Below are 43433 nucleotides of genomic sequence, written 5' to 3'. Positions count from 1 at the left end.
ATCTCAGGTGTTATCTAAGCTTAAGGCGGTATTCGGGTACACAGAATTCCGGCCGCTGCAAGAGGACATCGTCAAAGCAATCCTGAATCGTAAGGACGTCTTTGTCCTCATGCCCACCGGCGGGGGAAAGTCGTTATGTTACCAGCTGCCTGCCCTGCTGATGGAGGGGATGACCGTTGTGGTGTCTCCGCTAATCGCTCTGATGAAAGACCAGGTGGACCGGCTGCGGATGATGGGCGTGCCCGCCACGTACATCAACAGCTCGCTGGAACCTGCCGAGGCAGGCCGACGCCGCGCCGCTGTCGCGAGGGGAGAGGTGAAGCTCCTATACGTGGCGCCAGAGCGGCTGATGATGCCGGCGATGCTGGACCTGCTGCTCAGGAGACCGCCCGCGGCCTTCGCCATCGACGAAGCCCACTGTATCTCCGAATGGGGCCACGACTTTCGACCCGAGTACCGCGAGCTGCGGCGGCTGCGGGAGCTGTTTGCATCGGCAGCCTTTGCCGCCTTCACAGCCACAGCCACGGCCAGGGTCCAGGCTGACATAGTCAGCCAGCTAGGACTGGACAAGGCCCTTAGCTTTCGTCGCAGCTTCAACCGACCGAACCTCTATTACGAGGTGCGGCCTAAACGAGACGCCTACGGACAGCTTCGCCGCTACCTGAGCGAGCACAAGCGCGAGTCTGGCATTATCTATTGCCACAGCCGCGCGGGGACTGAGCGTTTGGCCCAACGTCTGCGGGAGGACGGCTTTAGCGCGGACGCCTACCATGCCGGTCTTCCCAACGAGGCGCGAAGACACACCCAGGAGGCCTTCGCGAGGGACGACACGCATATAGTCGTCGCCACCATCGCCTTCGGCATGGGCATCGACAAGCCGGACGTGCGGTTTGTGGTCCACTATGACCTGCCCAAGAACCTGGAGGGCTATTATCAGGAGAGCGGACGGGCAGGTCGGGACGGGGAGCCTAGCGATTGCATCCTTTTCTACACCTATGGAGACGCTGCCAAGCACGAGTATTTCATCGATGAAAAGGAGTCGGCCGCGGAGCGTGCTGTCGCGGCCCAGCAGTTGCGGTCGATGGTCGAGTGGGCGGAGGGCCGGGGCTGCCGCCGTCGCGGGCTGCTGGCCTACTTCGACGAGGAGCTCAAATCTCAGGTTACTCCTTGCTGCGACATTTGCCGGAACCCGGCCCCGGAGGTGGACTGCACCATACCTGCCCAAATGCTGCTGTCGTGCGCAAAGCGTACCGGCGAATGGTTCGGCATGACGTATCTGATAAGGATGCTGGTGGGATCGCGAGACCAGCGCATCCTTCAGGCCGGCCACGATAAACTGTCTACTTACGGCATTGGACGCGACCGCTCGAAGGAGGAGTGGCGCGCGCTGGGCGATGAGTTGCTGCGCCATGGCTACGCCCGTCTGGACCCGGCCCGATACAACGCCGTCAGGGCCACCCCGTTAGGCGAAGAGGTCCTGTTCAAAGGCCGCCGGGCGCTCCTGCCGATAGTGGGGTGGGCCGCCGCGTCCGCGTCCCCCGCGCCCTCCCAGGGAGGGGATTCACGTCCCGACTTGTTTGAGCGGCTGCGCAGCCTTCGGAAACGGCTGGCCGACGAGCGTTCCGTGCCTCCGTACGTGGTCTTCCACGACACCGCCCTGCGCCAGATGGCAGCCCAGCTTCCGACATCGATAGAGTCCTTCGCCAGAATACAGGGCGTGGGAGAACGCAAGCTCCAGGACTACGGCGCGGCCTTCATAGCCGAGATTTCCGAGTATGCGAGGCAGGCGGGCGCGCAGGCGGCGGCGTTACCACCCCCGCCGTCGAAGCCACCCCGGCCAGCGCGCGTCAAAGGGGATTCGATTAGGCAGACCGTGGACAGCTTTAAGAAGGGAATGAGTCCATCGGAGATTGCGGAGGAGCGGGGGCTGGCGCTTTCGACGATACTTGGTCATCTAGCGCAAGCAGTCGAGAAGGGGGAAGCGCTGGATGTAGGGCGGCTGGTCACGGACGAACGGCGCAGAGCTATCGAGACGGCCCTGGAGGAGATGGGAACGCTTTCGCTGTCGGCCCTGCGGGAGTGCCTGGGGGAAGATTATGGCTACCATGAGATTCGAATAGTCGCAGCGGCATGGCGGGTGAGGCAGCGGAGATTACTAACGTAAGTAGGCTTGCTTATATGCCTGGGCTCCCCTTTGGAGAGTTTGAAGCCCAGGCTGATATATGTTACCATGGTCATGACCATAGTCAGATTTGGCAATGGATATCAAATGAAAACAATAAAGGCGTCCGAATTCAAGGCGAAATGCCTCAAGATAATGGACGAGGTAGCGGCGACGGGTGAGCCTGTGCTGATCACTAAGAACGGCGTGCCGGTTACGGAGCTGCGGCCAGCCATAAAGAAGCCAAAGACCCTTTTTGGGGCCATGAAGGGGTCCGTTCTCTACATGGGCGATATCATTTCACCTATTGATGAAGAATGGGAAGCCGAGCGTGAGTAATCCTATCCTTCTCGATACGAATGCGTTCATTTGGGCGGTTGAAGGAGATAAAAGACTGGGTGTGAATAGCCGCAACCTAGTGGACGTGGCCCTTAGAGAGGAGAACGTCTCAGTGTCAGCGATAAGTTTCTGGGAAATCGCTTTACTTATCAGCAGAAGTCGCTTGGGCCTAGCTTATCCGAGTAACCAGTGGCGCCAAAATGCGCTGCGACTTGGCATAGTTGAAGCACCAGTTACAGGAGATATTGCTATTCAGTCAGTGGAGCTGACCGGATTTCATAGAGACCCTACTGATCGCATCATTGCTGCCACAGCTATAATCCGGGGCGCGACGCTGATGACAGCAGACGAACGGATTCTGTCATGGAACGGAAACTTGCGCTGTCAGGATGCGCGGCGGTAAGGGCCTAGCTACCCAGATTCTGAGTATTTATGGCCCTGCGTCGATCTCCAAGGCGATTCAGATATAGCCTTTAGACCTGCCCCTGCTCTGATGGCTTATTCCTCCAAGTCCTCTTCCTCAGGATATACATACTGCGGGGGCGAAGCACCGTGCCTTTCTATTATGCGCGGGTATCACCCCGGTCCAGGCTTGCCATCTGTCTCCTCTACAACCAGGATATGCCACCATTCATCTCCAAAGTCGAAGAGGTAGCGCAGTTTGGCGCGTCGTGTTAAGCCTAAAGAGCCGATAGTTGTCTTGCCAGCATTTCTAACCGGCTCTCTTTTGAAAGAAATGGCACCTTTAATTTCAATAGGGCTTGTATATTCCACACCGTTACGGGGGTTCGCCCACCTCTTTTCGCCTGGAAATAGAGTGTAGAACGAGTACAGGTGCTCGTCATCACGGTCAAAAGCCCTGTATATGACGGCATGGAGGTGGTCAAGGGTCTGGTCTGAACGGATAGCGATGCGCCGCCATATATCCTTATTGCCCATTAATGAGACCTTAAAAACAAAAACCGTAGCATTAGGGTCTCGCCTAGGTTTTCGTCCGGTGTAGTGACGAGGCATTTTATAAGCCTCCCGGGAAAACATGGCTGCCCCGCCAGGATTCGAACCTGGGCTAAAGGATCCAAAGTCCTCTGTGCTACCGCTACACAACGGGGCAAGGCCATAACGCGGCAACATTTATTATGCCACAGCTTTTCGGGGCTCACATGCGCCTGAGAGTCAGGAACAGGGCGCGGCTAGGTTTCTACTTGCCCTGTTCCCATCTAGGGTAGGAGCCGAAGATTTTCAGCATAGAAGCGTGCCGACCCAGGGCGTCGAGGGCTGGCTTCACGGCGGCGTCCTGGCGGTGGCCGTGAATGTCGATGAGAAAAATGTACTCGCCCAACGACTGCTTGGTGGGCCGCGACTCCACTTTCGCCAGGTTGATGCCGCGCTGGGCGAATTCACCGAGGACGGTGTGCAGCAGGCCGGGCTTGTCGTCGGAAAAAGAGAAGCATAGAGAGGTCTTGTCCCGGCCGGTGGGCGCGTGGTCCGAGTCCGCCAGCACGGCGAACCGGGTGCGGTTGCTGTTGTTGTCCTGGATGCCGCGCGCCAGCACCTCCACGCCATAGAGGGCGGCGGAGCGGAAGGGCGCGATGGCGGCGGCGGGGACCTTGCTGGCCTTCACATCGCCCACGCCGGCGGCGGTGCTAAGGGAAGCCACAAGCTGGGCCTTGGGGAAGCACCGCTCCAGGAACTCGCGGCACTGGGCCAGGGCCTGGGGGTGGGAGTAGACCACCTGAATGTCAGAAGCTACGACGCCGGCCTTGACCAGCAGGCAGTGCTCGATGGGCAGCACTAGCTCGCGGCGGATGGAGAGCTTGGGCTGGCGGATGAGGATGTCCAGGGTGTCGTTGACGGAGCCTTCCAGGCTGTTTTCGATGGGCACCACGCCCTCGTCCGCGATGCCTGAGGCCACGGCCAGGGCCACGCCCGAGATGCTGGGGAGGGGCTGGAACTGAGCGCCTGGGTCGTGCTGTCGCGCCGCCTCCTCGGTGAAGGTGCCGGCGGGGCCAAAATAGGCTATTCGCTTTGCTACCATGGGGACTCCTCGGGAGACGTTGGATCCTTTTGCCGCGATTCAGCGTCTCATTGGCGTAGGGCTGTTGTAACAGCCGACGTGGGTATAGTCAAGCCGGGCCGATTAAAAATCGAATAGGGACTACTTACCCAGGGAGGCTATGTAGCAGCAGCTCTTGTGGCCGATTCGAATACACTGCTCTTTCTCGACAGGCGCCTTGAGCAGATTGGATATGAGACTTTCGTCGAAGAAGCAGACCGACTCCTGGGACTGGGCCACGGAGCGGTAGGGGCAATTGTGAAGTAGGATGCGGACGCCGCCGTTCAGCCGCTCCACGTCCGGCGAGAAGTCTCCCTTGGCGAGGATGTCTAGAAGCGCCGCGAGGCGCGGCTCCAGGTCCTGCTCCTGGTAGGGCTGGGTAATCTTTTCGGCCAGGCGGGAGAAGACCAGGGAGGCCAGGGCCCTGCCGTCTCGGCCCATGGTGTCCTCGGGAGTTAGCTTGCTCATCTCCAGCAGCACGTCCGAAAGGAGGTCTTGGTAGTGCTTAGGTAGTACCTCCTGACCGTCCTCTGTGAGAGTGTAAGCGTATTCGGGACGGCCTAAACTTTTACGAACCTGGTGGTATTCCACCAACCGGTCCCGCAGGAGGACGTCCAAGTGACGGCGGACGGTGGCGGAAGCCAGGGCCAGATCTTCGGCGAGCTGTCCCACGGAGGCCTCGCCCTTTTCCTGGAGGAGGTTAAGGATCTGAAGTCTGGTGCCGGTGGTAGGAGCTGCCGTGGGCTTCATAACTTCTTAATGTTGAAAGGATATAAAACCCCTTATAACGTGTCAAACTGAGGGGCGGACTAAAAATACTTTTTCGCAAATATATTTACAAAAGACGAATTTCGTGATAATTTATACGCCCGCAGAGGGTAGGTGGAGGAGGAAAACGTGGCCGCTAAGCATCAAAACAATCCAATAACTGAGAGTCCCGCAGAGAAAAAGGAAGAGACCTGCCGGCACTACTGGGTTATTGCCGCGCCGGACGGGCCCGTAAGCAAAGGCAAGTGCAAGACCTGTGGCGAAGTGAAGGAGTTCCGAAACTACCTGGAGACCTCCCCCTGGGGCGTCGATTCCCGTTCCTCCGACGCCAAGGAGAACCTGCGAGTCTCCGTCCCCGCCGACGCGGACGAGCCGGAGGAGTAGCCCCGCCGCCTTCTAGCGGAACAGGTCTCGCTCCGGCGGTCGAATTAGAACGCCGATACCCGTATCCCCCCTGGGATACGGGTATCCTTTTATAAGGGCCACAGGCACCCGGTCCAGTTTGCCCATGACCAGCTCCGCCGCCGACGCCAACTCGTCGGCAATGGCAATGGTGGTAGTGCGCAATTCGTAGCCGTTGGGGTCCTCCTGGCCTCGATAGTCTAGCAGTGGGTTTATGCCCGCCGCGCCGATGGCCGCGTTGGCGGCACCCTCCCGCCAGGGCCGGCCGAAGGTGTCTGAAATGATCACGGCCAGGTCTATGCTCAACGATTTGAGGATGTGGGCACGAATTCGCCGCGCCGAGGCGTCCGAGTCCTCGGGCAGCAGGGCCACGCATTCCTTCCCCCCCACGTTGGAAGCATCGACGCCGGCGTTGGCGCATCGAAAGCCGTGGCGCGTCTCGGCGATGATCACGCCCCGGTCCATGCGCACAATTCGTTTGGACTCGCGCAGGACAACCTCGGTATGGCGAGGGTCGCGCTGGTGCTCCGATGCTATCTGTATCGCCAGGGGCGAAGGCGTCACCGACGCCAGGTCCACCAGACGTCCTTCGGCCTTGGAGACCGCCTTCTGAGTCACCACCAGCACGTCGCCATCCTCCAGGGCCTCGCCCTGACGGTGGACGGCGTCGATGATGAGAGCGCCCAGGTTGTCGTCCTGCCGAATCTCAGGCAGGCCGGCGATAGGTATTATCTGCACGGGGGAGGGCATGAGGCATCACCCAATCTAAAGCTGTGGTGAGTAGTATAATGCCTCTATTGTCCTATGAGCACTTCCAGCAAGAAAATCTATACCAAGTACGGCGACGAGGGGCAGACCAGCCTCCTCTACGGCGGCCGCGTGTCCAAGTCCGACCAGCACTGCGAGGCCTACGGCGCGACGGACGAAGGCTCGTCCGCCCTGGGGCTGGCCCGCGCTCTGTCCAGCGACGCCAGGGTAAAGGCTATCCTGAAAGACGCCGAGCGGGAACTGGTCACTATCAGCGCTGAGCTGGCTACGGAGCCATCCAAGTACGACCTTTTCAAGCAACACTTCAAGCCGGTGACGCCCGAGATGACATCCAGGCTGGAGGGCATTATCGACGCGCTGACCCAGGAGGCGCCGCTGCCTCGTTCTTTTATCCTGCCTGGCGGGTCGCCGGGGTCCGCGGCCATCGACCTGGCGCGGACGGTAGTGCGCCGCGCCGAGCGGGAGGTAGTGCGGCTGAAGGAGGCGGGCAGCCTGACAAACCTGGAAGTGCTGCGATACCTCAACCGCCTGGGCGACTTGCTGTTTGTCCTGGCGCGTTATGAGGACCGCCATCTGCCGCTGGAAAAGGCATCCGATGGCTGACGCACAGCGAGCCGTCGCCGACCTGAAGCTGGTAGTGGTGGACTACGAGTCCGGCAACTTGCGGAGCGTCGCCAAGGCGCTAGAGCAGACCGGGGCACGGCCTGTCATATCGCAAGACCCCGGGGAGCTGCTGTCGGCAGACGCGGCCATCCTGCCCGGCGTAGGCGCCGGCGATGCCGCCATGAAGGCGCTGCGAAAGCGCGGCCTGGTGGATCCCCTTCGCGAATTCGCGGCGTCGGGCCGGCCGTTCATGGGGGTATGCCTGGGCCTGCAACTCCTCATGGACAGCACCGACGAGGGCAACGCCGAGTGTCTGGGCATTGTGCCGGGGCGAGTGCGTCTGCTGCCGCTGGGACAAAAGGTGCCGCACATGGGCTGGAACTCGGTGGAATTATCGACCGCGCACCCAGTTCTTAAAGACGTCCCATCGAAGTCCTACTTCTATTTCGTCCACAGCTATTATGTTCAGCCCGCCGACAACAGCGTGACCATAGGCTCCACCGATTACGGTGTGGGGTTTTGCAGTCTGTTGGCTCGCGACAACCTCATCGCCACCCAGTTCCATCCTGAGAAAAGCGGGCCGTTGGGGTTGAAGCTCTATCGAAATTTTGTGGAGCACGCCGCCCTGGTGTCGTCGCGGCGGTAGGCCATGGAAGTCATCCCGGCCATCGACCTCAAGGACGGCGCCTGCGTCCGGCTCTACCAGGGCGATTTCCAGCGACAGACGGTGTTCTCACGCGAGCCCTCGGAGATGGCAAAGCGATGGGAGTCGGAGGGCGCTAAGCGCCTACATGTCGTGGACCTGAATGGCTCCCGGGACGGTTACATGGTCAACCTGGAAGCCGTGAAAGCGATTGTCGCCAGCGTAAATATCCCTGTGCAGGTGGGCGGCGGCATTCGCAGCCTGGAGTCCGCCCAAAGCCTTGTGGCATCGGGCGTTAACAGGGTGGTGGTAGGCACGGCGGCTGTGGAGAACCCGGGACTGGTGGAGATATTATGCAAGAGTCTGGGCAGCGGCAGAGTGGTGGTGGCGGTGGATGCCAAGGGCGGCAAGGTGGCGATCAAGGGATGGCAAGAGCGCACGGACGTGAACACCGTGGACTTGGCGATGGAGATGATAAAGCGGGGGGCGGAGCGGTTCCTATACACGGACATCGCGCGGGACGGCACTCTCATGTCACCTAACTTTGAGGGTGTATCAGACCTGGTGAGGCGCACCGGCAAGGCCGTGCTAGCGTCAGGAGGCGTAAGCACTGTCGAGGACATTCGCCTGCTGGGGCCGACAGGGGCCGAAGGGGTGGTGGTGGGCAGCGCTCTGTACCGGGGAATGATGGAGCTAGGAGAGGCGATAAAGGCGGCGGGAGAATCGTAGCAGGGATGTCGAGGCGCTATGCTAGTGCCTAGTTATCACGGCTGGTAATATAGAACTACACGTCCCGATAAATCTCTTCTCAGGCCATGGACATGACATCTAAACCCGCGCACAACAAGGAACATATTGAAGCCATGCTTTCGCCCGAGCGGAGGCGGGAGTTAGACCCCTACGAGCTGCTATTGCAGCTGCCCCTGGACCCCTACCATCGAATCGCCGACATTGGCTGCGGGCCGGGGCATCTTGCCATACCTATGGCCAAGCTGGTGCCCCACGGCAAAATTTACGCCCTGGACATTGAGGATGAGATGCTGGAGGCCATGAAAGCGCGGGTGGCCGAGGCCAAGCTGTCCAACATTGAGGTCCAAAAGTGCGGCGAGTCGGATTTCCCGATAGAGGACGGGGCCATGGACGGAATAATGCTGGCCTATGTGGCCCATCACAATTCCGACAAACAGGCCTTCATGTCGGCGGCCACCAGGCTGTTAAAGAACGGGGGCTGGTGCGCAGTGCTGGAATGGCACAAGAAGGATAGCGACGACGGCCCTCCCACGGAGATGCGGGTCTCGCCTGAGGACATGATAGACCTTGCTACCCAGGCGGGCGTTAAGCTCCACCGCCGCCGGGAGCTGAATCCCAACCAGTATTTCCTGCTGTTCACCAAGTAGTCTTGTGCTGACCAAGCGCATCATCCCCTGCCTGGACGTGGACGCGGGCCGAGTAGTCAAAGGCGTCAGCTTTCTGCAGCTTCGCGACGCCGGGGACCCCGCAGAGATGGCCGCCCTCTACGACCGCGAAGGCGCCGACGAACTTGTCTTCCTCGACATTACAGCCAGCGCCCACGCCCGCGACACCATGGTGGAGGTGGTTAAGAGAGTCTCTGAGCAGGTCTTCATCCCGCTGACGGTGGGCGGGGGCATTCGCACCGTGGACGACGTGCGGCGAATGCTCAGGGCCGGGGCCGACAAGGTCTCCATCAACACGTCGGCGGTGTTGGACCCGGAACTGGTCAAACAAGGCGCGTATCATTTTGGCAACCAGTGCATCGTCGTCGCCATCGACGCCAAGGTGGTGGACGGCGCGCTACACCCAGCGGCCCCCGAGGACATCGCCCTAGACGCAGCGTCGCGATGGCAGGTGTACACTCACGGCGGCCGCAAGCCCACGGGCATCGACGCGGTGAAGTGGGCGCGTCGGGTGGTGGAGCTTGGCGCCGGCGAGATTTTGCTGACCAGCATGGATACAGACGGCCACCAGACGGGCTACGACCTGCCGCTGACGCGGGCGGTATCCGAGGCAGTCCCTGTGCCGGTCATCGCTAGCGGCGGCGCGGGCGGCCTGGAGCACTTGTACGACGCCCTGGACAAAGGCAAGGCCGACGCGGTGCTGGCCGCCAGCATCTTTCATTATGGTAAATTTACTATCGGCCAGGCCAAAGACTACCTCCAAAAGAGAGGCGTACCCATGCGGCCTACCAAAAGCAAGAAGGAGCCAAAGTAGTGGCCCAGATCAAGGCTGTAATATTCGACATGTACGACACCCTGGCGCCCAACCCGGAGTCGAGGTGGCACCAGCTATTCGCCGACATTTGCCGCGACCAGGTCCTAAAGGTCGATTCGATGACGCTCTACAAAGAGTGGAAGGGCCGCGAGATGGGGTTCAGGAAATGGCGCCTAAACCTGGAGGAGCCTGAGAAAAGCCCCCCTTTCAAGAGCTACGAGGAGGCATGGCGGGACTGCTTCGTAGATACGTTCAAAGAATTGAAGCTCAAGGGAGACGCCGCTGCCGCCGCCAAAGCCGCCGTCGGCATTATGGGGGAGCAGAACGCCTTCCCCGAGACCCACCAGGCTATGGGCCAGATCCAGCGCCGGTGGAGGACGGGGGTCTTCTCCAACGCCGACGACGACTACCTGCTGCCGCAGATAAAAAAGCTGGGCCTGAAGTTCCACGCCGTCCTGTCGTCGGAGATGGTGAAGGCATACAAACCCCACCCCAGGACCTTCCAGGAGGCGCTGAAGAAGATGGAGGTGAAACCCCAGGAGTCGGCGTACGTGGGCGACAACCCCTTCGACGACGTGCTGGGGGCCAAGCGGGCGGGCATGGGCGCGGTATGGATAAATCGAAACGGCCGCGCGCGGGACGCCAAGTACCCGACGCCGGACTATGAGATAAAGAGCCTGCTGGAATTGCCGCAGGTCATCGAGAGGTGGAAGCAATGAAGCTGAAGATGGACAAGCAGGGCCTGGTTCCCGCCGTGGCCCAGGACATCAACACGGGCCAGGTGCTGATGGTGGGTTACATGAATCCAGGCTCGCTGAAGCGCACCATGGAAGGCGGCCAGGTCTGGTTTTACAGCCGCAGCCGCGAGGACCTGTGGCACAAGGGCGAAGTATCCGGCCACTATCTGAACGTTAAGGAGGTCTGGGCTGACTGCGACGGCGACACCCTGCTTCTAAAAGTCATCCCTGACGGCCCGGCCTGCCACACCGGCCAGGTCTCATGTTTCTTTAATCATGTCGAATCGACACCGGCCAACGAGGACTACGTCCACTCAGACCCCGGGTCGGGGATACTGGACGAGCTATATGCCACCATCCAGGACCGGAAACAGAAGATGCCGGAGGGCAGCTACACCACCGAACTGTTGAAGGGCGGTGTAGGGCGTGTAGCCCAAAAGGTGACGGAGGAGGCGGGCGAGACAGCTATATCAGCCGCTATGGGCGATACCAAGAACCTGCCGCAAGAAGTAGCGGACCTGTTGTACCACACCCTGGTGCTGATGGCCGCCAGCGACGTGAAACCCCAGCAGGTGTGGGAGGTGCTGAAGGGGCGGAGGAGGTAGGCTTTAGGTCGTCGGAGCGGCGCCAGGCTCTTTCGATTCAGCGTTTGGAGGCCCCTGCGTAACAGTAGGGGTCTCACCATTTGCGACAGGGTCTGAAGCGGGACTGTCGGCCTTTGCCCCCTCCGGCGCCCATTCCTCCCCCTTATCCGCCGCCAGGGCCGACTTCATAGCGTAAATAGCGACTTCGATTTGCTGGTCGTCGGGACGGCGGGTGGTGAGTCGCTGCAGCAGCAGGCCAGGGGTAGCCATGACCTGGCCGAGTTTGGACCCGCTATGCGCGCCGGTGAACCGAAGGAACTCGTAGCTGATGGCAGCGATGACCGGCACCAGAAGGATTCGAGAGAGTATGGCCCAGTGGAGGTCGGGGCGGCCCAGGAGGGCGAAGACCAGAATGGCGACCACCGCCACCGTCAGCAGGAAGGCGGTGCCGCATCGGGGGTGGGCCGTGGGGAAGGGACGAATGTGCTCCACGTCCAGCGGCAGCTTGTGCTCGTGCGCGTGGATGGTCATATGCTCAGCGCCGTGATAGGCAAAGACGCGCTTGATGTCCTTCATCAGGCCAATGACTGCGATATAGCCTACTAGAAGCCCCAGCCGTATGACGCCTTCGATAAGGTTGCTCAGGAAGTCGGCGCGGCTGCCGGCGCCCAGCCAGTCGTCCAGGACGCCGTCCAGGGAGCGAGCAGCGAAGAGGGGCAGAAGGAAGAAGAGGCCGATGGCAAAGGCTAGGGCGACGAGCATGGTCATGGTCATGACCGCGGTGGACATCTCCTTGGCCTCGCCGTTGCTCTGGTCCTCCAGGGCGATGTTGGCGGAGCGGGTCAGGGCCTTGTAGCCCAGCCCCAGGGTCTCAACGAGGATCAGGATGCCTCGTAGGAAGGGCAGGCGGCGGAGGGCGCCGGTGTAGATGGTGCTGAGGGGCTCGGCGGAGTGGTAAATAGAGCCGTTGGAGCGCCGCACCGCCAGGCTAAAGAACTTCTGGCCGCGGATCATCACTCCCTCAATGACCGCCTGGCCGCCGTAAAAAAAGGGTGGTCTAGACAAATCTACCTCATAGTTATGAAAAGGCTACCAACAAATTTAGGGCCGTAAGGACCAAAAGAAAAGGGGTGAGTAAAACTCACCCCTTTGATGTCGTCGATTAAAACGCTAGGTCTTGAGGCCGTAGCGGCGGCGCAGGCGCTCCACGCGGCCTTCAGTGTCCACAATGCGCTGCTCGCCGGTGTAGAAGGGATGGCACTTGCTGCACAGCTCGACACGAAGGGTGGCTTTGGTGGCGCCCGTGGTGATGACGTTGCCGCAAGAACAGGTGACCACGGCGTTGTAATGGTACTGAGGATGGATATCTTTCTTCATGGTTCCTACTTTGGAAAAAGGTTACTTGGATTCGATGGGCTGGACGCTGGCGCGGCGCTTGCCGCCCCTAGCCCAGCCGTACTCTACGCGGCCGGGGGCCAGGGCAAAAAGGGTGAAGTCCTTGCCCATGCCCACGTTGTTGCCGGGGGCTATGCGCTCGCCTTGCTGTCGGACTAGGATATGGCCGGCAAGGACAATCTCGCCGCCGTACTTTTTAATGCCGCGGCGCTGCCCCTGGCTGTCTCGACCGTTGCGGCTGCTGCCGCCAGCTTTCTTTTGGGCCATTAGGCTGTGCCTCCGTTCTGGATCTCCACGACCTGAAGGCGCGTATGCGACTGCCTGTGGCCGGTGGTCTTGCGATAGCGGGTCTTGCGCTTGTACTTGAAGACCCGAATCTTCTTGTCCTTATTATGCTCGTGGACTTGGGCAATGACCTTGGCGCCTTCCACCACGGGCTGGCCCAGGCTCACCTTGCCATCCTTGGATACGGCCACCACGTCGCTCAGCTCAATTTCCGAGCCAGGCTCCACGGCCAGCTTCTCCACGTCCACCATGTCTCCCACGGAGACTCGGTACTGCTTTCCGCCAGTCTTGATTATTGCGTATTCCATAACCCATATATATTACGTTCGGCAGGCGTGGAGTGTCAATACGCTTCAGCCCGCAGGCGCGGGGTGTTTCTCCTCCTCCGACTCCTTCAACTCCTGCCTGCGCTTAGAAGGCCTACTGTCCAGGACCTGCCGCGCGGTCTTATCGGCCTCAAAGCCATCTGTCAGCTTCTTCAGCACCACTGTGACTTCCGCCGGCGACTGGAGGTTGTAGACGGCCGTGGAGGCGGCGAAGCCGACACTGACAGTGGCGGCCCCCTGGGGGAGGACGCGGAAGAGGGCCTCATCGGTCACATCATCCCCGGCGGCCAGGATAAAGTCCCAGGGCTTCTTAGACAGGTAGCGTAAGAAGAACTCCGCCTTGCTGGCGCCCGTAGACTTGACCTCCACAACCTTATGTCCGTGTAGAACCTGAATCTCCAGGTTGGCCGTCAGATTGGTCAGCATGTCTGTAAGCTCGCGGGCGGCGTCCATCCCCATCTGCACATCGGCCTTACGATAGTGCCACGCCAGCGAGAAGACCTTTTCCTCAATCCAGCTGCCAGGCACGCGCTCGGTAAACAAGACCAGCATAGGACGGACGGAGTCCTTCCACTTGTTGTCCGACGAGAGGGCCAGGTGCCATTTATTGTTCGTCTTGTTGCGCACCCAGGCGCCATGCTCGGCAACGATGGTGACGGGCAGGGATTTGAACCATCTCTGCAGGCCGTTCTTTATCTGACCGCTGGTGATCACCACTTCATTCCCCTGGTCCTCCGAAAGGGTATCAAGCAGCGATAAAAGGTCTTTAGATGGCGCGGCTTTTTGCGGCTCGTCAGCGAAGGGCACCAGAGTGCCGTCGTAGTCCAGCAAGATAAGCCTCTTGCTGGAGGTCTGGTAAGCGTTCTTGAGCTTGTCCACGTCCTTGGAATCCATGAACTTGACGGCAAGCTCCTCCGACAGGCTCACGGCCTGGTCCAGGCTGTCCAGGAAGCGGCTGGCCCAGCGCTGCACGTCGCTCTCCTTCAAGCGCCGCCGCATGGCGGCCATACGCTCGCTCTGCTCCTGGGCCGGCATGGTGAGGGCCTGCTGGAGCGCGTCGGCAATCTCCTGGCTGCCGTTTGGGTTAACAACAATGGCTTCCAGCATCTCCTTGGCGGCGCCCGCGGTCTCGCTCAGGATGAGGACGCCCCGCTCCGAGTTCTTGGCCGCCACAAACTCCTTGGCAATCAGATTCAGGCCGTCCCTAAGGGGCGTGATAAGGGCCACGGAGGCGCAGTCGTAGAGAGCCAGAAGCTCGGGGAAGCTGAGGGAACGGTACACATATCGAATCGGCATCCAGTCCAGGTCGCCGTAGATGCTGTTGATATGGCTGACCAGCTCGTTGATTTCGCGGCGCAGATGGGCGTAACGCTCCACACGCTCCCGCGACGGCACCACCACCAGAACGAACATGACTTTCTTGTGCTGCTCAGGATAGCGCTGTAAAAACTCTCGTATGGCCTCCAACTGCTCGGGAATGCCCTTGGTGTAATCCAGCCGCGAGATAGAAATAACCACCTTCCGATGCAGGAAGGTGTCCTTAATCTTTTCGACCTCCCGCCGCGCCTCCTCCTTCTTCACACCCTCCGAGAACCGGTCGAATTCGATGCCCATAGGGAAGGCGTCCACCTGAATAACCCTGTCGCCGGCGATGATCTGGCCGATGTTGCTTTCGTAACCGAAGAGGCGGCGCACAGTGGCGAGGAAGGGCTGGGTGTAGTCGTAGGTGTGAAAGCCTACAAGGTCGGCGGCCAGAAGACTTTCTATGATCTCCTTGTGCCACGGGAGCATCCTGAGGATGTCGTACTGGGGAAAGGGGATATGTAGGAAGAAACCTATGCGGGTCTTGGGCAGGCGCTGTCTGAGGAGCTTGGGCAGCAGCATTAACTGGTAGTCGTGGACCCATATGACATCGTCAGGCTTAGCCATTTGAGCGACGACGCTGCTGAAGACCTCGTTGGCCTCCTGGTAGGCGTCCCACTCGGCGGCGGAGAACCGGGCGTGGGAGGGCATGGAGTGGAACAGAGGCCAGAGGCTTCGGTTGGAAAAGCCGTCGTAGTATTCATGCACAAGGCGCTCTGAAAGGAACACGGGATAGCAGTTATGACACCCGGAGAGGGCGTTGGCTACCTCCAAGCGGCTGGCCCTGGAGACAGACCCCGGCCAGCCTGCCCAGATAGCTTTCCGCTCTTTGTAGAAGGCCCCCAGGCCCGTGGCCAGGCCTCCCGCGGAGGCCTTGTAGGTGATTTCCGGGCCATCTTCCTCCACCGTTACCGGCAGACGGTTGGCGACAATGATCAAACGGTCCTCCTTCCGAGGATTCTTGCCGGCGCCGTCAACGTTCAGCCGGGACTTAAGAAAGTACGCGGTCGAAGCCTCTAATCCGGCCTTGCTCCACCCGCTCATACCTCACCTCCCCAGTCGCGAGACTCCTACACGCCCCGACAACTCCTCAAACCTCGATTGATTTTTTCAATGCCAAAGTCAAAGGCCTACCCGGGTTTCAACTCGTCAAAATTATTCCTCATGCCTTGGGCCATAGTAATCTTTCGGTCGTGGTTGACGGTGACGGTTACACGATGGCTCACGGCGTCCAGCAGACCCGCCGCCGAAGGTATTCCCGTCCCGCTACGCTTTACACCGCCGAAGGGGAGATGCACCTCCGCCCCAATAGTCGGAAGGTTGACATACCCCACGCCAAAGTCGCACAACTCCCGCATGGCCCGCACCTTTCGATAGTCGTTGGTGCAAAGGGCCATAGAGAAGCCGTATTCGGTGTCGTTGTAAATCTCCGCCGCCTCCTCTAGGGTCTTGAAGGGGATAATGGCTAAATGCGGCCCAAAGACCTCTTCCCGCAACACCCTAGACGTGGCGTTATGCTTCATAGTGTACAGAAAAGGACGAATGAAATAGCCGTGGTCGTACTTGTCACCGGAGAGCCGCCCGCCGTTGAGCAAGACATTGGCGCCTTCCTGGACGGCCAGCTTGTTGTAGCCTTCCACCTTCTTGAGGGCCGCCTGGCTGACCAGCGGCCCCATGAACACGTCTTCCTGCAGGGGGTTGCCAATGCGTATGAGCTGCGTCTTTTTCTTCAGCGCGTCGGCGAACCGATCGACGATGCTTTCATGGACAATAGCGCGGCCGGCGGAGACGCATCGCTGGCCCGTAGTGCGGTAGGCGGAAATCATGGCGGCGTCGACGGCCAGGTCAAAGTCAGCGTCGTCAAAAACAACGATGGCGTTCTTGCCGCCCATTTCGGCCACGCAGAACTTCCTGTAGTCCTTGGCGCAGGCCTCCTTAATCATCGACCCCACCTGCGCGGAGCCGGTGAAGAGGACTACATCCACCTCCGGGTGGTTCACCAGGGGCCAGCCCGCCTCCTCACCCATGCCCTGCACCAGATTGAAGACGCCGCGAGGAGCGCCGGCCTTCTCCATGCACTCCACCAGCCGCTGGGCCACCAGGGGGGTCTCCTCGGCGGGTTTCAGCACCACCGTGTTGCCCTCCACCAGCGACGGGCAGGTGAGCCACAATGGGATGGCGAAAGGGAAGTTCCAGGGGCTGATGCAGGCGACGACGCCCTTGGGCTTGCGATAGACGTAGCTGTCTTTATCCGGTATCTCGGAGGCGATTACATCGCCGGAGGGATTACGGGCCACGCCGAACCAGTACTGGGCGGTGTGTATGCCCTCGACGACGTCGGCGCGGGACTCGGTAATCGACTTGCCGCACTCGCGGGACATAATGCGGGCTATGTCCTCCTGCTCCGCCTTGACGATCTGGACAAACCTGTCCAGGACCTCGCCGCGGCGGATGCGGGACTCGCGCCGCCATACGGGGAAGGCCTCGCGGGCGGCTTTCACGGCGGCGTCGACATCAGCGGAGTTGGAGCGCGGGAAGTGGCCCAGCACATCGCGGGTGTCCGCCGGGCTGGCGCTGGGGAAGGTCTCTTCGCTAGAGGCGGGAGTCCACTGGCCGTTGATGTAGTTCTTGCCTGCGATAGCCATGCCGCACCTCAGCTTTGGGCTATGAGTCCATTGTAGCACCGGAGAGGCCTCAAAAGGGCTATTTTGGGACGACCCTTCCTAATTCAGAGGGCCGATTAGCAAGTCCGGCTGCTGGTCTTTGAGCCACCGCGCCAGGATTAAGCGATGGCAGGGCTCACCGACGCGCTCGAAGCATAGAAGCGTGAAGTCGCCCAGGCCCGGCGACGCCCGCACCCCCGACCGCATGTCGCTATCCGAATCCCATCTTTCCTCAAGCTGGCCCAGGTAGTCGCGCGTATAACGCTCGAAATCGATTTCGCCCTTCCGGTAGGCCTTGATGATGTCGTAGGTGGGATAGAAGAAGGGCAGGCTCTCCCACTGGACACGGCGTCCTCGAGGGTGCTGGCGGGAGACGCGGAACAGCCGGCCATGCCAGTCCTGGGGCTGATAGAAGCTGGCGGTGTGAAGCACGGCGGCTACCCTGGCGGCGAGACCGTAGCCCGTTTCCTGAACACCGCGTTGTGTACCAGGAACAGCAGCCCGCCGAAGATGATGACGCTGAGATAGCTGATGACGCGGTCCAGCACCACCACCGCACCCGCCTCGCTGCGAGTGAGGGTATCCGAGAGCAGGCTCGCAAGGCTGACCTCAGTGATGCCCAGGCCGCCCACGGGCAGCAGGGTCAGCAGGGCGTTGGCCAGGGCGGCGAATAGCACCCAGGCGAAGCTCAGGTCCACGCCTAGGGCCTGGGCCACGAAGAAGACCCGCCCCACCTCCGCCAGCCACCCCAGCACAGCCAGGCCGACGAGCAGGGGAAGGTTGGCGTAGGACCCTAGGGCGCCGTGGTGGAAGAGGTCGTAGGCGGCTTTTAGCGGGCCGGGGACAAATCGCTGAATGCGTCCCCGAAAGAGACGCATCGCCAGCAGCCCTACAATCAGCACCCCGGGCAGAATGGACGCCAGCGCCACGTATATCCAGGAGGTCTCGTCGCCGTGGGTGGCCAGCAGGACGGCGGCCAGCATAAGCAGCGAGAACATAATCACCACCTCTACGGCCCGCTCCGCCACCAGGGTGCCCACAGCCCGCGAGAAGCTGGTCTTGGACTCGCTGCTGTAGAGGTAGGCGCGATACGCGTCGCCCAGACGAAAGGCGGTGACCAGATTTACGAAGCCGCTGATGAGCATAAGGCTGGTGGTGTGAGGTACGCTGGGTGATGGCTCGCCATGCTGTCGGGCGTTGCCCAGCAAGATGCGCCACTTGATGCCTCGAAAGACAAAGTTGGTGTAATAGAGAAAAAAGGCTAGAAGGAAGAACCAGGGGTTGCTATCCCGCAGGCTGTCCCATATCTGCCTGGGGCTGATGTCGAAGCGGACCACCAGGAAGAAGAGAAAAGCGCCGCCGATGGCGAGGAAGAAAAGTGTGGACAGGGACGCGAACTTGCCCCTGAAAAAGGGTCTGGAGGGGGAACCCTGGCCGGGCGGAGAGGTCATGAACCGTCCACGATTGGTCTTGCGGAAAACTGTGGCATTATATCAGAGGATTGCTCACGCTTGGCCCGCGCGTGCTACAAGGGCGATTTCTGGGGCGTGCCCGGCCGCCGCGGGTATTCGGATGGCGTGGGCCTGGCCTTCCGCAGCACCACCAGGCAGCGTCCGTCCCGCAGCCCCTCCACATCGACCTCGTGTCGACGCAGCATCTCCCCACCCACGGTGGCGATGGCGCGGCGTGCGGCAGCCAGCTCTGCGTCTATATCCCCCTTCTTGTACGCGACAACGATGCCGCCGGTCTTGCAGAAGGGCAGCGCCATCTCGGCTAAGGGGGCCATGGGGGCCAGGGCGCGGGCCAGAGCGACGTCGAACTGCTGGCGGAATCTAGGGTCTTGCGCTAGTACCTCGGACCGCTCCGCCTCCACCTCTACACTATCCAACCCCAGGGCCTGGACAACATGCCGCAGGAAGTTGGCCTTTTTGCCCGTGGCCTCGATGAGGGTGAGGCGAATGGCGGGGAAGGCGATTTTCAGCGCGAGGCCTGGCAGTCCTGCGCCCGCGCCTATGTCCACAAACCGCCCGCCATCCTTCGCGACCTGTGGAATGACAGAGGCCGCGGTCAGGGAGTCCAGGAAGTGCTTTATCTGCACGTCATCATAGCCCGTGATGCGGGTGAGGTTAAATCGCTGGTTCCAGTTGGTCAGCTCCTGGTAGAAGCGCTGGAACTGGTCTAGCTGGGCGTCGTTGAGGGTAATGCCAAGGGCGGTGGCGTGCCGGCGGAGGAGGTCCATGGGGATATGATAGTGGAAAAATCGTCAGGCGTAGTGAAAGTTTGTTACTCAGGCATAACATTCGTGCCCAGGCCACCATGTCCAAACCACTGGAAGGCAAAAGAGAGGATGCGCTGTAATTGCTATTCCAGTCCCAAAGCTTGTGCAGACCCAAGCAGCTTCCGACTAGCCCGGCCTAAGGGCTCATAGAGGTCTGTCGGACTCGCCATCCCGCATGCGCCGGAGTTCCTCGTGAACCTTCGCCAACTCCTCAGGACTAATCGGCGACTCCTCCGGTTCAGAATGGCCGTTGGTACGCTGCCGTGATGATGTATGATCACCACCCCGAAGTCTGTGGGACCGTTGCCCCAACCAAGTCAATGCCATGCCCAGAAATAACAGCAGCGGCCACAACACACGGAAAAGCGTGAAGACCCCTGCAGCCCCATGAGTACCTGCAGCCCCACCAACCACAGCTAGATTCATCTGGACCCCCTCGCCGATGCGGACGGCTGAATCAAATCCGGTCAATTAACATACGAATCAATTATAGGCATTGCTGCACCCAATGGAAAGGGTGGGCGTTGTTCTGCGTTGTTCTTTAGAGGTGTTGCAGTCTACTATCTAGGCTTGGACTTGTGGAGCTGCCGGTCAAACGCCCTTAAGGCACCGAACCTGAAAGCTGCCAAAATTGACACCCCCAACCCTCAACCCTAGAATTGGGTTACCATCAGGGCTCTTATTCCAACCACACATTGTTGGAACACCTATGCCCACAGGGAGGCGCGCCATGGCTACCAAGGCCTATATCCTCATCGAAACAGCGGTAGGGAAGACCCGGGAAGTCGCACAGCAGCTACGCAAGGTCCCGGGTATGAAGTCCGTGGACGTGGTCACGGGCCCCTACGACGTCATCGCCCTCATCGAAGCCAAGGACATTGCCTCCATCGGTGAGATGGTGACCGAGCATGTACACTTCGGCGGGGTGAACCGCACCGTCACCTGCATATCCGTCAGCGGCGCCTAGTCCAGGCGTCCTGAACGGCGTCTCATGGACTTCCGCTTTTCGCCCGCGGAAGAGGCCTTTCGTGAGGAGCTTTTGGAGTTCCTGGCGCGGGAGCTTCCTCCTGACCTGCGAGGCGTAGGCCGCGCCACCGAATCGGGGGACTGGGAGCTGACGCTTTCGATGCGCCGCAAGCTGGCCCAGCGCGGCTGGCTGACCATGCACTGGCCCAAAGAGTACGGCGGCATGGGCGCATCCCCCATGCTGAGCCTTATTCTCAACGAAGAGATGTCCTACCATCGCGCCCCTGGCCGCGACGTGTTCGGCGCGCGCATGTTGGGGCCGACGCTCATGATCTACGGCACCAGGGAGCAGAAGGAGCGTTTCCTGCCGCCGGTGGCGCGGGGCGAGGTGCAGTGGTGCCAGGGCTACAGCGAGCCTGAGGCCGGCTCCGACCTGGCCTCGCTTAGAACGCGGGCGGAAGACAAGGGCGACTACTTCTTGGTCAACGGCAGCAAGATCTGGACATCCCTGGCCCATCGTGCCGACTGGATGATGCTCATGGCCCGCACCGACCCTGACGCGCCCAAGCATCGCGGCATCAGCTTCCTGCTGCTGGACATGAAGTCCAGGGGTGTAGAGGTGCGGCCTATCATCAGCATGGCCGGCGAGCACGAATTCAACCAGGTCTTCTTCGATAACGTGGAGGTGCCCAAGGAGAACCTGGTGGGCGAGAAGGGCCGGGGCTGGTACGTGGCGGTGACGCTGCTGGACTTCGAGCGTTCCGGCATTGACTACGCCGCCTCCGCTAAACGGATTCTGGATGACATCAATCAGTACATGGACGACGTCCATGGCGACCACGGCACGGATATCCCCCGCGCCGATGAGGGCTGGGCTAGAGACCTCATGGTCGAACGGTATGTTGAAACAGAAGTGGCGCGGCTTATGGCCTACAAGGTGACGTGGCTTCAGAGCCAGGGCCAGGTGCCGACCAAAGAGGCGTCCATGAGCAAGGTCTTCGGCAGTGAAAACCTGCAAAAGTGCGCCGCCGCGGGGCTGAAAATCCTGGGCCATTACGGCGTGCTGACCGACGAGGACAAGTGGGTACCCCTGAGGGGCATCATTGAAAAGGCGTGGCGGTACAGCATATCGGGCACCATTGCGGCGGGGACATCGGAAATACAGCGCAACATCATCGCCAGCCGAGGGCTGGGGATGCCTCGAGGGTAAGGCGTGGACCTGGCGTGGAACGAGACCCAGCAGATGCTGAAGAGCAGCGCGCGGTCGCTCCTGGCTAAGGAGTGCCCGCTGTCGATGGTGCTGGCAATGGAAAAGGACGAGAAGGGGTACAGTCCTCAAGTGTGGCGTCGCATGGCCGAGGCGGGATGGCTGGGGCTAGCCTTTCCGGAGAAGTACGGCGGCGCTGGGGGCAACTTCCTGGACCTGGCGGCGCTGCTGGAGGAGATGGGCCGGATGCTGACACCCAGCCCCTTCTTCTCGACGGTGGTAGTGGGCGGACTGGCGGTGCTGGCGTCGGGGAGCGAGGCGCAAAAGGCGGAACTGCTGCCCAAAATTGCTCAGGGGCAGCTTTTCATGACGCTGGCGACGCTAGAGTCGACCGATGATTACTGGTACACCTACCTGAACTCAAGAGCCAACCGCGATGGTAACGGCTTTGTTCTCAACGGCGCCAAGTATTTTGTGCCTGACGCCTACGTCACTGACTACTTCCTGGTCTCTGCGCTGACCTCGGATACTGGGCCTGACCCATGGGAAAAGAATCGTGGCATAAGCGTCTTTCTTGTTCCGAGGAGCGCGCCAGGGGTGAAGGTGACGCCTCACCACACCTTCTCGGGTGATAGGCTGGGCCGGGTCGAGTTTGACGGCGTGAAGGCTTCCAGAGACTGGATACTCGGCGAGGTAGATCGGGGTTGGAAAATTGTTATGGAGACTCTGGACAGAGGTGCAGCGGGGAAGTCGGTAGAGATGGCGGGCGGGGCCCAGGCGGTGCTGGAGATGACGCTGGACTACCTCAAGCGTCGTGTACAGTTCGGCAGACCAGTGGCTACCTTCCAGGCCCTGCAGCACCACCTGGCCAATATGGCTATGGACGTGGAAGGCTGCCAGTCCATGGCTTACCAGGCGGCGTGGCGCGTGGCGCAGGGCGAACTGTGGTCGTCGGACATATCGATGGCGAAGATGTGGTGTAACGAGGCATACAATCGTATATGCGCCCTGGCGCACCAATGCCATGGCGGCATGGGCTTCACCTGGGAGTACGACTTGCAGCTTTACACCCGCCGCGCCAAGGTGCAGGAGCAGGCTTTCGGCGACGCGGCATACCATCGTACAATGCTGTCCCAAGCCCTAAGCGGCTTGTGAAATGAAAGAGGAGACCAATCTTAGATGCCCCCAAAGAAGTGCGTTTTCTGCGATATATCCAGCGGCAAGCAGGAATCAGAAATCCTGTACCGCGACGATGAATTGATGGTTGTCAAGGATATTAAGCCCGTAGCGCCGGTCCATCTGCTGCTGATACCGCGACGCCACGTGGCGGGCCTGACCTACGCCAGCGGCAGCGTGTCCAACACTTTGGGCAAAATGTTCGCCATGGCGGAGGAGATGGCGAGGCGGCAGGCAATGACGGTGAGCGGCTACCGGCTGGTAGTGAACCAGGGTCCGGACTCGGGCCAGCAAGTCGAACACCTGCACATGCACCTGCTGGCCGGCCGGCAATTGAAGGCTATGGCCTAGAGACCGTCGATGGCGCCCATCGACGCCGGCATACACGCGGCGGTTCGGCGTCGGCTGTTAGAGCTGCCCAGAGGGCTGCGGGAACACGTCCATCGCGTCGAAGGCATCGCGGTAGAGCTGGCCCACGCCCACGCCGTCGATGAGGCGCGTTCCCGCCTCTGCGCCCAGGCCCACGACCTATGCCGCGCCATGAAAGGCGAGGAGCTGCTATCGAGGGCGCGAGACCTGGGCCTCCCTATCCACCCTGTCGAGGAGGCCATGCCGGTGCTTCTCCATGGGCCTGTGGCGGCGGAACTGCTGCGGCTGGAGGGCCTGGACGACGAGGGCATATACCAGGGCGTCTACTACCACAGCACAGCGGCGCCTCGACTGGAGCCGGTGGCCAAGGTGGTGTTCATCGCCGACAAGCTGGACCCCCAGAAGATACACCGCTACCCCTATATACCCGAGCTTAAGACGCTCGCTATGTCCGACCTAAACAGGGCGATGCTTGAGTTCTTGACTCGCGAGACCATCGGCTACTTGCAAGAGGGTGGGCTGGTCCATCCGCTATCGATAGAAGCGCGGAACCACTTGCTGCTAGGCGGCGGGAAGCCCTAACGGCGGGCCATGGCCGCAACGTCTAACCAAGAGCGGCCCGAGCTAAAGCGTAGCATCGGCGTTATAGCAGCCACCGGCTCAGGCTTGGCCGTGATTATCGGCGCGGGAGTGTACGTGCTGATGGGCGAGGCCGCGGCCAAGTCGGGAAACGCCATTTGGGCCTCCTTCCTGCTGGCAGCCGGAGCGGCCTTCTTCACCGCCCTTTCCTACGCCGAGCTTTCCGCCAAGTTCCCTCGCGCAGCCTCAGGCTACAACTATGCCCGTGAAGCCTTTGGCGACGGCGCGGCCTTTGTGGTGGGCTGGCTAACCTTCTTCTCGCAGGTAGTGTCGGTGGCGACGGTAGCTTTGGGGTTTGCTGGATACTTGAGAGACCAGGCTGGATTTCCGGTCCTGGCGGGAGGGCTGTCCCTGCTGGCGGCCAGCACGCTGTTTAGCCTGCGAGGAGTCAAGGAGTCCACCACAGTCGGCGCGGCGTTATCGATGTTGGAGGTGCTGGGGCTGGCGGTCATCATAGGGGTGGGAGTCAGCTTTCTAGGCAACGTGGACTACCTAGAGTCACCAGAAGGAGCCTGGGGAATCTTTGGCGGGGCGTTCCTACTGTTCTTCGCCTTCCTGGGCTTCGAGCAGGTGGCAGACCTGGCGGGCGAGATAAAGAACCCGGGCCGCAACCTGCCAATTGCAGTCATGGCGTCGGGCGGGATAGCGGCGGTGCTCTATATCATAACGGCGCTGGCGTCGGTCAGCATCATCGGTTGGAAGGAGTTAAGCGAAAGTGAGGCGCCGCTGGCGGCGGTGGCGCAGGAGGCTATGGGTGAGGGCGGGTACTACGCGCTGTCGGTCATCGCCCTGATAGCCACGGCCAGCACTGTACTTATCAGTCTGACGGCGACAGTACGGACGGTCTATGGCATGGCTAAGGGCGGCTCACTGCCAATGGTCCTGGCGAAGGTGCATCGCAAATACGCGACTCCCTGGGCGGCAACACTAGCCGTGGCCGCCGTGGCTACATTGGGGGTGCTGAGCCAGGATGTGGGCTTTGTGGCCGAGATCACCAACTTCACCATCCTGTTAGTATTCATAGGGGTGAACCTGTCGCACATCGTACTGAGACGCCGACTGGACAGCCAGGAATGGCCTTTCCGAGTGGGGTTAAAGGCGCTGGGCGTGCCGGTAACGCCGGTGCTGGGAGTAGTAGTCTCGGCCCTGCTGCTAGTGAACGTGAGGTTGGCGCCGGCCCTGTGGGGGCTTGGGATAATGGGAATCGGCATAGGCGTGGCAGTGTGGCAGGCGAGGAAGAAAGGGTAGTGGATCTCGCTAATATCCAAACAGACTGTAACTGCCCTACTTTTTTAGACCAGTCCAAAAGTTATGCCAAAGTAAATGATTTGTCCAAATGTGTCTTGTTAGCCCAAGCTGCAAAAGTAATATTCCCTAAGTCTCAATTCTATACATCCTGTTAGATCGGTAGCCAGGCGTGCAGGACTAGGCGGAAGGGGGTCAGGGAAGGCGGGGGCATGCGGGGAACAGGCAAGTCAATCTAAAAGGAGCCCTAGACGGCTGGCACCGTCAGGGCTCGTGCAAAAAGCGAAGGCATGTCTAGCCACGGCTCTTTGCTTCTTGCATTTTACAGGGTTTAGCGTTTGCTCTGTAAGGGACATCCGCTTGCCCCAGAGTCTTCCTAGCCAACCTTTTCTAAACCTAGTTGCCAATTGAGCGCGTCAATCCTCTTCCTGCTGCTAAAGGAGGTGACTGGAGAACAAAATCGAAGCCAAACAGCGACTATCCCTTGGGACATGTCGCAATGCTTAAATTACTTTGAGGGTACTTACAACCGAATAGCCTCATCCGTAACAACGGTCAAAAACCAATAGGAGCTAGGTAGAATGAATAGCTTTTCAAGTGTCTCCAAAAAAAGAATAAGGTGGGGCATCTCCAGTGGCTTTGTCGTTATGGCAGCCCTGGTGGCGATGCTCTTGATGGTGCTGCCCGTGGCGGCCCACAGTGGCCCCGAGCTGACACCCGCCTCCGTAGAGGTAACGCTCAAGCCCGGCGAAAGCGTTGACATCGAAAAGACGGTACACACGCCGGAAATAGCGCCTCTTGCCGACATCTGCTTCCTGGCAGACACCACCGGAAGCATGGGCGGGGCCATAAACAACGTCAAGGCCAACGCACAGAACATAATAGATGCTGTTCAGGCGGAGTCTCCAGACGCCCAATTCTGCGTTGCAGAATACAAGGACTTCACAGACGCCTTTGCCTATAAGCTAAACCAGACCGTGACCGGCGACGAGCTTTTGGTACAGGCCGGCATCAACGCATGGGTCGCCTCAGGCGGCGGCGACTTTCCCGAAGCCCAGCTGAATGCTTTGTCGGAAATGGCGGACCCGTCTGTCGTCACCAATGATCCAGCATTCCGCCCCGGCTCCACCCGCGTCATTGTATGGTTTGGCGACGCGCCGGGCCATGACCCCAGCGGCGGCCATACCCTGGCTTCCACCATCGCCGACCTCACTACTGATGGGTCCAACGCCCCCATCATTGTGATTGCGCTATCAGTCGGCGCTAACCAGCTAAACTCCAGCGGGCAGGCCCAGGCTATCGCCGACGCCACCGGCGGCATATTCCGCTCAGGCGTCAACGAGGCCGAGGTGGCGGATGCCATCATTGATGCCCTCCAGGCCATCGATGTCGAGGTCGCCATGGTCAGCGACTGCGCGGCCCCCATCAGCACCACCTTCAATCCCGCCAGCCAGACGGTCCAGAGCGGCGATCATGCAGTCTTCACCGAGACAATTACCGCAGCCGCCGATGCCGAACAGGGCAAAACCTATACCTGCAACGACTGGGCCACCATCAATGGCGAGCCTATGACTGACGCCAGCGGCGCGGTCATCATGGAGACCAAGACCATCCACATTGCGGACGTTACGCCTCCCGCCGTTGCCTGCACTCCCACCCATAACCCCAGCGGCAAGCACATTCCTAACGCCGGCAACAACCCCAAGAGCGGCCAGAACCCTGACGGCTTCTACCGCATCTCAGCTAAAGACAACGTAGACGCTAGTCCACAGGTGTTCGTCGTAGATATGGGCACGGGCACGGTATTCGGGCCCTATCCCAGCGACACCGACATCAAATACACCCAGGCTCCTGGCGTCACACCCAGCGCTTCCCCCATGGCCGGCGAAGTGGAATACCACATCAAAGGCAAGGGCGACGCCGGCGTTTACGCGGTGGACGCTTCCGGCAATAAGTCCACGGTTGTTAGCTGCAAGGTTCCCCCTCCTCCTAAATAAGGGACTTGCTTTGTAAGACTCAAGAGGGGGGGCAGGCATCTGCCCCCCTCTACATAGTGACGCAGCGGACACAGCAGGGGATTGGACTATATCTTGCCGGGACTCAACTGAAGGTCCCGGACGGCCTAGACGAAAAATTTTATGTCAGGACAAAATTGTCAGGAGTGAAGATAATGAAAACGTTAAGAACTCTGCGTGGCCGCAAACTCGCGCCAATTTCCTGGCTCCCTTTGCTGGCGGCCCTGCTGGGGGTGGCGCTGGCCGCTCCCACAGCATCCGCCGCCGACCCAGAGGACCGGGTGCGCCAGATTTTGGATGATGCCGCAACCAATGGAACGGTGGGCGTATATCTGAAAGAGGTAAATGGGTCAGTTATTGCCGCTAATAACGAGTCCTTCATCTTTGAGCCTGCCAGCACCATCAAAGCGCTGATTCACTTCCACGCTATGCGGCAGGTCCAGGATGGGGCCGTCATTGACGGCGATGTGGTAACCCTGGCTACCCAGGTTCCCTGGTTTGCCGGCCCTGCCAACTACAACAACAGCCCGCCGCCAGGGACCAGCTGCCCGGACGTTTCGACGTTGCCGGGGACCGACACCCTTCAGAACGGCCTCCAGCAAATGATGGGTCCCTCCGACAACCGATGGACCCAGGCCATGCGGGACTTCTTCGGCGACGCCAGCATTAATAACACCCGCGACACTTTCGATATGGACGACACCGCCCTCAACCACCTCATCGGCTGCGGTGCCAACGCCCTGGCTAACCCCAACCAGTTAACCCTGGTGGACGGTGGCAAGATGTACGAGTCGGTCGCCACCGGGTTCCTGGACAACGCCAATAGGGCATCGGCCTTCTCGCTCATGACCCAGGACAACGGCACTTTCAACGGGATCATCGACACCGAGGCCGCCGGCATGAGCCTCAGCGCCGCGTCGATAGCCAGTTTCAAGTCGCAAAGGCAGTCGGCGAACAAGGCCGGCAGCTACACTCTCAGTGACGGTGAGAACCGCACGGTCGCGGGCTGGGCGCAGGTGCCGTGGAAGGATACTGTCACCTGCGAGACCGAAATTCAGGAGTACGTCTACGGCGCCTTCATTCACAAAGCCGACAGCATTGACGGCGGCTTCATGGGAATCCGCCCCGCAGGCGTAGAGCTTTTCCGAGAGGAGATTCGCGCCGCCTTGGAGTCCTGGGCCGCCTGCGAGGCCGACCTTCAGATCACCAGCACCACCATGGTGGATGCTCCGGACGAGATCCCAGTGAACACGCCTGTACAGGTCACGGTACGGGTCGCTATGCGCAACAACGGCCCCGCCGACGTCATCGACGGCAAGCTGGTGCGCGTAGCCTCAGCCTCCCCTGATTGCCAGATCGCCCCTGAGGACGCAAGCGAGATTGTGCCCGCTATGGCCCAGGGCAACCTGGTGGTGGTCGAGAGAAACCTAATCATCGAATGCTCGCAGCCCAGCTTCCACGGCTTCGAGATTGCAAGCGAAATTAACTCCGCCAACCCCAACGTTGTAGAGCCCAACCTCAGCAACAACGACGGCGTCGCTTCCCTGGACCTGGCCGTCATCGCCCAGGCTGACCTGGCCGTCGTCGGGTGGGACTTCTCGGAACTGGACAGCGCTGAGCTGGGCGAAATCCTGGTGGGCCAGCCCTTCGTCTTCTCCACCACCAAGACCCTGCACAACTTCGGCGACACCGTAAACGACCTCTATTCTGACCCCGTGGACGCAAACGTTGAGCGCAGCATGGTCATCCCCGAAGGAATAAAAGGCTCCATCCACGTCGGCGCTCAAGAGGCCCCCGCGACAATCGTTATAGACAAGACAGGCGAGCCGCAAGTGGTGCTGAACAACCAGCCCGCCGGGACTGTAGTGGAAGCGGAAGGGCCCGCCACCATTACGGTACAGTTCAAAGCCCTGGACCTGGCGGTAAGTGTCGATAGGGAGATCGCCGAGGTCTTCGATTTCGAGTGCCTGGAGCCCAGCCAGCACGAGCTCAAGTTTACCAATAGCATCGCGGCGGTGGACCAGCACGTCGAAGACCCGAACGCTTCCAACAACAGCGTAGAGGTCGTCCGTGTTATCGAATGCGTAACCCCCGTCGCCATCAACTTCCGCCCCGGCAACGATAAGAACTTCATCAATCCCAACAGCAATCAGAAGTTCCCAGTAGCTATCCTGACAACGTCAGCCGGGGAATACGGCCTACCCATAGCCTTTAATGCAACCAAGGTGGACTTTGCCACCACGCGGTTTGGCACCCAGGAAACCCTGAACAACGGCGGCGGCTCATCGCCATCTCCCGCTAAGGACTTCGTAAAGGACACTCACGAGCTGGACGATAAGAAGAAGGACGGCGACCTGGACATGGTCCTGCACTTCGGCGTGTCCAGCTCAGGAGTCCATAAGAACACCACCAAGGTCTGTGTCGTCGGGTCTTATCTGGGATCCGACAACAACTGGCACACCTTCTTCGGCTGCGACGCTGTGGAGGTCAAGCCTTAGGATTCTGCCAGCCCAGCGCATACGGTACGTAAAGAGAGGGGGCAGGAATCCGCCCCCTCTCTTTAGCGCTCGAAACGCAGCGCCGGCTAAGCGTAGGTCTTCCAGTTGTCGTTAATACGCGCGGTCATGTCATGGCCGCCGTGGCTCTGGAGGACACGCCGCACGTGGTCTTCGGAGTCCGGGTCCGGCAATGGCACCACCAGTACGTACCGTCCGCGGTCAACCTCGTCTTTTAGGTGGTCGGTCATGTTCTTGGAGTTGCCCACCCAATCTTCAATGCCGCGAAGGACGTGTCCTATCAACCCCTTTCCGCCGGCATGTCCCATCTCCTCGCTGCCGGCCTGGCCGTGGAACACGCGAATGGTGTCCCTAGCAAACCCTTCCGCTTCCAGAGCATTTATAACGTCGTCTGCGTGGCTGTGGTCATCCATGACGGCGGCCAGCAAATCGCCGATAATCCACTGCTCTTTTTGTTCGCTGGGCATAGGATTCGTCATATCACCACCTCCTCACCTCTAATTGCTGCTCTATCATCGTAACCCAACGCCTGCGGCGGCTGTCAAAGCGGGTGATAGGGCCTGGGTAAAACCTCACGCCTGAGAGCCGGAATCACCGGCGGCCACGGGGCTGGCGTTTGGCCGATGCTGAAGACGATTTGTCAGATCAGCCGCGTGGCTCTTTCATACGCCAGGACTTCTCTGGTCTGCTGGAGCCTCTCCGACAGGATCTGCAGTAGATTTTTTCTAATCACGCTGCCTAAATAATGGTCCGAGTCCATCCTTTCTCGCAAACCAACGCAGTCGATCGCCACGCAGGAGGTGTCCAATACCGCCCTGGCGGAGAAGGCATATCGATACGGGGCTACTAACGCCCTTTCGGCTATGGGATGCGGCGGGCCCACAGAAGTAATGGCGATAGTCTCCTTGAAATGCCGCAGGGAACTCGTAACCGTCATTTCCAGCACCACCTGGCCGGACGTTATCACATACAGCGTATCAGCTACGTCGCCTTCCTTAAAAAGCTGGTGGTGCTGCTGAAAGAATTTTTCCCGACAGCAGGGGGTTAGCCAATTCAGATATTCCTCAGGAAGCCCGTGGAACAAACTAGATTTGGCCAGATAGTCGATGAAGGCCATGAATCCCCCCCCCCCCCGTGGCGAAGTCGCCGCCAAGGTCTGACATAATGGGGATGTGAGCCCTGGCGGCATATTATAATAAGACGGCTGCAGCCCTAGCGCCACCTGGCCTTTCGTGCCATTACGCGCGGAAGGGCCTACGGGCGGCAGGTTACGCGTTGGGGTGGATGGAGTTAGCCTCGCGAGTTGTATTGCGAGTGGGGCGCGCCCAGGTCCCCCATGGCCTTGCTGTAGAACGCCTTGAGATGCGGCGACACCGCATGGCCCAACGCCTTGCGCTCCAACTCCCGCTCGGTCAGAGGCCGGTCTAAGGCCTGGTGGATGTCCTTCAAAAGCGCCTTTTTGTCGATAGTCGTGAGGCGGCGGCCCTTCATCAGCACCTCCCCGTCGACTATTACCGTATCCACGTCCACGCCCCGCGCCCGCTGCACCAGGGCCTCGACGATGGGGGTGTCGGGGTTGAGGTAGGGCTGGTCAAGGCGCGACAGATCCACCAGCGTCATGTCGGCCCGCATACCCGGCTCCAAGGCGCCGATTTTGCCGCCGAAGCCGCTGCAATAGGCGCCGTTGGTGGTGGCCATCTCGAGGACCTGGAAGGTGGTCAAAGGCGTGAAGTCCACACCGGGCAGTCGATGCAGCTTCAGCACCAGCCGCATCTCCTGGAACATGTCCTTGTCGTCATTGAGGCCCATGTCGTCGGTGCCGATGGCGACGCGTACGCCCTCCTGGACAAATCGATGCACCGGCGCGATGCCCGAGCGCAGGCGGAAGTTGGAGCTGGCGTTGTGGCACACGCTGGCGCCCGTCGATTTCAAAATGGCGATGTCGTCGTCCGTCGCCCAGACGGTGTGGCCGCAGACGGCGTCGGGCCCCAGGAAGCCGATGTCCTGGAGGTGCTTTACCGCCGAAGTACCGTAGATTCGATGGCCGAACCGCTTTTGATAGACGGTCTCCAGGAGGTGGATGTGGCTGGTGGTCTTGTATTTATGGGAGAGGCGCTTAAGGCCCACGATCATATCGTCGGAGCAGCGCTGCACGTTGGTGGGAGCGGTGTTGACGATGACTCGTCCGCCAGAGGCGCCGTTGTACTTCTTGAAGAGGCCTTCAGATAGAGACAGTACTTCATCCAGCGGCACGTAGCTGCGGGCCATGAAATCGGAAAAGCGCTTGCCTACGTCAGGCGGCAGCGACGCAGCGAACTCCTTCTCGCCGCCCTTGGGGCTCGCCACCAGCGAGTTCTGGTCCTGGAGGTTGGGGGCGTAGGCCAGGCGGAGGCCGGCGTCCTGGTAAGCGCGGATAACCTTGTCTGTGGTGACGGGGTCGATGGGCGCGGCGCCGCGGCCGGGGGTGTACATGATCTGGACGGCGGTGGTGCCGCTTTCGATCATTTGCACAGCGCCCCACAGGTGTTCGAGATACGGGTCCAGCTCCCGCGCGCCGAATCGCGCCAGGCCGGACAGCTCTAGGGGCAGGTGCGGCACGCCCAACTGCACCGCGGAAAAGCCGACGTGGTCGTGGTCGTTGACCAGGCCGGGCATGAGGAGGTGCCGTGTGGAGCCGAGGACCTCGGAGTCGGGGTGCCGGGCGCGGAGGTCGCGGTAGTCACCTACCTCGCGGATAACGCCGTCCTCCTGATACACCGCGCCGTCGGTGATGACGCGGGCGGAGTCGGGACCGGTGACGCGGGTGATGACGTATTTGGCGCGAATGAGGGAGGTGGGCATAGCTCTTGGCAAATGTCCCGTAAGTTCTAGTAAACGAAAACCAGCTAGAATACCTGTCGCGAGGATACGATGTACTCAAGGAAACTTTGGCAGGGTACTGGCGCATTAAGGCGAGCGCAAACTGCGGGAATCTTGTATCGCCTAAGGTCGCCTGGCAGAAACGGTTGCTTCTTTTCATCGGAGACAAGAGTCGCTCCGTTGATTTTTGCAGAGGCGATGATGAGAAGGTCGTTTTCGCCAACACCATCTTGGTGGTAGTTGTCTCCAACGATACAAAGCAGGGGTTTTATGTTTAACGCTTCTTGGACAATCGCTGGAGTATTCCCTACAGTAGTCACATTCTGATCTCTTAGCCAATTCCTACACACTGGTTGCTTAGCGCAAACTTCCTTATATGCGGTTTCAGAAAGTTGGACTTGTTGAGCACCAATTTGGTTTCCTAGCCAATCCCAGAGGCGCGGAAATTGGGCCAATGGATAGTTATCCCATCCATGGATGGCGGATGAAGCGTCAAACATGTGCACAGCAGTATCTCTCTAGTTCATGGACATCTTGAATCCGAAGATTGTCGAGATAACCGCTTGCCTTCGTCAGCGTAATCTCTTTAGCCTGCAATGCCTCAAAAACGGTGCGGACAAATCCATCCCCGAACATATGGATAGGTTCACGGTAGCGGTACGACCGGTTTCCGCCTTCCTTTTGCTCCCAAGCAACGGCCGATTTCCATTGCCGATATGCGGTGTAGTTCTCCTGTAATAGCCGACCGCTATCAAGCAACCTACGGAGGATTACCTCGCCACTTACACCACGCTCTTGGCGTATATCAGCCAGCCATTCGTCGTATTCAGCGACATTTGTAGGTCTTTCCTGGTCATTTATGCGACCTAGTACCGCGTCTGGTACAAGCACGCGCCCCGCAAGAGCATTGGCGACCTGCTCTTGCCCTGTGTAAGACTCCAAATCAAACCTGTCGTCTACCCAGCTCGTCTTATGGATTAAGAGATGTGCCAACTCATGCATCAGAGTAAATAGTTGCCGCTGTTCGGATTCCTTTTTTACAACAATTACTGGGTAATAGTTGTGGTATATAGAGAATCCCAAAATAGGTTCATCCTTTGGTATCTGCCACTTCCCGTTGTAACCGTTACTCAGGAAGACTAGAACCCCTTTCTCCTCAATCTTTGTGCGAGTGGTGCTAAAGTTGTTGTCTGTCGAGAGGTTCAACCAGTCACGGACAATTTGGGGGCCGTTTGGCAGACCGGCTATGTCAGGGGGGGTAAACGCAGCGCCGGGTTCGGAAATTGCTTCTTGCAAGGCAAGGTAGGCTTCACGCTGCTTCTCGACCCCACGAACAAATCTTCGCAACTTTGCACTCAGGTTTGGCTTCCTATTCAAAATCGTTCGGAACTGTGGCGTGTATACAGCGGTTGCGTCGACTGATCCTTGCTCGACAAAGAACAGCACCCCATGTCCAAAAAACTCAGCTATCTTCTGAAGATTATTGAAGGTAATGCCGTTGCCAGCGAATAAGCGGTTGATTGTGGATTCAGGCACACCCACGCTCGCCGCTAGCTGAGCGTGGGTTATGCCATACTGTTGGCATGCCCACTCTATCCGTTCAATATTAACCGTCTGAATGCGGTCCATAACCTGTCTCTTGTAAGCCCCTAAAGGCTTGCAGAAATACCTCCATCAGCGTACGTTTGTTCTATTTGTACGCCTGGATTTACCTTAAGCCCTCGTGCAAGTGGACTAACTACAATCTTCGGAAGGATGAAGTTCATTCCCCTCCCTCAAAATCCTCAGTTATTACTACCTATTTTCGTTAACTCGAGTCATCTTACCATGCCTGAAATGTCAATTCCTGTTGCGTGATCACCTAGTTCGGCCTTTTAGTCATTCTGTTCCTAACCCCCCGCTTTACTCCTCCCCACCCACCACTGGCCCCAGTCCTCGGCGTACTTGCGCTCGTCAAACTTGTCGTCAATGATGGCGTCCACCACGTAGGGCTTGCCGCTGTCCAGGGCCTTGCGGACCGCCGGCGCCAGCTTCTCCGGGTCCTCCACCCGTATCCCCTCCACCCCAAAGGCGTTGCCCAGCTTCACAAAGTCCAGCGGGTTCTCGTAAAAGTTCATGCCGATGAACTCGCTCTGTCGCTCGGTGCCTACAAGATACTTGACCATGTTCTCGCGCAGCACCTTATAGCTCCGGTTGTTGCAGAAGACCCAGGTGACGGGGATGTTGTACTCCACGCCGGTCCATAGGGCCTGAATGGCGAACATGGCGGTGCCGTCGCCGATGACGCCCAGGACGGCCTTGTCCGGCGCCGCCAGCTTCATCCCCATGGTGGCGCCCATGCCGAAGCCAAGGCTGCCGCCCCGGCCACCCACCAGGGTGCCCGGCTTGTCGAAATCGACGGCCTGGAGCAGGGGGCCGCGGTTGGTAATCGAGTCGTCGCAGACCAGGACGTCGGGGGCGATAACCTTGCTCATCTCGTGGGCCCACCGCTCCGGCGACATGGGGCGGTTGTTCCAGCTAGCCTTGACTCGTGCCTGGAAGGCCTCCTTGCGGCGGCGCTTCTCCTCGGCCACGGCCTTGTTCCGCTCGCCAGCCGCCGACTTAGCCGCGCCGGTCATGATGTCATCGAGGGCCAGGCCCAGTTCCTCCAGCGACGTCTTGATATCGCCCAGGACGGCGCCAGCCACGGGATAGGAGCGCTGGATAGCCCAGTCGTCGCAGTCCAGGTGGATGATTTTAGGCTTGCCGCTGAAGGGCGGCTCGGGGGTGATCATGGTGGTAATAAGCACGTCGGTGCCGATGGCGAGGATGGCATCGGCCTCGTCGAAGCGGCGCTTTAGCGACAGCGGCAGCCAGGAGGTGTCGAAGGCGCCCAGGTAGTGGGGGTCGGAGGCGGGGACGTGGACCTCCGAGAAGCTGGTGGCGAAGATGGGCGCGCCTAGACGGGCAGCGATTTTCGCGACCTCATAGGGCGCGCCGGGCGATTGCGACACGCGGTCGCCGATGAGCATGAGGGGCTTCTTGGCCCCAGCCAGCTTTCGCGCGGCAGCCTGGAGGGCGTCCTTGTCAGGGCGCACGCGATAGTAGCCGCCTATCGACGGGTTGATGTCCACGTCGGCCTCGCCGTTCAGCGACTCCCAGGCAAAATCGACGAAGACAGGCCCCGTCGGCGGCGTGCTGGCGACTTTGAAGGCGCGTCGAATAATCGGCGCCACGTCCTGGGGCGTCGTTACCTCGCCCGCCCACTTGGTGTACTCCTTCATGACGTTGACCATGTTGGACCACAACGTGGGGCTGTGGTTGAGGAGCTGAGCGGAGGCCTGGCCGGCAGTAATGACCATGGGCGTGCCGCCTCGCCACGAGTTGTACATGACGGCGATGCTGTTGGTCACGCCAACGGATATGTGAAAGCTCATATAGGACGGTTTCTGGGTGACGCGGGCCAATCCATCGGCCATACCTGCTCCCACGCCCTCAAACAGCGTGTTGATGTACTTGATGTCCTTGGCGTCCTGAATGGCGTCGATGAAGGGAAGCTCGGTGGTGCCCGGGTTGCCGAAGACGTACTTGACGCCTTCAGCTCGAAGCATCTCCACCAGGGCGCGTTTGCCGGTCATTCGGGGCATAGTTGGTCTCCGATGGTATGTATGATGCGGCGATTGTAGGGGTGGGGGAAGGAGGGGGTCAAGGATGGGACGGTTGCCGCACGAGTTGACACCCCCAGGTCGCAGTGCTAGGTTGCTACCAACTGTCTCCTATCTCGTCCTCTCTAGGTGACTCGTATGACCACCGACACAGCCCTGATGGCCCACCTGATGCGACGCGCTGGCTTTGGCGCGCCGTACGAAGAGCTGGAAGCCAGAGCCGCCAAGGGCTACGAGGCCGCGGTGGAGGAGCTTTTGGACCCCGACGCCCACAGCGTTCCCGCTGTCGACGCCTTCCTCCAGTACCGCTACCACCCTATGACCGAGGTGCCTCGCAACGGCGCCCAGGCCCAGATGGGACTTATGTACCAGCTGCTGGCCTCGCAGCGGCCCCTGGAAAGCAAGATGGCGCTGTTCTGGCACATGGTCTTTGCTACGGGCGATTCCAAAGTCGACAACGCCAACGAGATGCTGCGGCAGATGGATACGTTTAGGCGTATGGGGCGCGGGAACTATCGCGACTTGCTGGTAGCGTTGTCCAAAGACCCGGCGATGATTTATTGGCTGGATAACAACCAGAACCACAAGCACGCGCCTAACGAAAACTGGGGCCGCGAGTTGTTGGAGCTGTTCTCCATGGGCCAGGGCAACTATACCGAGGACGACGTGAAAGTGGCGGCGCGCGCCTTCACCGGCTGGACCGTAAAGCCCAAGCTGCCGAGGACGCCTTTTGGCAGGTTCCTGTGGGACTTCGAGTACGTGCCCCAGGACCATGACGACAGCGAGAAGGCGTTCCTGGGCCACAAAGGGCGCTTCAACGGCGAGGATATTATCGACATCATAGTCCGCCAGCCCGCCACCGCCCAGTTTATCGCCCGCCACCTGTACAACTTCTTCGTGGCCGATGAAGTTCAGGTGCCATCCTGGAAAGAAGAGCCGCCGCGTGATCCCGAGGCCGTCCAGGCCATCGCCGATGTGCTGGTGAGATCAGACTACGACTTAACGGCAACACTGCGGTTTATATTCAACTCGGACTTCTTCAAAACTGAAAAGGTGTGGTTCGGCAAGGTGAAAAGCCCCGCCGAGGTGGTGGTCGGCACCATACGGCTGGTGGGCGACTACAAGAAGCCGAAGACCGGCGTCATGTCCCTGGCCATGGAGACGGGTTTTCAGGGCCAGGCCTTACTAGACCCGCCGAGTGTCGAAGGGTGGCACACCGGCAGCGAATGGATCGACACCGGTTCCCTGGTGCGCCGGGTCAATTTTATGGTGGACCGCCTCAGCGATGCCTCGATGCCAGGTGTGCAATCGATTGTTCAGCGCCTGGCCAGCGAGCCCAGCCTTACGCCTGACGCGCTAGTGGATAGATGCCTTCAATACCTAGGTAATTTGCTGGTAGAACCAGGCACTAAAAAAGAGCTAGTACAGCATGTTGAGGGTAACAGGCGCATACGGGAAGAAAAGGGCGTGGCAGAGTTGTTGGGCCTGATAGCGGCCACTCGCGAGTTCCAGTTCTGTTAGGAGGTACATCATGGCGTTGCTACAGACCTCCAAAGGCAGAACGTACAGCTTCAGCCACTGCGTCGGCACGCTTTTCGCCTGGTCAGCGCCCACGGACATGGCCCTGGGGGAGAAGGACACGATTTACGTCGCTAGCCGCTCCTACGACCCCGGCGGCCCCTTCGGCCCACCCCAGAGATGGACCAAGTGGGATCTGATTGACGACACCCGCATCTTCGATGCTGGCTCGCCGGGCACGGGCGACGGCGAGTTTTTATGGCCTTCTTCCATTGCCTTAGATGCCCAAGGGAGCGTGTATGTGGCGGACGAGTACCTAAACCGCATATCGGTTTTTACTACTGAGGGCCAGTTCGTGGGCAAGTGGGGTACAGCGGGCGAAGGCCCAGGACAACTAGCCGGGCCTGTGGGGATGCGTTTCCATAGGGACGGCAACCTGTACGTCTCTGAGAGCGGCAACCATCGGGTGCAGAAGTTCTCCAAGGACGGGAAGCCTCTGGGTCAGTGGGGCCGATATGGCGGTGGCCCCGGCGAGCTGAACATGCCTTACGGCCTCCATATCGACGACGATGGCAACATTTTTGTGGCGGATTGGGGTAATGACCGGGTGCAGAAGCTCTCGCCCGACGGCACGTTTATTATGCATTTCGGCCACCCGGGGACTGGGCCCGGACAGTTACAGCGGCCCACCAGTGTCGCCACTGACAAAGACGGCGACGTGTACGTGGCCGACTGGGGCAACAACCGCGTCAACATCTACGCCAAGGACGGCGAGTTCATCATGTCGCTTTATGGCGACGCGCGAGAGCTGTCCAAGTCCGGGAAGGCGTTCATCGACGCCAACCCTGATATAGCCAAGGCCAGGAGAAGGGCGGACACGTCGGTGGAGTGGGGCTTCCGGCGGCCCTCGGCGGTGCTGGTGGACGGGCAGAACAGGCTGCTGGTCATTGAGTCCATCAGCGGGCGCATCCAGTTCTACCAGAAAGAGGACGGCTACTCAGACCCGCAGTTTAATCTGTAACCGTTCGCATGGCGGCTAACCAGCAAGAGGGGGGGGCGGAGATAAAGACCTCCGCCCCCCCTCTAATTACAGCGCGGTATTCCTACCTGCACTCGATGGAGAACCTCTCAAACGCCGCTGTAACTTCTCCGTTCGCGTTGACAGTGAAGTGGGCGACGCCCTTGACCGAGACCTTGGAGCCGTCACTGCCTTTGCCCTGGCCGTTAACAGTGAAGGTGCCGTTGAAGTTCTTCTTGTTAGAATTCTCGCCGAACCACTGGGTGACATGGCCGGTGTAAGTAACGCCGCTCTGCGTCCAGGTAAAGTCGGCGACAATGGTGCCAGTGAGGTGGTAACGCCCATCATCAAACACGGTCTCATGGAAGACAATCTTCCCTTCAAGCGTTATTTCCGCGAACTCGCCATTGCATACCTCATCGACAAATGTCTCCGAGAAGGGACTATGGGTCGTGGTGGTTGTCGGGGGCTGGGCGCTCGCCACGCCCACCGCCGCGAACGCAAACAAAGCAGCAGCCGCCAGTGCTACCAGAAGTTTCCGCGCCATCTCTTATCTCCTCATTGAATGTTAATTCCCCCGCAACACTGCCCCTCATTTGAGCAACTTCGAAAGGAAACCTCCGGAGCAGTGTGCAGTAAGCCGACAAACTGTTCCACCGTCAGAAATGGGGGTGCCGTCCTGACTAGTGTTCGATGATAGCGTCCACATGCAGTAATCCCACCCTCTTTAGGACTAATCGCTGCTTTGCTCCGTGAGATTGAGCCGTTTGCCCTCCTAGTCCCTCATCTCTATAATCCCTCCCACTTTCATCTAAGGAGTCACGCCTATGTATCTCATCAGGCGCAAAGTTAAGTGCAAGCCGGGCAAAGCCTGGGAGGTGGCCGGGTATCTTACGCGAATCTGCCGCGCTTACGAGTCGATGCCCCAGGGCCGCGACAAGGCGGTAGTGTACATCGGCGGTGCGGGGCTGCCGGGCGAGGCGAACACCGTCTATGCCGAATGGAAGCAGGAGCGCATCGAGCCCATTAAGCAGGGCGGCGTCCCCGAGGCCGTCCGCACCAACCACGCCAAGATGGCCGAGTGCATGGACGAGTACACCATCGAATTCTATGAGCTGGCCACCGAGGAAAAGCTAAAGGCGCGGAACTTCCTTTAGGTCTAGCTTCGCGAATCACTCAGAGCGGCGGCTGTGCCGCCGCTCTTTATTTTTTAGGCTGCTTCTTCCCTTTCTTCGCCTTCTTCTCCTTCGGCGGCATCGACGCCGTGAAGGCCAACGAACGCTCCACCCACGGCTTAACCTTCCCTGCCTGCCCGAGCCAGCTAGAAGGTACTACCACGTAACCCTTCATCGGCCGGCCCTCCATGGGCGTGAAGGGCGACGCGCCCTTCTCCCTCATCAGCGCCGACTGGTCGGCATCAGAAAGGCGGACGAAGAGGTCATCGCCGAAGAGGCCCATGAACATGTTGCCATTGACGAAGGCCGCCACCTGGCCGAACATGGGCCGGGTGGAAACTCGCGGGTCCTCGGGCAGCACCGACTCGAAATACGCCTTGGCCTTGTCGCTGGGTCTTGGCATGGGCATGGAAACCGACTCCTTTTATCAGCTTTGGCTGGCGTTGCTTTCCAGGACTTGTTTCAGTTTCTCCAGGTCTTGAGCCATGTAACGCTTGACGGACTGAGCCAGCATAGGCGAGGCGAACTTGTAGAAGCCGCCGGCCTCGCCGTGGGCCTTGACCCGCACCAGCGTGCCCGATTCCTTGTCCTCAAACTGATACATGACGCGCATGGGGAAGGGGCCTTTGACCGACTTCATATCCAGAAGCTGGCCTAGTCGATAGTCAGTGATCTCCAGCACATACTCGACTTTCCGTCCCATAAAGGCGGCGATGCGTTCCACCCTGGCCCCCGTGCCCACAGGCGGCGGTGTCAGCAGCCGCACCGATTTCAGCGCGTTGATCCACTTCATGTCGTTGGACGGGTCCATGACAAAGCCGGCCACATGCTCGCGGGGCTTGTTGATAACGGTCTCTACAGTAACATCGACAGGCATTACTATCTCCTCGGCAGCAATGTTAGCGAATCCTAACATTCGAGAGCATATAAGGCAAGGCTGGTGGATAGCAGAATGCAGCCCCTCATAGTCGATGCGGCTGTGGCATACTAAGCGCGGCGAACCCCACTCCAAGGAGCGTCCACACCCATGGCAAAACTCACCGCCGGACAGACCGTCGTCGATACTCTCCGCGCCCACGGCGTCCGGTATATCTACGGACTCGTCGGCTCGTCCTTCATCGAAGTTATGGACGCTATGTGGGGCGCCGAGGATATAAAGTTTGTCGGCGCGCGGCATGAGCAGGCGGCGGGGTTCATGGCCCTGGGGCAAGCCCTGGCCACCGGTGAGGCTGGCGTGTGCATGGCCCAGAACGGCCCCGGCGTCACCAACCTCCTGACCCCCGTGGCGGCGGCCAAGTTCACCCACGCGCCCCTGGTAGTGCTGGCCGGCGCGCCCATGTCCAGCCAGCTTTACAAAGACTCATTCCAGGAACTCGACCAGAAGGCCATCTTCGCGCCTGTGTGCAAGTCCGTGATGCATGTAACCCACGCCCATCGCATTCCGGAAATCCTCAGCCACGCCTTCCGAATCGCCGCGTCGGGACGAAAAGGGCCGGTGCTGGTGGACCTGCCCCGCGACCTGCTGAACGAGCGCGGCCTGGACATCGCGCCGCCGCCGCCCATCGCCACTAAGCCCCAGCGTATTCAAGGCGACCCCGCATTGATAGACGAAGCCCTGGCGCTAATGAAGCGGTCCCAGCGGCCCATCATCGTCGCGGGGTGGGGGGTAATGTGGAGCGGCGCAGGCGAGGAGGTGGAGGAGCTGGCGTCGGTGCTCAATGCTGGCATCGTGACCTCCTATGAGCGAAACGACGCGGTCAGGAACAGCCATCCATGCTACGTCGGCGGGCTGGGTCGGGCAGGCGCGGCGGAGGCGCGAGAGGCGGCCCAGCGCGCGGACCTGGTCATTGCCATCGGCACGCGGCTGGGGCACTTCACTACCTTTTACAACAATCGCTATATACCAGAAGGCGCGAAAATCATTCAGGTGGAACTGAATCCAGAGGAGCTAGGGCGGCAATTCCCGATAACGGTGGGTATCTGGGGCGACGCTAAATCGGTGGCGCAGGCATGGCTGGCCGGACTGTCGGCAAAGGAGACATACAAAAAGGAAGAGTGGGGACAAGAGGTGGCGGGGCTGCGACGCCAGCGGCTGTCGCGGTTGGAGCAAGAAGGTGTTATATCCAGCCCTATGAAGCCCCAGCTTTTCTATCACGCCATGCGGAAGCTGCTGAAGGGCGACGAGGCCATCGTCCTCGACGCGGGCGCGGGGGCCGCCTACGGCTACGACCGCATCGCTTTCGAATCGCCGCGGAGCCTTTTCACCTCAGGGGAGCTGGGATGCATCGGCGCGGCCTTCCCCATCGCCCTGGGCGTGAAGATGGCCCAGCCCCATCGCGCCGTCATCAGCATCAGCGGCGACGGCGGCTTCTTCATGAACGCCCACGACCTGGAGACGGCGGTACGATGGAAGATACCTACCGTCAACTTTGTGCTGAACAACAACTCGTGGGGGTCCGAGAAAGCCTACCAGAAGCACCTCTACGGCGAGCGATACATGGAGGCGGATATCGGCAACCCGCGATTCGACAAGCTGGCGGAGCTTTGCGGCGCGGCGGGCTTCTACGTGTCCAACGTTAAGGATCTGCCCGCTGTGTTTAAAAAGGCGATGTCGTTGCAGCGGCCCAGCGTCATCGAAGTCGCCATCGATCCCGACGAGCTGCCCTACCCGGCCCGCGCCGAGGATGTGTTCAGGAAGTAAGTGTTAAAGCTAACGTTCAGAGGAGCGGACCAGCAGGACTGGCGCTGCGGAATGGCTAATGACGCGGTCGGCCACGCTGCCCAGAAGCGTCCTGCTCGCGCCGCCCCGACCACGGCTAGTCATGACAATGAGGGGGCTGGCCGCTTTGCCTGCAAGGTTTAATATTGCTTCAGAGGGGTCGCCGAGGCGCTTGACTGTGCTGATACGCTTCGGGTCCAAGTCCCTAAGGGTGCGCTTCTTGGCCTCCAGATAATCGGTGACTTCCCTTTCCATGCTCGCTCGGGCCTTCTCATATACGCGTATCCACTCGACGGAGTAGGCGAGATCATGGACAGGTATTACTCGCAATAGTTGAAGTCTTGCCTTAAGGCTTTTGGCTAACTGGCTAGCCACAGGCAGGGCTGCTTCCGAGACCGCCGAGCCATCCAGGGCGACAATGACGTTTTTGATCGGGGTCGTCCTTGCGGAACTTTTCTTTTTGGACGGGCGCACTAACATGACGGAGGCGATGCCGCTGCGCACCACCCTATCGGCGACGCTGCCCAGGAGCCAGTGCTGGATGCCACGGCGTCCATGGGTAGACATGGCTACCAGGGTGTCGCCGTTCTGAGATTTAGCCTCTTTCAGGATGACATCAACAACCTTTCCGGTCTTTACCAGATGCTCAACCCTGAGACCACGAATGCTCCTCGAGGCGTCCTTCAACGTCCCCGCGGCCGCCTCTCGCTCGGTCTGCTCAAGGGACTCTAGCTGCTCCATGAGCACCAGGTCAGGCTGGAACAACATCTC

Annotated in this window: 46 protein-coding genes and 1 tRNA gene; 23 read left to right on the top strand and 24 right to left on the bottom strand. The window is 60.0% G+C overall.

All coding sequences use genetic code 11. The features are described 5' to 3' along the window. From recQ to FJ320_07305, 3 genes are all read left to right on the top strand, one after another. The coding region (gene recQ, locus FJ320_07315; GenBank protein ID MBM3925785.1) for a DNA helicase RecQ at nucleotides 1-2164 on the top strand (2164 nt) is incomplete at its 5' end. Nucleotides 2165-2269: 105 nt separating this feature from the next. After that, on the top strand, nucleotides 2270-2500 hold the full coding sequence (locus FJ320_07310) for a type II toxin-antitoxin system Phd/YefM family antitoxin (GenBank protein ID MBM3925784.1): 231 nt from the start codon (nucleotides 2270-2272) through the stop codon (nucleotides 2498-2500). Next, nucleotides 2472-2903 (top strand): type II toxin-antitoxin system VapC family toxin, encoded by a 432-nt coding sequence (locus tag FJ320_07305; protein MBM3925783.1) that lies wholly within the window; start codon nucleotides 2472-2474, stop codon nucleotides 2901-2903. The genes FJ320_07310 and FJ320_07305 overlap by 29 nt, the downstream gene beginning before the upstream one ends. Nucleotides 2904-3076: 173 nt before the next feature. On the opposite strand, the gene FJ320_07300 is transcribed toward FJ320_07305, so the two are convergent. The 4 genes from FJ320_07300 to FJ320_07285 all read right to left on the bottom strand — a co-directional run bounded on the left by FJ320_07300 (nucleotide 3077) and on the right by FJ320_07285 (nucleotide 5303). Beyond that, nucleotides 3077-3538 carry a plasmid pRiA4b ORF-3 family protein gene (locus FJ320_07300; GenBank protein ID MBM3925782.1) on the bottom strand — a complete coding sequence of 154 codons (462 nt, stop codon included), beginning with the start codon at nucleotides 3536-3538 and terminating at the stop codon, nucleotides 3077-3079. Then, nucleotides 3538-3611 (bottom strand) — tRNA-Gln (locus FJ320_07295). Before FJ320_07295 ends, FJ320_07300 begins: the two co-directional genes overlap by 1 nt. A gap of 87 nt (nucleotides 3612-3698) precedes the next feature. After that, entirely contained in the window at nucleotides 3699-4535 is an 837-nt protein-coding gene (pheA, locus tag FJ320_07290; GenBank protein MBM3925781.1) for a prephenate dehydratase, read from the bottom strand. Between the two features lie 120 nt (nucleotides 4536-4655). Next, the gene (locus tag FJ320_07285; GenBank protein ID MBM3925780.1) at nucleotides 4656-5303 is read right to left on the bottom strand and encodes an ArsR family transcriptional regulator; all 648 of its coding nucleotides are present in this window, start codon (nucleotides 5301-5303) and stop codon (nucleotides 4656-4658) included. 147 nt (nucleotides 5304-5450) lie between these two features. On the opposite strand from FJ320_07285, the gene FJ320_07280 reads away from it, so the two are divergent. Beyond that, complete coding sequence (locus tag FJ320_07280; GenBank protein ID MBM3925779.1) at nucleotides 5451-5705, top strand: hypothetical protein; 255 nt, start codon at nucleotides 5451-5453, stop codon at nucleotides 5703-5705. A 12-nt stretch (nucleotides 5706-5717) separates the two neighbouring features. Here FJ320_07280 and cofE read toward each other — a convergent pair whose 3' ends face one another. Next, complete coding sequence (gene cofE, locus FJ320_07275) at nucleotides 5718-6473, bottom strand: coenzyme F420-0:L-glutamate ligase (protein MBM3925778.1); 756 nt, start codon at nucleotides 6471-6473, stop codon at nucleotides 5718-5720. 54 nt (nucleotides 6474-6527) lie between these two features. Here cofE and FJ320_07270 point away from each other — a divergent pair, with 54 nt between their 5' ends. From FJ320_07270 to FJ320_07240, 7 genes are all read left to right on the top strand, one after another. Continuing rightward, on the top strand, nucleotides 6528-7094 hold the full coding sequence (locus FJ320_07270) for a cob(I)yrinic acid a,c-diamide adenosyltransferase (protein MBM3925777.1): 567 nt from the start codon (nucleotides 6528-6530) through the stop codon (nucleotides 7092-7094). A 22-nt stretch (nucleotides 7095-7116) separates the two neighbouring features. After that, the gene (hisH, locus tag FJ320_07265) at nucleotides 7117-7740 is read left to right on the top strand and encodes an imidazole glycerol phosphate synthase subunit HisH (protein ID MBM3925776.1); all 624 of its coding nucleotides are present in this window, start codon (nucleotides 7117-7119) and stop codon (nucleotides 7738-7740) included. 3 nt (nucleotides 7741-7743) lie between these two features. After that, nucleotides 7744-8466 carry a 1-(5-phosphoribosyl)-5-[(5-phosphoribosylamino)methylideneamino]imidazole-4-carboxamide isomerase gene (hisA, locus tag FJ320_07260; GenBank protein ID MBM3925775.1) on the top strand — a complete coding sequence of 241 codons (723 nt, stop codon included), beginning with the start codon at nucleotides 7744-7746 and terminating at the stop codon, nucleotides 8464-8466. Between the two features lie 86 nt (nucleotides 8467-8552). Then, nucleotides 8553-9134 carry a class I SAM-dependent methyltransferase gene (locus FJ320_07255; GenBank protein MBM3925774.1) on the top strand — a complete coding sequence of 194 codons (582 nt, stop codon included), beginning with the start codon at nucleotides 8553-8555 and terminating at the stop codon, nucleotides 9132-9134. Nucleotides 9135-9138: 4 nt separating this feature from the next. Next, nucleotides 9139-9966: an imidazole glycerol phosphate synthase subunit HisF gene (hisF, locus tag FJ320_07250; GenBank protein ID MBM3925773.1), complete on the top strand. Its 828-nt coding sequence runs from the start codon at nucleotides 9139-9141 to the stop codon at nucleotides 9964-9966. Continuing rightward, complete coding sequence (locus FJ320_07245) at nucleotides 9966-10685, top strand: HAD family hydrolase (protein ID MBM3925772.1); 720 nt, start codon at nucleotides 9966-9968, stop codon at nucleotides 10683-10685. The genes hisF and FJ320_07245 overlap by 1 nt, the downstream gene beginning before the upstream one ends. Next, entirely contained in the window at nucleotides 10682-11308 is a 627-nt protein-coding gene (locus tag FJ320_07240; protein ID MBM3925771.1) for a bifunctional phosphoribosyl-AMP cyclohydrolase/phosphoribosyl-ATP diphosphatase HisIE, read from the top strand. The genes FJ320_07245 and FJ320_07240 overlap by 4 nt, the downstream gene beginning before the upstream one ends. Before the next feature lie 3 nt (nucleotides 11309-11311). Here FJ320_07240 and FJ320_07235 read toward each other — a convergent pair whose 3' ends face one another. The 9 genes from FJ320_07235 to rsmG form a co-directional block, all read right to left on the bottom strand. Then, entirely contained in the window at nucleotides 11312-12301 is a 990-nt protein-coding gene (locus FJ320_07235; GenBank protein ID MBM3925770.1) for a DUF1385 domain-containing protein, read from the bottom strand. 156 nt (nucleotides 12302-12457) lie between these two features. Further along, nucleotides 12458-12664, bottom strand: a complete 207-nt coding sequence (rpmE, locus tag FJ320_07230) for a 50S ribosomal protein L31 (GenBank protein MBM3925769.1) — start codon at nucleotides 12662-12664, stop codon at nucleotides 12458-12460. Nucleotides 12665-12685: 21 nt separating this feature from the next. Next, nucleotides 12686-12949 carry a 50S ribosomal protein L27 gene (locus FJ320_07225; GenBank protein ID MBM3925768.1) on the bottom strand — a complete coding sequence of 88 codons (264 nt, stop codon included), beginning with the start codon at nucleotides 12947-12949 and terminating at the stop codon, nucleotides 12686-12688. Beyond that, nucleotides 12949-13275, bottom strand: coding sequence for a 50S ribosomal protein L21 (gene rplU / locus FJ320_07220; protein ID MBM3925767.1), 327 nt, complete (start codon nucleotides 13273-13275; stop codon nucleotides 12949-12951). The genes FJ320_07225 and rplU overlap by 1 nt, the downstream gene beginning before the upstream one ends. A gap of 45 nt (nucleotides 13276-13320) precedes the next feature. Then, complete coding sequence (locus FJ320_07215; GenBank protein ID MBM3925766.1) at nucleotides 13321-15699, bottom strand: bifunctional alpha,alpha-trehalose-phosphate synthase (UDP-forming)/trehalose-phosphatase; 2379 nt, start codon at nucleotides 15697-15699, stop codon at nucleotides 13321-13323. Nucleotides 15700-15785: 86 nt separating this feature from the next. Beyond that, nucleotides 15786-17300, bottom strand: a complete 1515-nt coding sequence (locus FJ320_07210) for an aldehyde dehydrogenase family protein (protein ID MBM3925765.1) — start codon at nucleotides 17298-17300, stop codon at nucleotides 15786-15788. A gap of 78 nt (nucleotides 17301-17378) precedes the next feature. Continuing rightward, nucleotides 17379-17750 (bottom strand): DUF488 domain-containing protein, encoded by a 372-nt coding sequence (locus FJ320_07205; protein ID MBM3925764.1) that lies wholly within the window; start codon nucleotides 17748-17750, stop codon nucleotides 17379-17381. 5 nt (nucleotides 17751-17755) lie between these two features. After that, entirely contained in the window at nucleotides 17756-18769 is a 1014-nt protein-coding gene (locus tag FJ320_07200; protein MBM3925763.1) for a flippase-like domain-containing protein, read from the bottom strand. A gap of 74 nt (nucleotides 18770-18843) precedes the next feature. Then, entirely contained in the window at nucleotides 18844-19557 is a 714-nt protein-coding gene (gene rsmG / locus FJ320_07195) for a 16S rRNA (guanine(527)-N(7))-methyltransferase RsmG (protein MBM3925762.1), read from the bottom strand. A 769-nt stretch (nucleotides 19558-20326) separates the two neighbouring features. Here rsmG and FJ320_07190 point away from each other — a divergent pair. The 8 genes from FJ320_07190 to FJ320_07155 all read left to right on the top strand — a co-directional run bounded on the left by FJ320_07190 (nucleotide 20327) and on the right by FJ320_07155 (nucleotide 29711). Beyond that, nucleotides 20327-20563: an Lrp/AsnC family transcriptional regulator gene (locus tag FJ320_07190; GenBank protein ID MBM3925761.1), complete on the top strand. Its 237-nt coding sequence runs from the start codon at nucleotides 20327-20329 to the stop codon at nucleotides 20561-20563. A 24-nt stretch (nucleotides 20564-20587) separates the two neighbouring features. After that, complete coding sequence (locus tag FJ320_07185) at nucleotides 20588-21772, top strand: acyl-CoA dehydrogenase (protein ID MBM3925760.1); 1185 nt, start codon at nucleotides 20588-20590, stop codon at nucleotides 21770-21772. A gap of 3 nt (nucleotides 21773-21775) precedes the next feature. Then, entirely contained in the window at nucleotides 21776-22924 is a 1149-nt protein-coding gene (locus tag FJ320_07180) for an acyl-CoA dehydrogenase (GenBank protein MBM3925759.1), read from the top strand. A gap of 24 nt (nucleotides 22925-22948) precedes the next feature. Further along, nucleotides 22949-23296, top strand: coding sequence for an HIT domain-containing protein (locus FJ320_07175; protein ID MBM3925758.1), 348 nt, complete (start codon nucleotides 22949-22951; stop codon nucleotides 23294-23296). Between the two features lie 9 nt (nucleotides 23297-23305). Beyond that, nucleotides 23306-23896, top strand: a complete 591-nt coding sequence (locus FJ320_07170) for an HD domain-containing protein (GenBank protein ID MBM3925757.1) — start codon at nucleotides 23306-23308, stop codon at nucleotides 23894-23896. A gap of 9 nt (nucleotides 23897-23905) precedes the next feature. Further along, nucleotides 23906-25201, top strand: a complete 1296-nt coding sequence (locus FJ320_07165) for an amino acid permease (protein ID MBM3925756.1) — start codon at nucleotides 23906-23908, stop codon at nucleotides 25199-25201. Between the two features lie 578 nt (nucleotides 25202-25779). After that, on the top strand, nucleotides 25780-27195 hold the full coding sequence (locus FJ320_07160; protein ID MBM3925755.1) for a VWA domain-containing protein: 1416 nt from the start codon (nucleotides 25780-25782) through the stop codon (nucleotides 27193-27195). A 173-nt stretch (nucleotides 27196-27368) separates the two neighbouring features. After that, entirely contained in the window at nucleotides 27369-29711 is a 2343-nt protein-coding gene (locus FJ320_07155) for a hypothetical protein (GenBank protein ID MBM3925754.1), read from the top strand. An 86-nt stretch (nucleotides 29712-29797) separates the two neighbouring features. Here FJ320_07155 and FJ320_07150 read toward each other — a convergent pair whose 3' ends face one another. The 6 genes from FJ320_07150 to FJ320_07125 all read right to left on the bottom strand — a co-directional run bounded on the left by FJ320_07150 (nucleotide 29798) and on the right by FJ320_07125 (nucleotide 36214). Beyond that, on the bottom strand, nucleotides 29798-30208 hold the full coding sequence (locus FJ320_07150) for a hypothetical protein (protein ID MBM3925753.1): 411 nt from the start codon (nucleotides 30206-30208) through the stop codon (nucleotides 29798-29800). A 161-nt stretch (nucleotides 30209-30369) separates the two neighbouring features. Next, nucleotides 30370-30918: a cyclic nucleotide-binding domain-containing protein gene (locus FJ320_07145; GenBank protein MBM3925752.1), complete on the bottom strand. Its 549-nt coding sequence runs from the start codon at nucleotides 30916-30918 to the stop codon at nucleotides 30370-30372. Between the two features lie 101 nt (nucleotides 30919-31019). Beyond that, a complete protein-coding gene (locus tag FJ320_07140) occupies nucleotides 31020-32582 on the bottom strand; it encodes an amidohydrolase family protein (protein ID MBM3925751.1) in 1563 nt (520 codons plus the stop codon). 32 nt (nucleotides 32583-32614) lie between these two features. Continuing rightward, on the bottom strand, nucleotides 32615-33088 hold the full coding sequence (locus tag FJ320_07135) for a DUF4411 family protein (GenBank protein ID MBM3925750.1): 474 nt from the start codon (nucleotides 33086-33088) through the stop codon (nucleotides 32615-32617). Further along, entirely contained in the window at nucleotides 33081-34217 is a 1137-nt protein-coding gene (locus tag FJ320_07130; protein MBM3925749.1) for an ImmA/IrrE family metallo-endopeptidase, read from the bottom strand. Before FJ320_07130 ends, FJ320_07135 begins: the two co-directional genes overlap by 8 nt. A gap of 260 nt (nucleotides 34218-34477) precedes the next feature. Beyond that, nucleotides 34478-36214, bottom strand: coding sequence for a thiamine pyrophosphate-binding protein (locus FJ320_07125; GenBank protein MBM3925748.1), 1737 nt, complete (start codon nucleotides 36212-36214; stop codon nucleotides 34478-34480). Between the two features lie 156 nt (nucleotides 36215-36370). On the opposite strand from FJ320_07125, the gene FJ320_07120 reads away from it, so the two are divergent. Together FJ320_07120 and FJ320_07115 are read left to right on the top strand one after the other, a co-directional pair. Further along, nucleotides 36371-37753 carry a DUF1800 domain-containing protein gene (locus tag FJ320_07120; GenBank protein MBM3925747.1) on the top strand — a complete coding sequence of 461 codons (1383 nt, stop codon included), beginning with the start codon at nucleotides 36371-36373 and terminating at the stop codon, nucleotides 37751-37753. Between the two features lie 10 nt (nucleotides 37754-37763). Then, complete coding sequence (locus FJ320_07115; GenBank protein MBM3925746.1) at nucleotides 37764-38771, top strand: hypothetical protein; 1008 nt, start codon at nucleotides 37764-37766, stop codon at nucleotides 38769-38771. A gap of 82 nt (nucleotides 38772-38853) precedes the next feature. On the opposite strand, the gene FJ320_07110 is transcribed toward FJ320_07115, so the two are convergent. Next, the gene (locus FJ320_07110) at nucleotides 38854-39315 is read right to left on the bottom strand and encodes a hypothetical protein (protein ID MBM3925745.1); all 462 of its coding nucleotides are present in this window, start codon (nucleotides 39313-39315) and stop codon (nucleotides 38854-38856) included. Between the two features lie 280 nt (nucleotides 39316-39595). On the opposite strand from FJ320_07110, the gene FJ320_07105 reads away from it, so the two are divergent. Further along, entirely contained in the window at nucleotides 39596-39925 is a 330-nt protein-coding gene (locus tag FJ320_07105; protein MBM3925744.1) for a hypothetical protein, read from the top strand. 46 nt (nucleotides 39926-39971) lie between these two features. Here FJ320_07105 and FJ320_07100 read toward each other — a convergent pair whose 3' ends face one another. Both FJ320_07100 and FJ320_07095 read right to left on the bottom strand, forming a co-directional pair. Then, on the bottom strand, nucleotides 39972-40352 hold the full coding sequence (locus FJ320_07100) for a TfoX/Sxy family protein (protein MBM3925743.1): 381 nt from the start codon (nucleotides 40350-40352) through the stop codon (nucleotides 39972-39974). Nucleotides 40353-40370: 18 nt separating this feature from the next. After that, complete coding sequence (locus FJ320_07095; GenBank protein ID MBM3925742.1) at nucleotides 40371-40859, bottom strand: hypothetical protein; 489 nt, start codon at nucleotides 40857-40859, stop codon at nucleotides 40371-40373. Nucleotides 40860-40970: 111 nt separating this feature from the next. Between FJ320_07095 and FJ320_07090 the strand changes: the two genes are divergently transcribed. Continuing rightward, nucleotides 40971-42644, top strand: a complete 1674-nt coding sequence (locus FJ320_07090) for a thiamine pyrophosphate-binding protein (protein MBM3925741.1) — start codon at nucleotides 40971-40973, stop codon at nucleotides 42642-42644. 9 nt (nucleotides 42645-42653) lie between these two features. On the opposite strand, the gene FJ320_07085 is transcribed toward FJ320_07090, so the two are convergent. Then, nucleotides 42654-43433, bottom strand: a 780-nt coding sequence (locus FJ320_07085; protein MBM3925740.1) for a universal stress protein, incomplete at its 5' end; no start/stop codon positions are given.

The sequence above is a fragment of the SAR202 cluster bacterium genome (assembly GCA_016872285.1).
In the GTDB taxonomy this organism is placed as follows: Bacteria; Chloroflexota; Dehalococcoidia; order Lucifugimonadales.
Note: the sequence above shows the minus strand (reverse complement) of the source record. Positions and strands in the feature narration are given on the sequence as shown.

Bases quoted from the DNA above. Each gene is read 5' to 3' on its own strand.
- FJ320_07185 (MBM3925760.1), top strand. From the start codon at position 20,588: ATGGACTTCCGCTTTTCGCCCGCGGAAGAGGCCTTTCGTGAGGAGCTT.
- FJ320_07090 (MBM3925741.1), top strand. From the start codon at position 40,971: ATGGCAAAACTCACCGCCGGACAGACCGTCGTCGATACTCTCCGCGCC.
- hisA (MBM3925775.1), top strand. From the start codon at position 7,744: ATGGAAGTCATCCCGGCCATCGACCTCAAGGACGGCGCCTGCGTCCGG.
- FJ320_07175 (MBM3925758.1), top strand. From the start codon at position 22,949: ATGCCCCCAAAGAAGTGCGTTTTCTGCGATATATCCAGCGGCAAGCAG.
- FJ320_07100 (MBM3925743.1), bottom strand. From the start codon at position 40,352: ATGCCCATGCCAAGACCCAGCGACAAGGCCAAGGCGTATTTCGAGTCG.
- FJ320_07215 (MBM3925766.1), bottom strand. From the start codon at position 15,699: ATGAGCGGGTGGAGCAAGGCCGGATTAGAGGCTTCGACCGCGTACTTT.
- FJ320_07095 (MBM3925742.1), bottom strand. From the start codon at position 40,859: ATGTTAGGATTCGCTAACATTGCTGCCGAGGAGATAGTAATGCCTGTC.
- FJ320_07240 (MBM3925771.1), top strand. From the start codon at position 10,682: ATGAAGCTGAAGATGGACAAGCAGGGCCTGGTTCCCGCCGTGGCCCAG.
- rsmG (MBM3925762.1), bottom strand. From the start codon at position 19,557: ATGGACCTCCTCCGCCGGCACGCCACCGCCCTTGGCATTACCCTCAAC.
- FJ320_07285 (MBM3925780.1), bottom strand. From the start codon at position 5,303: ATGAAGCCCACGGCAGCTCCTACCACCGGCACCAGACTTCAGATCCTT.
- FJ320_07270 (MBM3925777.1), top strand. From the start codon at position 6,528: ATGAGCACTTCCAGCAAGAAAATCTATACCAAGTACGGCGACGAGGGG.
- FJ320_07155 (MBM3925754.1), top strand. From the start codon at position 27,369: ATGAAAACGTTAAGAACTCTGCGTGGCCGCAAACTCGCGCCAATTTCC.
- FJ320_07305 (MBM3925783.1), top strand. From the start codon at position 2,472: ATGAAGAATGGGAAGCCGAGCGTGAGTAATCCTATCCTTCTCGATACG.
- FJ320_07150 (MBM3925753.1), bottom strand. From the start codon at position 30,208: ATGACGAATCCTATGCCCAGCGAACAAAAAGAGCAGTGGATTATCGGC.
- FJ320_07120 (MBM3925747.1), top strand. From the start codon at position 36,371: ATGACCACCGACACAGCCCTGATGGCCCACCTGATGCGACGCGCTGGC.
- FJ320_07130 (MBM3925749.1), bottom strand. From the start codon at position 34,217: ATGGACCGCATTCAGACGGTTAATATTGAACGGATAGAGTGGGCATGC.
- FJ320_07135 (MBM3925750.1), bottom strand. From the start codon at position 33,088: ATGTTTGACGCTTCATCCGCCATCCATGGATGGGATAACTATCCATTG.
- FJ320_07160 (MBM3925755.1), top strand. From the start codon at position 25,780: ATGAATAGCTTTTCAAGTGTCTCCAAAAAAAGAATAAGGTGGGGCATC.
- FJ320_07145 (MBM3925752.1), bottom strand. From the start codon at position 30,918: ATGCCGCCAGGGCTCACATCCCCATTATGTCAGACCTTGGCGGCGACT.
- FJ320_07210 (MBM3925765.1), bottom strand. From the start codon at position 17,300: ATGGCTATCGCAGGCAAGAACTACATCAACGGCCAGTGGACTCCCGCC.
- FJ320_07235 (MBM3925770.1), bottom strand. From the start codon at position 12,301: ATGATCCGCGGCCAGAAGTTCTTTAGCCTGGCGGTGCGGCGCTCCAAC.
- FJ320_07300 (MBM3925782.1), bottom strand. From the start codon at position 3,538: ATGTTTTCCCGGGAGGCTTATAAAATGCCTCGTCACTACACCGGACGA.
- pheA (MBM3925781.1), bottom strand. From the start codon at position 4,535: ATGGTAGCAAAGCGAATAGCCTATTTTGGCCCCGCCGGCACCTTCACC.
- FJ320_07255 (MBM3925774.1), top strand. From the start codon at position 8,553: ATGGACATGACATCTAAACCCGCGCACAACAAGGAACATATTGAAGCC.
- FJ320_07115 (MBM3925746.1), top strand. From the start codon at position 37,764: ATGGCGTTGCTACAGACCTCCAAAGGCAGAACGTACAGCTTCAGCCAC.
- FJ320_07310 (MBM3925784.1), top strand. From the start codon at position 2,270: ATGAAAACAATAAAGGCGTCCGAATTCAAGGCGAAATGCCTCAAGATA.
- FJ320_07125 (MBM3925748.1), bottom strand. From the start codon at position 36,214: ATGCCCCGAATGACCGGCAAACGCGCCCTGGTGGAGATGCTTCGAGCT.
- cofE (MBM3925778.1), bottom strand. From the start codon at position 6,473: ATGCCCTCCCCCGTGCAGATAATACCTATCGCCGGCCTGCCTGAGATT.
- FJ320_07110 (MBM3925745.1), bottom strand. From the start codon at position 39,315: ATGGCGCGGAAACTTCTGGTAGCACTGGCGGCTGCTGCTTTGTTTGCG.
- rplU (MBM3925767.1), bottom strand. From the start codon at position 13,275: ATGGAATACGCAATAATCAAGACTGGCGGAAAGCAGTACCGAGTCTCC.
- FJ320_07190 (MBM3925761.1), top strand. From the start codon at position 20,327: ATGGCTACCAAGGCCTATATCCTCATCGAAACAGCGGTAGGGAAGACC.
- FJ320_07165 (MBM3925756.1), top strand. From the start codon at position 23,906: ATGGCCGCAACGTCTAACCAAGAGCGGCCCGAGCTAAAGCGTAGCATC.
- FJ320_07225 (MBM3925768.1), bottom strand. From the start codon at position 12,949: ATGGCCCAAAAGAAAGCTGGCGGCAGCAGCCGCAACGGTCGAGACAGC.
- rpmE (MBM3925769.1), bottom strand. From the start codon at position 12,664: ATGAAGAAAGATATCCATCCTCAGTACCATTACAACGCCGTGGTCACC.
- FJ320_07105 (MBM3925744.1), top strand. From the start codon at position 39,596: ATGTATCTCATCAGGCGCAAAGTTAAGTGCAAGCCGGGCAAAGCCTGG.
- FJ320_07170 (MBM3925757.1), top strand. From the start codon at position 23,306: ATGGCGCCCATCGACGCCGGCATACACGCGGCGGTTCGGCGTCGGCTG.
- FJ320_07200 (MBM3925763.1), bottom strand. From the start codon at position 18,769: ATGACCTCTCCGCCCGGCCAGGGTTCCCCCTCCAGACCCTTTTTCAGG.